The sequence below is a fragment of the Pseudoalteromonas maris genome (assembly GCF_049257235.1).
Classification (GTDB): domain Bacteria; phylum Pseudomonadota; class Gammaproteobacteria; order Enterobacterales; family Alteromonadaceae; genus Pseudoalteromonas.
Window position 1 is genome coordinate 1 of record NZ_JBMMUF010000012.1, and the last position, 57671, is coordinate 57671.

Genomic DNA, 57671 nt, shown 5'->3' on the forward strand with positions numbered 1-57671 from the left:
GAAGGCCGGCCCCGACTAGGCGTCCCCAACCGATGATAGTGTGGCATTTGCCATGTGAAAGTAGGTCATCACCAGGCTTCAATTTAAAGAAACCCGCTCTATGAGCGGGTTTTTTGCGTTTGGAGATAAATAAACTCAGTAATCCAAATGCTAGGCCTGAGACTTTTGCAGAATTAGTTTAGAATGAGGGCAGAGGTAGCGATTTAACTCAGAATGAAGTAGAGGTGGGTATTTATGGTACTGGCTGCATATTTATTGATATTTGCGCTTTTTGGGGTTGCTGGCACCTATTTCGCAAAGTTTCTTTATTATCAGTGGTATCGAAAAGAGATGCGCCCTAACTACATTATTAGAGCGCTGCTGTGCATTGTTGTGATATTTATTATTACCGTGCTGCTGTCATTATTTGGTTATTAGTACACTGACTGCGCCGAGCCCATCACTTTTGTACATTGATTTTGCTGACATTGCGTCGCGGGACGCGAAAGATGTTCGCAAATGCTCACCATGCCAGTAGCTGCATTAAATTGAGCCTCACTCGCGGTTATTTGGTCAGCTAGCTTTTGCACTTCGTTTGCATCTGCGGTTTTACTTGAATACACGATATAGTCATTAGGACCACCACATGCACGACTTCCTACTGCTACAACTTTACACTGCATTGAGTTATCACAAGACTTATCTTCGGTAAGCTGACGCAGTGTTTGGTAGCCAGCTAAGATTGATTCTTTCGATGCGTTTGCTGTGATTGGCTGCGTCACTGCTTGTTGTATACGCTGTGCTTCGGGTGATTCGACATTTTGCGGTGCAGGTTTGATTGCATCGAGTTTGTTGTTTTGTAACTGGGTGTTTTCAGCGGCTTGCACATTGGCTTGCGCCACTTGCTCAGTTTCAGACTCTTCGGTGTTATTGCAGGCACTAAGTGCAAGGGTTGCCAGTGCGATGACGGTTAAACGCATAATATCTTGTTATTTTGTTGATGTTCTATACATCATACAAAGAATTGGCCTATGCGCCAACGGCAACACCAAATGAAAGTCTTTAATCACTAATACCACCTTGTGTGAGTCGTGTGGGATCTAACAGTGCAGCCAGCTCTTCATCGGGTATATCGGTGAGTTGTGCGGCAACCTCGATGATAGGTTTATTTTCTGCATAGGCTGTTTTTGCAATTAAAGCTGCTTTTTCGTAGCCAATGATTGGGTTTAATGCCGTTACTAGAATTGGATTCTTAGCAATGGACTCAGATAGGTTGCGCTCGTTGACCCGAAATGAAGCGATAGCTTTATCTGCAAGTGCATGGCAACTATTGGTTATAAGCTCGATACTTTGCAGTAAATTAAAGGCAATCACCGGTAACATGACATTGAGCTCGAAGTTACCTGATTGGCCAGCGATGCTTATAGTGGCGTCGTTTCCTATTACTTGGGCAGCAGCCATGGCAACGGCTTCGGGGATCACAGGATTCACTTTTCCAGGCATAATGGAAGAGCCCGGTTGTAATGCTTCCAACTCTATTTCACCGAGCCCAGATAAAGGACCAGAATTCATCCATCGAAGGTCATTGGCGATTTTCATTAATGCCACCGCTGCAGTTTTGAGTTGCCCCGATACGGCAACTGCGGTGTCCTGAGTTGCAATTAAAAAGAACAGATTACTTGCTGAGCGAAACTCAATATTCGCTTGCTTAGATAATTGTTGTGCAAATGCGGCGGCGAACTTAGGGTCTGCATTAATCCCAGTACCGACAGCCGTTCCGCCTTGCGCCAACTCCTTCAAGTGTGCAGCGCTTTGGGATATGTGTTGTTGTGCTTTAGTCACCTGCTGTTGCCATGAGGACATACTCTGGGCAAAAGTGATAGGCATTGCATCCATTAAATGGGTGCGTCCCGTTTTAACGTATGTACCTTGTTGCTCTATTTTTGCGCTGATAACGCTGGTTAAATGCTCAAGTGCGGGTATAAGCTGAGTTTCAATGGCAATTGCACTACTGAGGTGAATAGCGGTTGGGATGACATCGTTGGAGCTTTGCCCCATATTTACATGGTCATTGGGGTGAACTTTGCTACCTAGTATTTGCGAAGCTCGAGTTGCAATTACCTCGTTTATGTTCATATTCGAACTTGTTCCTGAGCCAGTTTGAAAAACGTCTACAGGAAACTGTTCAAGATGTTGACCCGAGATAACCTCGTCGCACGCTTTGCTGATTGCTAGGTGTATTTTCTCTTCGAGATATCCTAGGTGATAATTGGTGTGTGCCGCAGCCTTTTTTATGTGGCTAAGCGCGCTTATGAATGCCGTTGGCATGGTTAGGGAGCTGATTCTGAAATTGTTCACAGCCCGTTGAGTTTGAGCTTGGTAAAGAGCCTCAAGCGGCACTTTTAACTCTCCCATGCTGTCGTGTTCAGTTCTGTATTTGCTAGCCATAACCTTGCTCCCTTGCGTTAGTTCAGAATAAAAAGCGCCGTTAAAAGTTACGGCGCTTATGATGAGTATTCAGTCTATGTAGGCTTTGAGCATCCACACGAGCTTCTCTTGCTCTTTAATATAGTCACTCATCAGTGCCGCCGTACCTTCATCATCATTATCTCCAGCTTCACTGAGGACTTTGCGTTGCATTTTGATTAAAGTGGCGTAGCCATCCAATAAGTTCTCAACTGCTTTGCCGCCGTCACTGATGTTTTTCGCTTCATTGATCTGGCTGAGCTCAATGTAATCCGAAAAAGCATGTAATGGTTCGCCACCCAAAGTAAGGATGCGTTCGGCTATCTCGTCTACCTTTTCCAGTAGTAAGTTATAGATTTCCTCAAATTTCACGTGGAGCTCGAAAAAGTCTCGGCCTTTTATATTCCAATGGAAGCCTCGAGCATTCATGTATTGAATTTGATAGCAACTAAGTAGTCGGTTTAGTTGTTCGATAACTCGCTGTGTATCTTGTGTATCTAATCCAATTGCATTTACTTGCGACATTGTTTTCTCCTTGAGTTTGAGTATGTACAACAGTATGGCGCACTGAATTCTGATCACAAGTGCATAAAAACGATGCATATAATCGCTTTAAGCGATTCAGCGCCGCCAGAGCACAGCTTGGTAATAGGCATATCACATGCCAACTCAGGGGATGAAGTGGTCAATAATTGATCTGGCGCAAAGTGGCAACGCTTCAAAAAATAAGCGCACATTAAATTTGATTTAGAGCAAAGTTTGCACACCTATGAGGCGCATAATTTACTCATGAACTACAGGAGATAAGTCATGAATAAGTCAAAAAAAGCGGAAATTATAGTGTGTGTGATTGCTGTGCTTACCTTTGTTGTCGGCCTAGTTGGACATCTTGCTGGTGCGAGTTACGCGAATTCTGATGCGTTCGGTTTGATTGCAGCACCTATCCCTTTGGTTTTGGGTGTTATTGCTGTGATTGCTTATAAAATTGCCGCTACAGCTGAAAATTAAGGCGTGTATAACTGCTCAAGGATGTAATCCACAACCTTGCGCGAGTATATAAGGCTGGTGTGACTGAGGTGAAACACTTTATGTTGCGCCATGCCCGAGAGCTTGGTCTCGTCAACCATGACGGTGCCGTCGGACGGTTTTCCCTGTTCTAATAAAGGCAAAATTCCAATGGGAAGATCGCCAGCAATACTGTAAAGCTGTGCGCTAAAAGGCCAGTCATGGTTGTCGCTGACCAAATACTCAAGGCTGTTTTTAAGTAAGCCTTTCATGCCTTTTTGTTCCATATGGCGAGCAATTTGCGCCCCTTTATGGGGTGTGCCGAGAGTAAACACCTTCTTTACTTGCTGCGCCTGTTGGCTGTTTTGACTCAGATATCGTCGAGCGATTAACCCACCCATTGAATGGCATACAAAGGCGCAATCCTTATCACCTATAAAGCCATTAATTTTTTCGCTGATGGCATCTGTATCTGGGTCGAGCGTGTTATAGGAAAGGTTGAGGATCTCATAGCCATGTTTTTTGAGTCGAGCACACAAAGGGTGCATGACAAAACCCGACATATACAAACCATGGAGTACAACGACTTTAGTGATCACATCTATCCTTTGCTAAGTGCTCCTCAATGTAGCTATTTAGCCTTGCCCTTGAAGTAAGGTCAAGTTGATCTGTAACGATTGTTCATTGTTGCTGACCCATACCTCATTATCCTCGATAGTAATAGTCAAATCGATGCTTCGAGAGGCCATAGCTGCCAGCTGCTGAGTTTGTTCGTAAGCTAGGCTAACAATGGTCAAGTTCTTGAAGGAATGGAGTTTCGGCTGATTTTTTTGCCACCACATGCTCTGTGTGTTTTCACCGTAGGTGTAAAGCACCACGTTTTTCGCTTGTGTACAGGCTTTCTTTATGCGCTTTTCATCCGGTAAGCCAAGGTCTATCCATAAGCTGATACTGTCGTCCATCTCACGACACCAGAGTTCTGGCTCATCTTCAGCACATAAGCCTTTGGTAAACTGTAAGTTCTCACTGGCATTAAGAGCAAAAGTTAATAACCTAATCATCAAGCGTTGTTCGGTTTCTGACGGATGCTGGGCAACCGTGAGCGGGTACTCTTGATAATGATGACGGTTTAAATCGCTTACATTTAAACGCGCTTTGATGATCGTGGCCTTCAATGCCATAACAACTCCAACAGCAGTAAAAGGCGGCAGTATACACGCTTCAATCGCGTCATGGGCAAAAATTATACCTACGGCTGTGAGGGTAAAGTCAGTGAAAGTCCTTGCTGGCATGTAGTACAATAAAGGCATTAACCGTTTACTAGCTGTAAGAGTGCGAAGAAAAACATTGCATGCGTTTTTCTTGTTTGCGGCAGCTAAATCAAAAAAGGTCATTAATTCAGATGAGTAGAGCAGGTATTCAGTGGTTCCCAGGCCACATGAACAAAGCACGCAATGAGATCAAAGAAATCATGCCGCAGATGGACGTGATCATTGAGGTGCTCGATGCGCGCATACCTTATAGCAGTGAAAATCCTATGGTTGGTGCGCTGCGAGGTGATAAGCCGGTCATCAAAATATTGAACAAAGCTGATTTAGCTGACCCTGATATGACTAGCCAGTGGATGCAATATTTAGAGCAGGAAAGCGGCGTGAAAGCGTTGCCTCTTGAGCACGATAAAGCCAATCAGGTTGGTAAGATTATTGAGCTGTGTAAAAAGCTAGTGCCACACAAAGTGGGTGCTGATAAACAGATTAAAGCCATGATCATGGGCATTCCAAATGTTGGTAAATCTACCCTGATCAATACCTTGGCAGGACGTATTGTTGCCAAGACTGGTAATGAGCCTGCCGTGACGAAAGCGCAGCAGCGAATCAAGATTGATGAAGGCATCATGCTCTACGATACCCCGGGCATGTTGTGGCCCAAGGTAGAAAATGAAAATTCAGGATACCGCCTTGCAGCGACAGGGGCAATTCGTGACACAGCGATTGAGTACGAGGATGTAGCTAGCTATACCGCCGAATACCTACTGCAAGCGTATCCACAATTATTAGTTGCGCGCTATAAAGTAGATCCCCTCCCAGACCATGATTATGATTTCATGCTCGCAGCGGGAAAGAAGCGTGGATGCATCCGCGGTGGTAATCAGGTGGACTTACACAAGTTTTCAGAGATCCTTATTAACGAGTTGCGAGACGCGGTAATCGGGCGCATTACTATGGAAACGCCACAAATGCGTGAGCAAGAAGAAGAAATGGTTGCTGAGCTTCGTGCTGCTGCCGAGGCTAAAAAAGCAGCTAAAGAAGAGGAAAAGCGTCAGCGTCGCGCAAGAGCGAGAAAGAACCGCCGTTAAGTTTGCATATCTGCGCTGTAGTTTAGACATAAAAAAAGCCCGTAAGGGCTTTTTTGTTTTCATATCTACCGTCACCGATATGAGCAATGTAGCAAGTAAAAATGTATGAGGTGGTGGCAATGTTCAATCAAGGGGCAATCTGAGATTGATGCCAACCACCATGGGTTTCAGGGTCTTGAAACACATCAACATAACTGAGGTTTGTTAACCACCCTCGTTGTTGATAATGATTATCACTTACAAATCCAAGGTAGTCAATAGTTAATGATAATTATTATCATATACATCGTACCTATTTTTACATTTAAACTGCGCATTTTGTTTTTACTTAAGCTAAATTGAAGAAAACAAAGACTTAATTGGACAGACAATGGCCGATAACAACTACCCGCAAGGGCACTTTTGCTGGGTTGAGCTGTGTTCAACGAATTGGCAAGAAGGAAAGGACTTCTACAGCAGCCTGTTCCAATGGACGCCTGATGATCAGCCAATCGGTGACGGGGTGTATTTCACCATGCTCAAGCAGCAGCAAGATGATATTGCGGCAATGTATCAAATGCCTATCGATCAACAAGTGCAAGGTGTTCCTAGTTATTGGTTGAGCTACATTGCGGTTGATAATGTCAAAACGATGACCGAAAAAGCCAAGGAGCTAGGTGCAACGGTGGTTCATGGCCCCCATGATATCCCTGGAGCAGGAGAGATGGTGCTGCTATGCGATCCTTGCGGCGCGATGGTGGCATTGTGGCAAGGCAAGGGGCACAAAGGCTCAAAGCACAAAAGTATTACTCATACTCCTTATTGGTTTGAGCTTGCGACAAGAGAGTTGCAAGTGAGTGTGCATTTCTATGCACAGCTCCTAGGTGCGAAAATCGAGCAAAAGCCTATGGAAGGCATGGAGTATACCTTGTTAACTATCGACGATGAGCCTGTTGCAGGGATGTTGGCAATGGATGAACAGTGGCCAGACGATATCCCTTCGCACTGGATGGTGTATTTTGCCGTTGATGATTGTGATGGGCAAACGCAGCGTGCTCAGGAGTTAGGTGCGCAAGTGTGTGTCCAACCAACCTCTGTGCCAGAAGTTGGTCGTTTTAGTGTACTCAACGACCCTCAAGGCGCAGTATTTTCAATAATTAAACCCGAGGTTTAATTAGGCAAAATTGCCCCCATACTTAAGTCCATATGTCTTCACAATTAAGGGGCTGAATATGACACAGCATGTGGTAATTACAGGGGCTAATCGTGGTATTGGACTGGAATTAGCTAAGCATTATGTAAAAGGTGGTGCGCAGGTAACAGCAATTGTGCGTACCAGCAGTGATGAGCTGGACGCTCTTGGCGTTGATGTTATTAGTGGTATTGATGTCACCAACGAGCACGATATCTTAACGCTCAACTCTGCCCTCACCTCACCCATAGATTTACTCATTAACAATGCCGGACTGTTGCATAGCGAGACCCTCGCAAATATGGACTTTTCAGCAATTGAGGCGCAATTTGCAGTTAATGCGCTCGCGCCATTGCGAGTGACTCACGCTTTGCAAGGCTTGCTGAAATCGGGCGCTAAAGTCGCGATGATCACATCGCGTATGGGTTCTATTGCAGACAATGGTTCAGGAGGGTATATCGGCTACCGCATGTCCAAGGCCGCACTGAACGCGGCCTCAGTAAGTCTGGCTCATGAGCTTAAAGCAAAGAATGTAGCGGTAGGCTTGTTCCATCCGGGATTTGTTCAAACCCGCATGGTGGGCTTTGCAGGAGATGTTACACCCGAAGTGGCGGCCCAAGGCATTAGCCAACGTATTAGAGAGCTCAACGTCGAAAATAGTGGCGGCTTTTGGCATGCCAATGGCGAGCAGCTACCTTGGTAGCGATTTACTCGCCAGCTGCCTGAGCATCAACGTTTAAACATGCTGCTAGGGTGAACAGCAGCACTTGTTCTTGTTCATTAACGTCATTGTCGTGCTCAATGCAGGTTTTACAGGCCTTAATTAAGGCCTGTTTTTTATTGCTTGGTAAGGCTTTTAGTATCAGTAATGCGCGGTGTAATCTAACCACTTGGTTGTGGGCTGTAGCGCTAAAATGCATGGGCAGTGCTAATTGTTCTGCCGCAGCGTCAAACGCAGCCTTTTGTTGTTCGTTATGAGTATGACCAAAGCTTGCCAATGCATTAAATAGCTGCTCACACGCTGATACCACTAATTTTTTGCTCATCACGATGGCTTTTTTATTCGTATCCCCCATTAACGCATGCACCGTTAATTCGTAAAACGCCCAGGCGTTGAGTTGCATGTCGTTATGTGATTTTACGAACTCATCCAAGCTGGCAATAAAGTGCTTTTGTTGTGCTTTGGGTAAGCACCGCAAAGAGCCAATCGCAACCTCAAGCAAGGTAAATTTTTGTTCCATGGTTAAGGCGCTAAGGGCAGCCTCCGCTTGGTCAAAGCGAAATGCATCCACGTTGGGCATATTAATGACTTGGCGTAACTGCGCTTCGCGAATATCCCAGTTGTCATGCAAGCACAGCAGCATGACCAGCCACTTTGCATCAATGGGTTCATGTGCGAGATAACCCAAGGTGCTATCAATGCCCTCGAGTTTTTGTTGGTTTACTGGGTTTTGCGCATGTATTTGGGCTTGTAAATGAGTATGCGCATGTGCTGCCATAGCTCCAGGAACAACGGCAGTGCGGGCACGCTCGACAATAACGCCATCCCATGAAGGGTCAAGAGCCTTAATGCGCTTAGCTAAAGGTGGGTGAGTGCTAAACCATGAGACCCAAGGGTTTAATGCATTACTAAAGAATAAATGACTATAAATATGCGCATTACTTTGTCGTAAGGTATTTTTTCTTGGGCTTGTGGCAATAACTAATAGGGCCTCTGCAAGCTCATAAGGGGAGCGCGTAAGCTCTGCGGCTCCAGCATCTGCCAGAAATTCCCTTTGTCGGCACACCATTGCCTTTATCAGATCACCGAGCTGTGTGCCTAACCAGCCAAAAATGGTAAGCACTAATCCCACTATAATGGTAAAGCCAGCACCATCTCCTTTATTGCGAACTCTCGAGGAGGCTCTCATCGCGCTGTAAATAAGGCTCTCACCAGCTTGACCGATAAAGGTGATGCCGAATAGCAGTGCGCTCATACGCGCGTTTAGGCGAACATCGCCATGACGGATATGACTAAACTCATGAGCTATCACGGCCTGTAATTGGTCGCGAGTAAGCTGCGTGATAGCGCCTTGGGTGACCGCTATCACACTGTCATGTGTATGATAGCCGGCAGCAAAGGCATTGATACTGGGTTGATGTTTTAAAATATAAACACTCGGTAGAGGCATTCGCGCGGCAATCGCTACCTCCTCTACAACATTAAGTAATTGCCTTTCTATGGGGTCATAGGTATTACTTTGGACTTGTTCACCACCGAGTTGAGATGCGATCACCTGTCCGCCTTGGCGCAATTGAAAATACTTATAAAGTACCGCAGCAATAATGACACTGGCGATGGTTGCCGCGATACCTAAATGAAACCCATAAGGTCTATCTTGATCCTGTGCACCAGAGTAAAAGTAGGTATGTGGGTCAGTGCCGTAGAAATCCATCACCCACAGTACAGGGAAGTGGGCCAGCGCAATCAGTGCGCTTACGGCAATCACAAAAAGGGTAACCAGCAACCACGTTTTTCGTCTAGCTTGGCGCTGGTGGGCGAAAAAATTCTGCACCTTAGTTGAATGACACTTTAGGTGCCTGACGTTGCGTTTGTGGATCGTCTAGCTCAAGCAACGGAGCATCTTTAACATGACCTGTCATGTTCGCCACTACCACTTGCGGGAAGCTTTGTTTGTAGGCGTTAAACTGCATCACTGAGTCGTTATATGCTTGGCGCGCAAAGGCGATGCGGTTTTCTGTGCTGGTTAAATCTTCGCTTAAGCTAGCCATGGTTGAATCAGCTTTAAGCTCTGGGTAGTCTTCAATGCTTACTTGCAAAGCACCGAGTGCGCTGGTTAATGCGCCTTCAGAACTGACAAGCTGAGCAAGAGCTGCGGGGTTAATGCCATTGCCTTTGAGTGCTTTGAGTGCACTTACCGCTTGGTTTCGTGCTTCCGTTACCGCTGTTAACGTAGCCTGCTCGTGTTTAAGGTAAGCTTGAGCGGTAGCAACCAAGTTGGGGATCAAGTCGTGGCGGCGATGCAATTGCACATCGATTTGAGCAAACGCATTTTGATATTCGTTTTTGTACTGCACTAAAGTGTTAAAAATTACTATCGCAACGATTGCGACAATCACCAACACGATTAAAAAAATCATCATAGTAAGAGTCCTTCCCTTTTTGTGGGCATTATGAGCTTTGTATTTTGTTTTTACTGAACAAATTTAGCATAGCAAAGATCGACAGCCAGTAACTTACCGCTCAACAATATACCTTATTTAGCCACAAAGTGAGCTAAAATTGTCGCAGATTTGTTATCATTACAGCTTGTTTTGTTCTTAGTAAGGGTTTTAAGTGGAATTATCACAAGGTGCAGTACTCAGTTTGCCGCTCTTTTTACTCAACGATGATTTGTATGCGCGCGATATTGATGCGCCTGACTTGTTGTTAGAGGTCACTCTTGATGAGGATCTTTTGGCAAACCTGTGTCAAAACCCCAGTGCTGAGCAATCGGTGAGTTTGCAACTCAATGAATATCAATTGGTAGCGCAAAGTGAGCCTGTTCCGCAACAAGAACATCAAGGCATGTTAACGTTAAGTCTAGGGCCATTATTAGCTGCCATTGTTGAGTGTGACGACGGTACGAGTTTTGTGTCACCCCAGCTAGAGATGATGCCGACGTTCGATTTAGGGGACGAGGATGAATAAACTTGGATGGGTCTTTGCGCTTTTACTGTGTACAGGCTGCGCCGTATTCGGCGCGCAAAAGTATGACAGTTTATTTGGTGTCCAGCAGGTGCAAAACCGACTGCTGCCAGCCTCACAAGAGCCGCAAAGCTTCTTCCAAGACCATGTTAAACCCGTAATTGATAACCGCTGTGTGGTTTGTCATGGCTGTTACGACGCCCCATGCCAGTTAAAGCTTTCCTCGCCACAAGGTATAGACCGCGGACTGTCAAAAGAGTTGGTTTATGATGGTACGCGCTTGCTTGCAATCGAACCAAGTCGTTTATTTATAGATGCACACACTACACAGCAGTGGCGAGAAAAAGGCTTCACGCCTGTTCTCAATGAACGCGAACAAACAGCCCATGCTAATTTATTGGCCAGCGTCATGTTTCAAAGTCTCGCATTAAAACAGCGTAACCCACAGCCTAAAGATGCGATATTGCCAGAGAGCTTCGATTTTAGCCTCGACAGAGATCAAAGTTGTCCAACGATTGAAGAGTTTGACGACTATGCCAGAGATAACCCATTAGCAGGCATGCCCTATGGTTTGCCCGCCGTGAGTCCCAAAGAAATGGCCTTGCTTACACAGTGGATTCAAAATGGTGCAAGCATGCCCGAACATGCGCCTATCAGCGAGCAACTGCGCGGTGAGGTGGATAAATGGGAGAGCTTTTTGAATCAGGATGATTTGAAACATCGTCTCAGCGCTCGTTATATCTACGAACATTGGTATTTAGCGAATATTTATTTTGATGCTGTTGATAAAGCGCAATTCTTTAAATTAGTGCGCTCAGCTACGCCCCCTGGACAGCCAATTGAGGTGATTGCGACACGTCGCCCGTACGAAGACCCCAAAGTAGAGCGTGTTTATTATCGATTGCGCCCTAATCACAGCACTATTTTAGCGAAAACACATATTCCCTTGGCGCTCAATGAGGATAAGCTAGCGCGCCTAAAGTCGCAGTTTATTCACCCTCAATACAGCGTGACGAAACTTCCTGGGTATAACATCAGCATTGCTTCAAACCCTTTTAAGGTCTTTGCACAACTGCCTGTGCAATCGCGTTATCAATTTATGCTTGATGAAGCAGAGCTTATCATTCGTGGCTTTATTCAAGGGCCTGTTTGCCGTGGGCAAATAGCGCTGAACGTAATTAATGACCATTTTTGGGTGGCATTTGTAGACCCTAAATTTATTGGTAATGAGCAGTTTGAAAACTTCTTAAATAGCCAAGAAGATAAACTTGATATGCCAGCGCAAGAAGACTCCAATGCGTTGCCAATAACCAGTTGGGTAAAATATGCCGCAAAACAAAGCGAGTTTCTTGAAGCCAAAGCGACATTAGCAAATCAGGTGTTCGCGGGTGGTAAAAACTTAACACAAGACATCATTTGGCAAGGTGAGGGGTATAACGATAATGCTGCGCTCACTATTTTTAGACACTTCAACAGTGCAACCGTAGTGAAAGGTTGGGTTGGCGAAGAGCCCAAGACAGCATGGATTCTTGATTACTCATTATTTGAGCGTATCCATTATTTGCTGGTGGCAGGGTTTGATGTTTATGGAAATGTGGGCCATCAACTTATTACCCGTTTGTACATGGACTTCTTACGCATGGAAGGTGAGGATAATTTCTTGTCCTTGCTCCCGATTGAACAAAGAAAGCAATTGCGCGAGCACTGGTACCGCCGTTCACCAACGAGTTTGGTGGAATTCTTAAAAGACTCAGATATTCGCTTTAACCAACCAACTGGGGTGCTCTATAACACTCAAGATTATCAGCACGAGTTGTATGATAAGTTAAAAGCGACACTCGAGCCTGTGATGAGTCAGCGCTATGACTATCAGCAAGTGCCACAAATACTAAGACGATTGAATGACTTACCGAGCAAGGTGGTCAACGTGTTACCGCAGGTGAGTTATATCTTAGTCAAAGGTGACTCAGAATTGCCCAACGCTTACACGCTGGTGCATCACAACGCCCATTACAACATTAGTAGTTTACTTCGCGAAGAAGCACAGCGTGCATACAGTGAGGATACCGCGCTCGTTGTGCCGGGGTTTATTGGCGATTACCCAGAGGCAATTTGGATGTTAAACGCAGACGAATTGGATGCATTTGTTGGAAAGCTGGAAAAAGCAGATACGGAAAAAGCCTACCAAGCGCTTAAAAGTGAGTTTGCAATCAGGCGTACCGACCCAGACTTTTGGCGCTACAGTGACCTGTTACATGACATCGCGAAGCGCTACAGAGGCATTGAGTATGGGCTGTTTGACTATAATCGTCTTGAAAATCGGTAACTTATAAAAAGCGCATTGTAACATTTTAATAACACTTGTTTACTTGTGTCTGTTTTGGCAAAATTGCGGTGGGAAAACAGATGGGAAGCAAGTATGCACTACTGGTTAATTTTGATTGCCGTATTGATGTCGGCAAGCACCGTTAGCGCAAATGAGAAGAAGCTGAGTAAATGTATCAGCCCAACAGGGAAAGTAAAATACACTACGGAGTCTTGTCCTCGAGGTTATCGAGAGCAAGTTATGCAAGAGCAAATGTCATTAATGCAGTTTGCTCAAAAGGCGCGACAAGCGCCTGATGTCGGTCCAAAAGAAGTAGATGAAACTGACTTGGCATATTACTTACGCAGTAATTTTGGCTATACAGACTGGGTTGAAAATGTGCAGCGCAGTTATCTAGAACAGGGTAACGCTGTTGTTGTCGTTGATACATTCCGTTTGCATAAGCTTGAGGGGATTTGTCGCGCGACACACCAATGGATGAAAGATCATCCTCATCCGATTTTTAACCTCGAAGACATGCGCTTTGAGTTCACAACGGGTTCGTCATTCGATACACGTTATATAACGGATGATGTGTGTGAATATCGATTGAGATAATATAAAAAAGGAGCGAAAGCTCCTTTTTTTATATCAATCAGCATACTGATTGGCATTACTGCACTGAATCAGCCGCTGCCAACAACAACTGCTCACTTAAGCGTACTTTGTAGTTCGGGTTTGCGTATTGAAAATGCACGCGAGAGTCAGTATCAAGAACAAATACCGCAGGTACTGGCAGAGCAACTTTCTGTTCACCGTCCAAGGTTACAAAGTTAACCCCGAGCTTATTGCGATAAATATCTGCAACCTTGTCTTCTAAGAAAAATGCCAAGCCTAAATCTTGTGATAGGCGCAGCTGATCGTCAGAAAGCAGCTTATAGTTTGCTGAGCTAATTTTACTTTCTCTAAGCTTTTCTGGGCTATCAGGAGATACGGCTATAATTTGAAAGCCTTTTTCCACTAGCTGCTGCTCAACTTTTTGAATATTCGCCAATTGTTTTGAACAATAGGGGCACCAACCGCCACGATAAACCACCAGTATTGTGGGCTTTTCACTCACTAGGGCTTTAATAGAGACTTCTTCGCCTTGGGTATTTTTTAATGTGCTATCAGGGATCACTAACCCAGGTAAAACTGGGCTCACTTGCTCCGCTGAGTCGCTAATATGCGTGATAGTCGCTGCCTGTGCTACGTGACTGGCAATGAGTAATGTTGAGCTCGCAATGAGCGTGTTTACGAATGTTTTGAGCATGATAAAACGTGCCTTATAAAAAAGTTCTCGAACACAAGAACGAGGTACTTAGGATTATCTTTCATTCCTTCGTCAGATAACGGTATGATAGTTACTATTGAGGATCAATAAGAGAAAAAACATGTCTAGCGCAGCTAAAAAAATCGCGGTCATGCTTGAAATGCAGCATGCAATGAACACCAAAGTCCATGAACAGTGGTTCGAGCAGGGTTTTGAATGGTATCGAGCTATTTGGGTTGAGTGTGCCGAAATGCTTGACCACTACGGTTGGAAGTGGTGGAAAAAACAAACGCCTGATACTGAACAAGTGATCCTTGAGCTCGTAGATATTTTCCACTTTGGCTTGAGCCTGCGTATTGACGGCGAAACAGCATTTAGCGATTTAGCACAACAGCTTGAGCAAGAAATGGCACAGCCACAATGTGCAGATGACTTTAAAGCGACGCTAGAGATTCTTGCTGCAAGTGCCGTGAATGACAAACAATTCAACGCTGGAGCTTTTGCTGGGTGTATGCAGCAAATTGGCATGAATATCGACGACTTATACCGTGGTTACGTGGGTAAAAATACCCTGAACTTCTTCCGCCAAGACAATGGCTACAAAGATGGCACCTATGTCAAAGTGTGGAATGGCCAAGAAGATAACGAACACCTTGTAGAGGTAGTGAAAAGCCTAGATACTGAAAATCCAGACTTCGCACACCTTGTTTATCAGGGCCTGCAGCAGCGTTACCCAGCTTAAACGGGTAAAATATCGCGATAATCAGTGATATTTTCATAACCAGATAGTAAGCGCATTGGCTGTTTACTATCTGGATTGGCCACGGCGAGTAAGTGGCCTATACCAAACTCTTTCGCGCTAGCCAGCACCGCGGCACTGTCATCCACAAACAGTGTACGGCTTTTATCAAACTGCAAGTCAGCCTCTACTTGTTGCCACAAACGTTGTTGTTCTTTACTGACCCCATAGTCATGCGTTGAGATTAGCGTATCTAAATACTTATCCAGCTCTGTTAGCTCGACTTTAAGACTCAAGCTGTCGCGATGGGCATTGGTGAGCAAAATCAGTTTTTTGCCCGCTTTTTTTAAGGCGTGTAAAAAGACGATAGCATCTTCGCGAATGGAGATAAGGTGCTGTATCTCGCGCTTGAGTTCCATGATGGGTAATTGTAACTCTGCTTGCCAATAGTCTAAGCAATACCACTGTAGTTGCCCTTGCACTGCTTCGTACTTATTAGCCATCTCTTTACGGGCATCATCAATGCTCATCTGATGCTTTTTTGCATAGGCGTTAGGCACCACTTCTAACCAAAAATGATTGTCGAAGTGTAAATCAAGTAACGTACCGTCCATGTCGAGTAATACTGTATCGATATTGGCCCAATTCGGCATAGGATTTTCCTAATAAAACAATTATGATGAGAACAAGGTGATAATAACAAAGTCGTGACCATGACACAGAAAAAGCAGCAAATTCCTCCAGAAATATTGAATAATCAGGTCACAGCGCAAAGCCGATTATTCACCGTTGAGGCACTTGATCTTCGTTTTTCTAATGGCGAGCAGCGTCAGTATGAGCGTATTCGTGGCGGTGGTCGAGGTGCCGTGATGATCGTGCCCGTGACCGAAAATGACGAGTTGATTTTAGTTCGAGAATACTGTGCTGGTACACATAACTATCAACTGGGTTTCCCCAAAGGGTTGATTGACCCAGGTGAGACGCCTGAGCAGGCCGCTAATCGAGAGCTCAAAGAGGAAGTGGGTTTGGGCGCTAAAACTATGTCGTGCCTCAAGCAAGTGTCATTGGCTCCAAGTTACTTTAACGCGCAAATGCACATCTTAACGGCGACTAATCTATACCCAGAAGTATTAGCAGGGGATGAGCCTGAACCATTGGAAGTTGTGTATTGGCCAAAATCACAGTGGCAGCAATTATTATCAGAGCCCGATTTTACAGAAGCGCGAAGTGTGGCTGCTTTGCTATTATTAATAAACACCTCAAGCAGCACATAGCGGTAGAATTGGTAAGCGCATCAAAGCATTGATATAGGCAAAAAGGTAAGGGGGCGAAGTTGCAAGAATTCTTACAGCCGTGCATTGAATTGGCAGAGCAAGCCGGAATGGCCATTATGGCTATTTACAAACAGCCTGATATTGGCCGTCAGGTCAAATCAGATGACACTCCCGTAACCAAGGCGGATATTGCCGCGAATGATGTGCTTGTTAAAGGTCTACGCGAGTTAGCGCCCGATATCCCTATTATGTCAGAAGAAACACCTATCCCAGCGTTGGCGGATAGGCAGCATTGGCAGCGATATTGGTTGCTTGATCCTATGGATGGCACCGGAGAGTTTATCTTACAAAGTGGTGACTTTGCCGTGAACATTGCGCTGGTGGAGGACAACCATCCGGTTCTCGGCGTGATTCACTGGCCCGCAAAAAACATTACCTACTATGCGTCGTATAAACATGGTGCGTTTAAAAAGTCTGAGCAAGGCACCCAGCAAATTAGCGTTGCTCAACCAGCGGGATTAACCTTGGCTGTCAGTCGTCGCCAGAAACTTGAAGCCGTTAGCCAATACCTCAACACTTCGTTTGATACCATTGCGTTGGGTTCATGTTCACTCAAAGCATGTATCATCGCCGAAGGTAAAGCCGATTGCTTTATGCGCATCGGGCCAACGGGCGAGTGGGACACTGGCGCGTCACAAATTATTGTTGAAGAAGCGGGTGGATGCATTACTGATGCTGAGTTTAACCCATTGACTTATAACCAACGTGAGTCAACTGAGAACCCTGACTTTATCGTGATGGGTCATCCTGATTGGGAATGGCAAAAGATGATAAACCCTCACCAACGCTCTCATCACGATTAGAATGATGGTGTTGGTTGAAAAATCAGCATCTGAAACAGATATTCAGTTTTAAACTTGCATTTTAAATCTTTTGCTATATTATGGCGCTCTCGTTGACGCAGGGTACCCCCAAAGGCAACGAGATTAAGACGTAAAAGTCTACTGGCGCGGGATGGAGCAGCCTGGTAGCTCGTCGGGCTCATAACCCGAAGGTCGTCGGTTCAAATCCGGCTCCCGCAACCAATTTTTAATTGGAAAGCCCACTTCTTTAGAAAGCAGAAGCAAAACAACTTTCAAGTCTACTGGCGCGGGATGGAGCAGCCTGGTAGCTCGTCGGGCTCATAACCCGAAGGTCGTCGGTTCAAATCCGGCTCCCGCAACCAACTTCTTTTTTGTTCGGTTAGAAGTTAAAAATAAACCCTCAGTCTACTGGCGCGGGATGGAGCAGCCTGGTAGCTCGTCGGGCTCATAACCCGAAGGTCGTCGGTTCAAATCCGGCTCCCGCAACCAATTCTCAGTGATTCCTCACGAACTTTCTCAAAAAACTACTATCGTTCGCCCTACGGTCGTCGCCACGGCGTGTCGCGTTCACATCCGGCTCCCGCAACCAATTCTCAGTGATTCCTCACGAATTTTCTCAAAAGATTACTATCGTTCGCCCTAACGTCGTCGCCACGGCGTGTCGCGTTCAAATCCGGCTCCCGCAACCAATTCTCAGTGATTGCTCACGAATTTTCTCAAAAAATTATTATCGCTCGCCCTATGGGCGTCGCCACGGCGTGTCGCGTTCAAATCCGGCTCCCGCAACCAATTCTCAGTGATTCCTCACGAACTTTCTCAAAAAACTACTATCGTTCGCCCTACGGTCGTCGCCACGGCGTGTCGCGTTCATTCTCAATACTCACAGTTTCCAAAACCAATTTTTGAATATCTTTCAGTCAATTCCCCCTGACTTATACCAATAGTATTCATGTTGTTCGACATTCAACGCTTGCCAATGTGTGTTGTCTTCACGCTGTCTACTTGAAGCCTTTTTCGGCCGATTTTAATTCCAACACACTGTGTTGGTTATATAAAAGGTACAAGCGCGGTAGTATTGAGCTGCTCCTCATATAAAAAATGTCACATTCAGTGTGCGCATTCGCAAAATGAGATGCAGGATCGGGCTAGGATCTCCGCGATTTGTAGGTCAGAAGCACTACAGCAATCGATTGAGCACTCAAAAAACTCCACCTTTACCAGTTTTTCTCAATTTGATTGCATTTTAAGCGGTTTCGATGATGATGTTCATTGCAAGAGGTGATATACTCCCGCCGAATAATTTTTCGACCAATCAGAGTATAGAAATGGCAGATTTATCCAAATACAGAAACATTGGTATTTTCGCGCACGTTGATGCGGGTAAAACTACCACCACTGAGCGTATCCTTAAGCTCACCGGTAAAATCCACAAAACTGGTGAAGTACATGATGGTGAGTCAACAACTGACTTCATGGAGCAGGAAGCAGAGCGTGGTATCACAATCCAGTCAGCTGCTGTAACGTGTGAGTGGAAAGGTCACCGTTTAAACGTAATCGACACTCCTGGACACGTTGACTTCACAGTAGAAGTATACCGTTCATTGAAAGTACTTGACGGTGGTATCGGTGTATTCTGTGGTTCTGGTGGTGTTGAGCCGCAGTCAGAAACTAACTGGCGTTATGCGAACGAATCAGAAGTTGCACGTGTTATCTTCGTAAACAAACTAGACCGTATGGGTGCTGATTTCTACCGCGTTGTAGATCAAGTACGTAACGTACTTGGTGCAAACCCACTTGTTATGACTCTTCCTATCGGTATCGAAGACGAGTTCTGTGGTGTTGTTGACGTTCTTGAGAAGAAAGCGTACGTATGGGATGACACTGGTCTTCCAGAAAACTACGAAGTACAAGACGTTCCAGCAGACATGGTAGACAAAGTTGAAGAATACCATGAGATGCTAGTTGAGTCTGCGGTTGAGCAAGACGACGACCTAATGGAAGCGTACATGGAAGGTGAAATGCCTTCAATTGAGCAAATCAAAGCATGTATCCGTAAAGGTACTCGTGACCTTTCGTTCTTCCCAACATTCTGTGGTTCTGCGTTCAAGAACAAAGGTGTTCAACTAGTACTAGATGCTGTTGTTGACTACCTACCAGCTCCTACTGAAGTTGACCCTCAGCCACTAACTGATCCTGAAACAGGTGAGCCTACTGGTGAAGTAGCAACTGTTTCTGCAGATGAGCCACTTAAAGCGCTAGCGTTCAAAATCATGGACGACCGTTTCGGTGCACTTACCTTCATCCGTATCTACTCAGGTCGCATGAAGAAGGGTGATACAGTTCTTAACTCTGCTACAGGTAAAACTGAGCGTATCGGCCGTATGGTTGAGATGCAAGCAGACGAGCGTACTGAACTTACCGAAGCACAAGCAGGTGACATCATCGCTGTTGTAGGTATGAAGAACGTTCAAACAGGTCACACTCTTTGTGATCCTAAGCACGAATGTACACTTGAAGCGATGATCTTCCCTGATCCAGTAATCTCAATCGCTGTTGCTCCTAAAGACAAAGGCGGTAACGAGAAGATGGGTATCGCTATCGGTAAGATGGTTGCAGAAGATCCGTCATTCCAAGTTGAAACTGACGAAGATTCAGGCGAAACCATCCTTAAAGGTATGGGTGAGCTTCACCTAGATATCAAAGTTGATATCCTTAAGCGTACTTACGGCGTAGACCTAATCGTTGGTCAACCTCAGGTTGCTTACCGTGAAACTATCACGCAACAAGTTGAAGATAGCTACACGCACAAGAAGCAGTCTGGTGGTTCTGGTCAGTTCGGTAAAATTGATTACCGCATCAAGCCAGGTGAGCCAAACTCAGGCTTCACGTTCACTTCATCAGTTGTTGGTGGTAACGTTCCTAAGGAATTCTGGCCAGCAGTTGAGAAAGGCTTCGCTTCAATGATGGAGCAAGGTGTTCTTGCAGGCTTCCCAGTACTAGACGTTGAAGTTGAACTATTCGACGGTGGTTTCCACGCAGTTGACTCATCAGCAATCGCGTTCGAAATCGCAGCGAAAGGTGCATTCCGTCAGTCTATCCCTAAAGCGGGCCCGCAGCTTCTTGAGCCAATCATGAAAGTTGACGTGTTCACTCCGGAAGACAACGTGGGTGACGTAATCGGTGACCTTAACCGTCGTCGTGGTATGATCAAAGACCAAGAAGCAGGCGCTATGGGCGTTCGCATCAAGGGTGAAGTACCACTATCAGAAATGTTCGGTTACATCGGCCACCTACGTACTATTACTTCAGGTCGTGGTCAGTTCTCTATGGAGTTCTCACACTACGCACCTTGTCCGAACAATGTAGCGGAAGAAGTAATTGCAGCTGAAAAAGCGAAGAAAGACGCTAAGTAATTAGTTCTTTTTTACAGAAAAACCCAAGCTTTTAGCTTGGGTTTTTTTATGCCTTTTATATCGATATAAATCATTTCGGCTGTCATCTAGTAGTCATATTTCTATCATCTTTAAGTCAACGAACCGTTATTTTTTAGCAACATTTTCCCTTTAGAGTATGCCCAGCAGCGAGATACTGCTCTTGCTATTAGGAAGTCGCTTTTAGGTGCAATGCACCCAAAACGTTCTCAATCATCACTCGGGAATACATAATGAAAATGACAAAGCTAGCACTTGCCTCGGCTCTTGCGCTATCGAGCCATGCTTTTGCAGGCGTGTTACCTGCGGCACAATCACAAAGCCCATGGTACCAAGCTGATCAAGACAAAGTGGTCGCCAAGCAACAGCATGCGGTGGCACAAAAACCTACCAAAGCAAAAAACGTGATTCTGTTTGTAGGTGACGGTATGGGTATTTCAACACTCACCGCAGCACGAATTCTGCAGGGACAGCAACAGGGGCTGCTGGGAGAGGAAAACTACCTTAGCTTCGAGACCTTCCCTTATTCTGCGCAAGTAAAAACATACAATGTAGATGCGCAAACTCCAGATTCGGCGGGCACCATGACGGCGATGGCGTCGGGTGTTAAAACAGATGTTGGGGTGATAGGTGTAGACGAAGACGTTGAGCGCGGAGATTGCTCAACCGTTGCCGGCAATGAGCTTGTTACCGCTTTGGAGTTAGCTGAAATCCGCGGTTTAAGCACGGGAGTTATATCAACAGCGCGTATCACTCATGCGACTCCGGCTGCAACTTACGCTAAATCAGCTGATCGTAACTGGGAAGATGTGTCGGATATGCCTGCTGAGGCGATAGAGGCTGGATGCCAAGATATTGCCAGTCAGCTTGTTAACTTTGAGGCAAACCTAGAAGCGCGTTTTCTAGGGACGGACGTTGATGGTATCGAAGTCGTTATGGGTGGTGGTCGTCGCCACTTTTTGCCAAAAGACGAGGCCTATAACACTGCCGATGCACGCAGTTCCGTCGAAGGGGACCGCACAGACGGTGTCGACCTCACTGCGCAATGGCAGCAGCAATATGAAAACGGCGTATACGTATGGGATAAAACGGGATTTGATGCCATCGATGCCAATGCGGAGCGTGTTTTTGCATTGTTCAATGAGTCGCACATGCAATACGAAGCAGACCGCGAAAATGATATCTCAGGCGAGCCTTCACTATCTGAAATGACAGCTAAAGCTATTGATATTCTTGATAACAATGACCAAGGTTTCTTTTTAACCGTCGAGTCAGGGCGCATCGACCACGGGCATCATGCAGGTAATGCATACAATGCATTGAACGACACCATTGAGCTGGCAAAAGCAGTGCAAATGGCTGTTGCTAACACTAATCCAGAAGAGACGCTAGTCCTAGTCACCGCGGATCATAGCCACGTATTTACCATTGCGGGCTATCCAAAACGTGGGAATCCGATACTTGGTCAAGTCGTTGCGGTAGGCAAAAACACACCGACATTAGCCGCGGATGGACAGCCATATACCACGGTTGGTTACGCCAATGGGTTGGGCTTTCGTGACCTTGGTGCACAAACCGATGCTGATGCAAGTTACAGCGAAGCGGCACTGGCTGGTCGCCAGAACATAGCTGGTATCGATACCACGGCTGCGGGATTTCACCAAGAAGCCACTATTCCACTGAGTTCAGAAACACATGCAGGTGAAGATATTGCGCTTCATGCCAAAGGTCCGAGTGCGCACTTAGCGCAAGGCGTGGTGGAGCAAAGTATGGTTTTCCACATCATAGATTCAGCACTTGAGCTAACGAAGCAATAGGGATACGTTCAATGAAAAAACTAAGTTTTCTTTGTGTAGCAGTAGCTGCTGCATTGGCGGGGTGCTCAGACGATGATGCGCCGCAAAAACTAACACTTGAAACAGCGATAGCTGTGGGCGATGGCCAGTGTGTTAACGGTGGTATCAAAGTGCAAGCGGGTGCTGATGATAATGGCAATGGTCAGCTTGAAGGCAGCGAAGTAGACGCCTCTCAAATAAACTGTAACCCAGTTAAGACGTCGCTTGATGAGTCTGAGTTAGCTAACTTAACGCAAAATACATGGTTTACAGATGCAAAAGCGAAAGTAAGTGCGGCACAATCGCGCTCGGAGGCGGTGATGACTTCAGCACCTAAAGCGAAAAATGTGATCTTATTCGTGGGTGACGGTATGGGTATCTCCACGGTGACTGCGGCGCGAATTCTGGCAGGTCAGCTTGAAGGCAAAGCGGGTGAAGAGCACCAGTTAAGCTTTGAAAAAATGCCATTCTCAGGTTTCTCAAAAACCTACAACGTAGATGCACAAACACCAGACTCTGCCGGCACCATGACTGCCATGGCGTCAGGCGTAAAAACTGACGTCGGCGTGATTGGCGTGGCTGAAGGCGTTGAGCGCGGTAATTGTGCGTCTGTATCTGGTAATGAACTCGTGACAGCTTTGGAGCTTGCAGAAATAGCAGGTAAATCAACAGGTGTTATATCAACGGCGCGTATTACCCACGCAACACCAGCGGCAACCTATGCTAAATCGGCGGATCGTAATTGGGAAGATGTATCTGATATGCCAAGCGACGCAGTGATCCAAGGGTGCGAAGACATCGCGATGCAATTAGTGAACTTTGAGCAAAACCTCGAAGCACGATTTGATGTTGATGTAGATGGTATTGAAGTCGTGATGGGTGGCGGTCGCCGTCACTTCTTACCGAAAGACCCTGCGTTTAACAGTACTGACGCGGTGAGTAGTACTGAAGGTGACCGTACGGATGGCATCGACTTAACGGCAAAATGGCAACAAGCTTACCCAACGGGTAAATACGTTATAGATCAAGCAGGCTTTGACGCTATCGATGCGGCAACGACTGAGCGTGTATTCGGGTTGTTCAATGAGTCGCACATGCAATATGAACAAGACCGAGCGAATGATATTGCTGGTGAGCCTTCTTTGGCACAAATGACGACCAAAGCCATCGACATTCTTAATAATAACAGCGAAGGCTTCTTCCTCACTGTAGAAGCGGGTCGTATCGACCACGGTCATCACGCAGGGAATGCTTACAACGCCTTGCATGATACCGTCGCGTTTGCTGACGCCGTGCAAGCTGCTATGGATAACACCAATAGCGAAGATACCCTGATCATTGTCACTGCCGATCACAGCCATGTATTTACCATAGCGGGCTATCCCAAACGAGGTAATCCGATCTTAGGTAAGGTTGTGGGTGTGGGGAAAGAGTCACCGACATTGGCAGCTGATGGAATGCCGTATACCACGCTTGGTTATGCAAATGGTAATGGTTTCAAAGACTTAGGCGCAGAGACAGACGCAGATGCAGGCTACAACGGTGATATCGTGACCGGTCGCGTAGATTTAACGAATGTTGATACTACAACACCAGGCTTCCACCAAGAAGCATTAGTACCGATGAGCTCAGAGACACACGCTGGTGAAGATGTGGGGATTTACGCTCAAGGCCCTGGTGCACATCTAGTTACAGGCACCAACGAGCAAAGCTACATTTTCCATGTAATGAACTATGCAGCTGACTTGGTTACTCAAGCACAGGCGAAACTACCTAATTAACCGGGTTCACTCATCAGGGTCAAGGTCTATGTCTTGGCCCTTTTTATATTGGATTATCAATGAAGTATTTAGTTTTTATCACATTAGGTATGGTGCTAAACCAAGCTACACTTGCCGTTGCAGCACCGGCTAAGCAATGCGATGTTAATCCCGAGATCATCAAAGCGAGCTACCACCAAACACAGGCGCAAGGGGAAGTAAGACGCTTCAACCTTTGGCGATTTAATTCAGCCATTGCGCATCAATCAGTTGATACAGGTGTGGTTGAAAAATGGCAGCAGCTTAAAACAGGGCAATTACGACCCACGCGATATTTCGAAACGTATCAACGTGGCATTGAGTATCAACCGGGTGAACTAAGAAGTCACAACCAGCCGGATTGGTCACAGAAATACCAATTAGTCAGTGATAGTTTGCTGACGTCTTCAGTTAAGCAATATGGCCATGGCTGTAATCGCGAAGTGCGCTTTGAGCATCGTCAAGGACAGCAAAGTATCGCCATTGAATGGTTACCTGAACTGGATTTGCTTAAGTCAATGACGGTAAAGGAACAAGCACCCAACGGGCTAACAAAGGTGATTAGCTCACTGCAATTACGTGATTATCAGTCGGCTAGACACATCGTAGAGCAGCAGTTTGCATTGTGGGATCGCTATCAAATCACAGACTATGCCGATGTGGGTGACAACGAGAGCGATCCATTTTTGAGCAAGATGATTAATCAAGGCTTTGTTGAGCATGGCGCTTCAGGGTTCTACGATAGTCAGGGGCATGCGATCGGTGGGCATCACCACTAGGCTTTGTCGGGCCGCCGACAGCGGCGGTTTTGTTGGTCAGGGTTTACCCTGACAACCTTGCAAGGCTAAAGCCTCGCCTACAGGTAATTGCAGGCATTGTTGTTTAGGTCAGACTTTGTCGCGTTGGGCGACGAGAGACCGAAGCTTTGCTTCGTTCGCTCATCGCCCTCAAACAACTCATAGGGCTTTTAACTTAGCCATCCAAGGTCAAGTTGTGCTACCCGCCCACCATGCTCAGCGCAGATATCAGGGAGGAGGGAATCCTTGTGGGTCAGGCTTTAGCCTGACGATGACATTTGCGGCTTTTGGTGCCGCCAGTTCTGCTGTCTGTAGCGATTGAGCATCGCTGTTTTGTGGGGCGGTGCTTTCGTCGACAAAGGATTTTACAGTTAGATTTTGTCGGACCGCCGACGACGGGTTAGAGGAAATGCTTGTCCATTTCCTCTAACAACTCCTAGGACACCCCCAAATTTGTTGGTGCTTGCGCGTGTTGTGCGACTAACGCCCACCATGCTCAGCGCAGATATCAGGGAGGAGGGAATCCTTGTGGGTCAGGCTTTAGCCTGACGATGACATTTGCGGCTTTTGGTGCCGCCAGTTCTGCTGTCTGTAGCGATTGAGCATCGCTGTTTTGTTGGTCGGTGCTTTGCGTCGACAAAGGATTTTACAGTTAGATTTTGTCGGACCGCCGACGACGGGTTAGAGGAAATGCTTGTCCATTTCCTCTAACAACTCCTAGGACACCCCCAAATTTGCTGATGCTTGCGCGTGCTGTGCGACTAACGCATACAGCGAAACTCGGCTATCCTTGCCTCGATTCGCTTAACCTGACCATCCAAGGTCAAGTTGTGCTACCCGCCCACCATGCTCAGCGCAAATGTCAGGGGGAAAGCGATACCTGTGGTAGTCGAACTAAACTTAAGAATTATGAGGCTATAGGTGAAGGCTCAGTTTTAAACTGTGTACCTGTTATTGCCTGTAATCAAAATGGCTGGTAACTTTCTGGTATTATTGAATAAAATTTAGTTAGCGTGAAAAATCTGGGTTGTGAATAACTTACTTAACCGATAATTCGCACTAATATACTGTCAGTGCTCTAGAGGATATCGCAATATGATGGAAATAATTGGATTGATCGTTGGGATAGTTGGAACTGCTATAGCCATTTATCAAGCTGCCATAATCAATGAATCCAAAAAGCGAAAAAATGAGCTGCAGTATCTGTTTGCCGGCATCAATGCTGCCGCCAATCAAAAACAACAGGCATGGCAGAGTCAAATTTCATTACTGCCCAAACCTACCACTCCAGAAGAGTGGGAGATTGCGAGGCTCTACGTTAGAGCAAGAGATGACGCAATGGAAATAGCAAATTTAACGAGCGCTCTGGAAGGGGCAATCGATCCAGATAATAGCGCCATTGTGAGCATGATGGATAAATATAAAAAAATCGTAGATAAAAATAATCAAATGATGCAGGGCCCCGGCATTGAGCAGCCGCAATCAAGCACTAACAAGGCAAATCAGCAAGAGCCTTCGGGCGAGACGCGCTAACGCGCCTCAGCTTGCGGCGTTAATTCAAATCTAACAGGCGTTGACCGACAACAACAAGCACCATGGCACACTTTTCCATTAAGTATTCCAACAAAAAGGGCAGATAAACTATCTGCCCTTTTTAGTTCTTAGCGTATTCGCGCAATTAGAACTTAAGTGCGCGGTAGCGTAGGGTGACGTCGCCGTATGGGGTTGCACCGATTAGGCGAACTTTCCATTTACCACCTTCTGGGTTTTCAAACTGGCACAGCTGATTTGCGCCGCTGTTAGTTGACTCACAATCAGCTTTGAACACCGATGGACGGCGCTGGTGGCTGACGTATAAGTTGACGTCGCCCCAACCACCTTCTAGTTCAATGTCGAGGTAATCGAAACCTGCAGGGATCTCAATAGTGTAGTTTTTCGGCCAGAACCACCCAGAGATATTGGTATATTCACCGGCTTCTTCAGCAACAGGCTCTGCAGCGTCAATTGCCACAATCACAGGGTCATGATCTGAAGCGCGATACGCATGCGGCGCATACAAGCTTGCTTGTTGCGAGTCAGATTTAAACTCGACGTTGTAATCAAGTACGCGTGGCTCGTCGGCGTTGATGTGCCAATCGGTTGCTGCAATCACTTTATTCATCAAGCTTGGTGATGCTAGGGCGTGATCAAGACTACCAAGGCGACCTTGGAAATTGTACGAATAACCTAGGGTGTCGCCATCTAGGGTGGGGATCACATTGGCATATCCTGCATCCGCAAAAGCGCTAATTGGGTCTTCTTTAGCATAGGCGTTCATATCACCGACGATAATGATGTCGTCGTCATTCACACCCGTTGGTTTGGTTGCCAGCCATGCGCTGAACTCAGTCGCGCCTGCTACTCGCGTTGCGTTGTAACACGCTTGACCGTCATTTTGGTCAGCATCTAAGCCTTGTGCACTGCGACAACCACCTTTTGATTTTAGGTGTGCCACTGCGACTGTGATGACTTCTTTGCTGTCTTTATGCTGGAAGCTCTGCGCAATAGCTGCTCTGTTGCCATATGACAAAGCACCTTGGTCGTTAATTGCTGGTGTGCCTTTTTCGATAATGCGGTCGCGACGATAAATGAGTGCGGTGGTAATTTGGTCAGTGCCGATTTGGTCAGTGCCAAAATGCACATAGGCATATCGATCCTGTGCTGTTGCTTTATTGAGTGCATTCACCAACGAAGCCAATGCGCTGTTTGCACCAAAGCCATCGTTTTCGATTTCCATTAAGCCAATAATGTCGGCGTCAAGCGCGGTGATTGCACTGACCAACTTGTGTTGTTGGCGTTCAAATTCAGCAACGCTATCAGCACCGCGAGGTGTTGGGAAGTCACCTTGCATGCCATCGCCATTAAAGTAATTAAGCACGTTAAAGCTGGCTACTTTAAAGTCGCCGTGCGCAGATAGCTCGGCGCTTGCTACACGTGGATTGTTGGCAATGAACTGCACCGAATCGGTAGGGTGCAAACGATATTGGTTGAAGCTATAGCCCAATACCCCAGTAAGCCCTGACACACTGTCGCCTAAGCGCAGCGTATTATATGCATCAAGACCACCTGCAGGATATGGAATGACTTCTGGGTTTTGTTGTGTAGAGCCATCATCTAGCAACAATTGCTTCAGTTGATTTTGTGCTTCATGGGCATTGGCAGCATCGCCTGGCATCGCTACTTGCGTACCTTGATACAAACGCTCTGACGCCAAGCCCACTTCACCGTAACGCGCTAGGTTGTAATGATCTATCACATACAGAGGTTGTGATACTCGTACCAGCATGCCTTCATAGGCTTCGAGGTCAGCTGTGCTGGCAACAGGAAGACTGATTTCTGTGGCCGTTACGTCTGTTGTGCCACAGTTCACCAGTGCATCCACATCTTTTAATTGCGTAGCATCATAATATTCATCCACTGTTGCGCTTAGACGAACAATATCACCCACATTTACGTCAAACTCGGTGTTATAAACGAAAATGCCTTCAGAAGTGGCCGCGTTATCATCAGCAACTAATGACGACAAGAAGAAGCCACGCAGCTGATTTGCTGCTTGGAAGTCAGCGCTAACAACGGCCTCTACCACAACATTTTGGCCTTTAAGAGGGCTTTGCGCTGTAGCGCCTTGAATGCTGTGAATGGGCGTTGCAGGGTCTGCACAGGTTAGCGTAGGTTCAGGATTTGGATTAGGATCAACAGGGCCTACACCGCCGCTATATTGACCTAAGTCAGTGATATCGTCACGTGGTGCCGCGGTGAAATACACGCTTGGGTTATAGGCAGAGGTAATATCGGTGCGTCGCGGTGAGCCGTCAATACGACGTAGTGTTAGGTTCTGCGTTTTTAGCTCAGAGGTGCCCCAAAAGCTACCTGGGTCGACGCCAACTTGGCCAATACTATCAATTACTTCACCATCTTTGCTGAGCACAATTGCATCATCACCGTTGTACCAGCTAAAAGAGTTTAATTGTTGTGCTAGCGCTTTGGTTGGGGTGTATGCACCTGCGTTTACTACTACGTGGGTAGATTGAGGAGCAATAGTGCCTATCAACGGATAGTTTGTTCCCGCTGATGTGCTGCCATTGAAATAATAAGCAACACTATAGTCACTTAGGTCAATGGCATTATCAGTTGGATTGTAAAATTCTAGCGCTTTGTTGTTACTGCTGCCTTCAATATATTCTGAAATAAATATTTGCGCATTAGCAGAGATGGATGCAAGTGCACCTGCGATTGCAAGGGCGATTGCTGTTGGAGCCTTTGTTGTCATTTCGGAGTCCCGTTATTCTTGTTAGAACCTTAAAAAAGGGTACGTCAGTGTACGGGCGAAAGATTACACTAATTGTACCGAAATGTTAAAAATTTGTTTTCAAACAAGGTAAAAAAAACGGCGCCCTAAAGCGCCGTGTATATTGTGTTACTTCTCATTGAGCCAAATGGCCGCTTTTTTCGCAAAGTAGGTCAAGATACCATCGGCACCGGCACGTTTAAATGCAAGTAATGACTCCATCACAATCTCGCGCTCCGCAAGCCAGCCATTGTTAATAGCAGCCATATGCATGGCGTATTCGCCACTTACTTGATAGGCAAAGGTAGGAACGGCGAACTCGTCTTTGACGCGACGAACAATATCCAAATAAGGCATGCCCGGTTTGACCATGACCATATCAGCGCCTTCTTGTAAGTCCAAAGCGACTTCACGCAAGGCTTCATCTGAATTCGCTGGGTTCATTTGATAGGTTTTTTTATCTGCACCTTTGAGGTTGCCCGCTGAGCCTACGGCATCACGAAATGGTCCATAGTAGCTTGATGCATATTTAGCTGAGTAGGCCATGATTTGAGTATGGATAAAGCCGTGTTCTTCCAAGGCTTCACGAATAGCACCAATGCGGCCATCCATCATGTCTGAAGGAGCAACAACATCAGCCCCTGCTTGTGCGTGTGATAAAGCTTGCTTCACTAATATTTCTGTTGTGACGTCATTAATCACGTAGCCATCGTCATCAATGATGCCATCTTGGCCGTGTACAGTAAAAGGATCTAAAGCGATATCGGTGATAATACCGAGCTCTGGTACGGCTTCTTTGAGTGCACGTACAGTGCGTTGTGCGAGGCCTTCAGGGTTGTAGGCTTCTTCGCCATGCAGCGACTTTTTATCGCTTGGCGTTACTGGGAACAGCGCAATGGCAGGCACGCCTAACTGCGCCAGCTCTTTAGCTTCTTCAATTAATAAATCAATGGAAAGGCGCTCAATACCCGGCATGGATTCAACGGCTTCACGACGATTCTTACCTTCGAGCACAAAAACAGGATAAATCAGGTCATTAACACTGAGTTGATGTTCTTGCGTTAAGCGGCGAGAAAAATCGTTTTTGCGCAAACGGCGCATGCGTGTGTAAGGAAATAGATCCAACCCTGACTGTGGCATAGTGCTCTCCTGAAACTAGAACTTGGCTGAGGTTAAATAGTACCAGCTAATGGTGGCGCGCGCTCAGCGTAAATAGCAATTAATTGATTCTACTCAATATGTTCAAATACTTCTAAAGGTGAAAAAGGCGCTTGAAGTTATCACTGGTAATCGCTGCCATTCGTGCTTCGCTCAGTTGGAAATGGTTACTGAGGTGGGTGATAACATAGGGCAAATGAGCAGGCTCACAGCGGCGAGATTTGGGCTTGGGACGAATAGTGCGCGGTAACAAGTAAGGTGCGTCGGTCTCACTCAGAATGCGCTCTACAGGAATAACATTCAGCGCTTGGTTCAATTCTTGTGAGCGGCGCTCATCACATACCCATCCTGTTATACCCAAATAAAGACCTAGTTCGAGGTATTGCTCAGCCTGTTTTGGACCACCTGTAAAACAATGCAAAACGCCTCGTGGAGCATGCTCTTTTAGTATTGCCAGCATGTCGTCACTTGCATCACGCTCATGCAAATACACAGGCATGTTTAACTCATTGGCCAGAGCCAGCTGGCGAGTAAATACCTCGCGTTGTTGCTCGCGCGGTGAGAAGTCGCGGTTATAATCAAGGCCACATTCACCAATGGCAATAACATGTGGGTGGGCCGCAAGCCAGCGAAGGTTTTCTTCTAAGTTGGCGCTGGCATCTTTGGCATTATGAGGATGTACGCCCGCACAGCTATAAAAGCCATAGTGCTGCGCCAAGGTGTGGGCATCATGACTATCTTGTTCATCGCAGCCAATCAGCATCATTGATGTGATGCCAGCTTCGCGGGCGCGCAGCACGACTTCGTCAGTATCTTTACTGAATTGACTGCTAGTAAGATTAACGCCCGCGTCTATCATATTTAGTCAGTGCGTTTAACGCGAATAGATTTATTAAGACCTTGTTTTTTCAGTAAGAATGAGTTGAACATCGCACGGCTGATCACAACTGTATCACCTGATTTGAGTATAAATGACTCAGCACCTTGCTGACGCCACACCTGACCATTGTCTAGGGTGATGATGAGCTCACCATATGGTGCTTCTTTCACCTTAGTCACTTTAGCGACTAATTCATCAGCAGAATTTTCTTCTATTTGCTTATGCTCAAGGCCAAAATCATCTGCTTTATGCTCGGCTGCTGTTGCTGCACTCGCTCTTGGGGCGGCTTGCTCAGGAAGGTTTTTTTCTTTGTTCTTACCTTTCCCTTCGCCTTTGCTCTTTTGGCGCTGTGCATCAATAGGCTCACCCGCGACAACATTGTCGTAGCAAAGCAAACGACGAAAATCGTTTTCAATCATGCTACAGGCTTTAAGGGCCTGTACGTTAACGCCATTATTGGCTATTGCCGGCACAGCAACTGTCGTTAATAAAATAAGTGAGGCTGGCACAAGGTATTTGTTCATTGTCTTTCTTCCTGTGATGGTTTTGCGCTATAAAACCCCGCCAGAATAAGGCCTAGCTCGAACAGTAGGAGCATGGGGAGCGCGAGTAACGTTTGTGACAATACATCCGGTGGTGTTAAAAACATGGCCACTACGAATGCACCAACAACAATGTAAGGGCGCTTTTGCCTTAGGCTATCAGTTGTTGTTGCGCCACTCCAGCACAATAACATAATTGCGACTGGGATCTCGAAGGCTACGCCAAAAGCAAAAAATAGCTTTAGAGCAAAGCCAAGGTAACTGCTGATATCAGGCGTCAAAGTCATGACTTCTGGGCCGATACCGGTAAAAAAGCCCAGTACAATTGGCAGTACTATAAAGTAGCAAAAAGCGATGCCGCTATAAAAAAGTAAAATGCTTGAGAGCAGCACGGGAATCAACATCCGCTTCTCATGTTGATACAGGCCAGGTGCTATAAACGACCAAACTTGATGCAAAATAAAGGGAATTGCAGCGAAAAGAGCAACAAAAAGCGTTAACTTGAATGGGGTGAAAAAAGGGGCTGTCACATCCGTAGCGATCATGTGGCTGTTTTCGGGCAAATGATCGAGCAAGGGGGCTGCAACAAACGCATAAATGTCGTTGGCAAAGTACACCAAGGCGATAAAGATCACCAACACGGATAGTAGGGCTCGTACTAGGCGGTTGCGTAGTTCAACCAAATGGGCAATAAAGCCACTTGCTTGGGTTTCACTCATCTTTGTTACTACTTTGCTGCTTTTGTTTGTCGTAGCTGCGAGTTACAGATTGGGCTGCTTTTTCTAACTCTTTCACTGAGTCTTGTAGTTCGCTGGGTAAGTCTTCCATATTCTGCTGTTCAGCCTTTTTTAGGTTTTGATGCAGTTCGTGGACACGCAGTTCTTCACTGACTTCCGCAGAAATATGGTTAGCCATTGTTTTTATGCTTTTTATCCAGCGACTTACTGTGCGAATAGCGACAGGCAAGCGCTCAGGCCCGAGCACAATGAGTCCGACGATAAAAACGACAACCAGCTCCCACATTCCCATATGGGTTATACCTTATCTTTAGGTTGCTCTGGCGACTTTTCTTCAGTCTGTTCTTTGCTTTGAGTTAGCTTTTGTTCTTCAGGAGTTTGCTCTGACTTTGCTTGCTTGTCATCGTCAGCAACAGCATTTTTGAAGCCTTTGACCGCATTACCTAAATCACCACCGAGGTTGCGCAATTTCTTGGTACCAAAAATAAGAATGATGATTGCAAGAATGATTAATAACTGCCAAATACTAATACCGCCAATGCCCATAATGTTCTCCGAAGTAGTCGTTAACGTGCTGCGCAGTATAGCGCGCAAAGCACTATTGTCATAGGGTTATGCGCCCTTGCGCCAAGCCCAAATTAATGCCGCCAAACCCGTCACCGCAGCGATAGACGATGCCACGTTATGTCCTGCTAAGGTTAGTAGAGCGGCAATGATCAGGCCACTACACCCAGCAAGAGCCAAAATAATAGGGCGCTGACTCACCGCGGGTGGCGGTGTGGGATGTTGTTGGCGTTTGAGGCTGTGATAAATAAGATCCGGTAACTCAGGCATTTTTTCAGCCCAAAACGGCAAATTAGCATACATTTGTTTGGCTACCGCCCACGGACCTACTTGGTCTTTAACCCAATCTTCAAGGAATGGCTTAGCGGTTTTCCATAAATCTAGCTGAGGGTAAAGCTGTCGGCCCAAGCCTTCAACATACAGCAAGGTTTTTTGCAGTAATACCAGTTGTGGCTGCACTTCCATATTGAAGCGCCGAGCGGTATTGAACAGGTTTACAAGTACATGCCCAAATGAGATCTCAGCCAACGGTTTATTAAAAATTGGTTCGCACACGGTACGAATGGCAAATTCAAATTCTTCAATACTGGTGTCGGCAGGCACCCAGCCAGAGTCTACGTGCAATTCAGCTACTTTGCGGTAATCACGATTGAAAAAGGCAATGAAGTTTTCAGCTAGGTAGCGCTTATCTTCTTTGTTTAAGGTACCAACGATACCGCAGTCAATGCCAATGTATTGTGGATCGTGAGGGTTGTCATAAGACACAAAAATGTTACCGGGATGCATATCGGCATGGAAAAAGCTGTCGCGAAATACTTGGGTGAAGAATACTTCAACACCACGCTCCGCGAGCAGTTTCATATTCGTTCCTTGCTTGAGTAGTGCATCGGTGTCAGAAACAGGGATGCCGTAAATACGCTCCATGACCAACACATTGCTGCGGCTGTAATCGCTATATACATACGGAATATACAGAGCAGGCGAGTGTTCAAAGTTGCGGCGTAATTGAATGGCATTCGCCCCTTCACGCATTAAATCCAACTCGTCTAGCAAGGTCTTTTTGTACTCTTTAACAACCTCTACAGGGCGTAAACGGCGACCCTCGCGCAGTAATTTAGCCACGACTGTTGCGAAGTGTTGCATCAGGGTCAAATCGGCGTCGATTTGCTTTTGTATGTTGGGGCGAATCACCTTCACCACGACATCATGGTAGTGACCGTCGTCATCACATAATTTTGCGGTGTGAACTTGGGCGATTGACGCAGAGGCCAAAGGGGTGACCTCGAATTCACCAAACACATCGCTAATATCATCAAGCTCGAGCGCTTTTTCGATAATTTCCTTCGCCTTTTCGCCAGAAAAAGGTGGTACTTGATCTTGCAGCAGTGCTAGTTCGTCGGCGATGTCTGCTGGCAATAAGTCTCGACGAGTAGATAGCATTTGCCCAAATTTAATCCATACAGGGCCGAGCGCCTGCAGTGCCAAACGTAAACGCTTGCCTGCCGACTCATCTTTATGGCGATTGCGTAACCAAAACAAACAGCTGCGCAGTGCCTTGGCAAACCAGGGCAGTTTTTGCTGCGGCAAAAGTTCGTCTATGCCATGTTGTAGTAAGGTTTTGGTGATGAAGTACAATCGCGCTGCCGACACTAGTGACCTCGATGCGTTGTGGATTGACAAGAGTGTGCGAGTAACGCATCTACACGCTGCTCAAGTTGTTGTAGGTCGTTTTTTAATTGCCTGTTTTTTCTAGTAAACTGCTCGATTTCAAGGGGATGTATGGCAACTTTTAATTCGTCTTGAAGTAACGTCAGCACAATATGATCTACCTTGCCTTTGTTGTCCTGAAATTGCTGCTTTGTTTTGCTAATACTTTGCCAAAGAAGCTGTGCAGGGGCGTCGCCTATATAGCCAGACCAGTGTTCTGGCCAGTCTATATCAAGCTCACTAAAAGCTTGGCTAAATGCCTGTGCAAGATGAATGTCACCTTCGATATCCAGCTTATGTTGACGAATCAAATGAGTGAGCAGTGACGGATCTTTGAGTTGCATTAAGGTGTCAGTATCAGCACTGATAAAACAATCATAATGTTCAACTGCTTGCTCGTGCAGTTGCAGCATCAAGCCTTCACTGGCGTACACCACGCTAATATATTGCTGCCAATCACGCACATGCACCACCAAACTCTGTGATTGCACTTTTTTGAGCCGCTCGCTTGCCTGCGAGTCTAGCGAGAGTACACGGTTTGCAAGTGTTTCTATGGCGGCTAAAGCGAAGTGCGCGAGCATGCCCGTTCCTTAAAATTTAAAGCCGCGGTGCAGGGCAACAATACCACCGGTCATGTTTTGATAAGAGGTTTGCTCAAAGCCCACTTCTTGCATCATGCTTTCCAGCGTTTGCTGGTCTGGGTGCATACGAATTGACTCGGCAAGGTATTTGTAGGACTCACTGTCATTGAGTACAACTTCGCCAACTTTTGGCAAGATATTGAATGAGTATAGGTCATACAACTTGGTCAATACTTCGTGCTCAGGCTTTGAAAATTCAAGAATTAACAAACGACCACCAGGTTTAAGTACACGATACATAGACGCAAGCGCTTTGCTTTGGTCGGTGACATTACGCAAGCCGAAGGCAATGGTAATGACATCAATGCTATTGTCTGGGAATGGGAGCTCTTCAGCATTCATCTGTACGTATTCGATGTTGCTTACAAGGCCACGGTCGCGAAGCTTATCGCGTCCCACTTTGAGCATTGAATCATTGATGTCGCCAAGAATAACCTTGCCTGTTTCCCCCACGAGTTGACTGAATTTAGCCGTAAGGTCGCCTGTGCCACCTGCTAAGTCGAGAATGGTTTGGCCGCGACGTGCACCAGAGCTGGCAATCGTTACGCGTTTCCACAGACGATGGATACCAAAAGAAAGCAAATCATTCATTAAGTCGTATTTTGCCGCGACCGAGTGGAATACATCGGCTACATGGGCCGCTTTTTCATTTGCGGCTACGGTCTTAAAGCCAAAATGCGTGGTTTTTTGATCTGCTTCTTTCATGCTCATTCAAGTCTAGAGGGGAAGTTTGCCATAGTGTACTTGAGCCCCAGTAACAGCTCAAGGATTAAGCCACGTAAAGGGCCTTTATCGCCCTGGGTTGTGTTATTTAGTAGGCCGGTGGACGAGTAGATTGGGCAATAAGCTCACTGAGGTTAGGTTCGTTGGTGCGATGGGCAATATGGCAGCTAAAAGCAACGCTGGGTAGTGATTGACCACTGCGCGAGCTGACAAAGCGCAGTTTTGAGATGCCAGTTCTAACTTTCTCAGCAATAACCTGTGTCGTTTCAGCATCAATGTCTGCGAGTAAAATCGTAAATTCGTTGCTTTGAGTACGCCCACTACAGCCACTTTCTTTGGTGTATTTCTGAATTTTACTGGCGACTTTCTCAAGCATGAGGTTCCCTATGAGGTCACCGTAGTTTTGACAAAATGTCTGATAATTCTCGATTTCAACACAAATAACTGACACTTTTTTACCGCCCTCAAACCACATTTGTGCTTGTTTGTTAAGGTAATGGCGATGATACAAACCCGTAAGCGGGTCGATATTGTGCTGGCGTTTGATGTGTTGAAGTTGCGATTTTGCTGCTAAATATTGCTGTTTAACGCGCTCTAACATTTGTTTGAATAAAATGGTTTGCTTGCGTAAGCGCAGGGTGTGCTCAGCTATTTTATGCAAGTAATGGCGCGTCGTTTCAGGGTCGTTCTCATCAAGCCCTTGAGTGCAGCGATCGATTTCTTGATGATAGTTATCTAGGTGCTGTTGGTTAGCTTGGGTGTGGTTTTGCAAATTACCCAGCAAATCACCCACACGTTCCACGAGTTCAGTCTGCTGTTTTTGGTCTTTAGATAAAAAGCGAATGTGCAGCTCTTCCATAAAAACGGAGTCTATGGTTTTTTTGGCTTCTACCGATTTATCAAAACAGCTATTCAATTCATCATGAACGTTGCTGACGTAGGAATATAACACGTGATAGTTCAATGGGGTGGGCGGCAAAGCGTATAGCTCGAGCAAATGACACACTTGGGTCATTTTGTCTTGGGCATTGGCCATGGAGTCATGGAACATCATTTCGCATTTACCACTTATTATTATTGTTTTATAAAGATCCACTAAAACAGGTACATAGCGGATAACCACCTCCTAATTAAAGAACAAAATTGAGCATTTTGGAATAGTTAAAAGTAATTATTCAAATTAACCGAATAAACAATATGCAGCCGTTCACGTAAACCGAGGTTTTGTTCAGTTAATCGCATCGCACTTTGACTGCTTCGGTATGTGGGCTAGAGTAAGCTCATTCGCCAAGCCACACATGAGAAATAACAATAATGCAGCCAACAATGAAGATAAAAAAAATAGCACTTGTCAGTGCGCTTGCTCTGGGGTTAAGTGCCTGTGCGTCTACTGCGCTCAATGATGCTTCTGCCGATGTTGATGCCTCCTTTGAAAAGGTGGCAGAGCAAATAGTGGCATATCGAGACAGCATCAATCCCTACAAAAACGAAGTGGATGGCTACCTACTCCCCAACTTAACGCCCGAGTTTCTAAAGGCGCAATATGAGCAGCGCATGGCGCTGCTTGGCAAGTTAGATGCAATCGATGTAAGCGCGCTTAGTGATGAAAACCAAATTAACCTCAATATTATCCGTGCCCAAGTACAAAACCAGGTTGATGAATATCTGTATAACGCGCATTACATGCCTCTGACTTCTGAATACGGCTTCCATTCATCGCTGTCATTTATGGTGCAACGAGGAGATTACAGCTCAAAAGAGGGGTTTGAGACCTATTTAGAGCGCTTAAGCCAAGTGCCTCGATTCTTTGAGCAAAATATTTATTGGATGAATAAAGGGCTTGAAACTGGGCTGACACAACCAAAAGCAGTACTTGAAGGATATGAAGAGTCGATAGCGGCGTACCTTGTAAAAGAGGCTACTGAGTCTGAGTTTTACGCACCGTTTAAAAATAATACCGCCGGAGTCAGTGACGAGGAGTTTGCAAAGTTGCAGCGCCAAGCACAACAGGTGATTGCACAGCAGGTGATCCCCGCGTATCAAGGCTATTACGACTTTTTTGTAAATACCTACAAGGCAGGGGCGCGTGAGTCAATTGGTATCTCGGCAGTACCTAATGGCGAAGCGTTTTACGCTAACCGCGCTAAGCATTACACCACCACAGACATGACGCCAAAAGAGATCCATGAACTTGGCCTGCAAGAGGTTAAACGCATCCGTGGTGAAATGCAGGCGATTATCGATGAGCTTGGCTTTGAGGGTAGTTTCGCTGACTTTGTTGAATTCCTGCGCACTGACCCGCAATTTTACGCAAAAACACCCCAAGAGCTAATTAAAGAAGCGTCTTACATTGCTAAGAAAATGGATGCGCAGCTGCCGAAACTATTCAAGCTACTGCCGCGTAAACCTTATGGTGTTGAGCCTGTACCTGCGAGTATTGCGCCCAAATACACCACTGGCCGCTACTCTGGAGCTAGTCGTGATGATGAAGCTGGCTTTTACTGGGTGAACACCTATGCACTAGATAAACGACCGCTTTATGTACTCGAAGCGCTCACATTGCATGAAGCAGTGCCCGGTCATCACCTCCAAATTGCGCTTAATGCGGAGCTTGATTATCTGCCAAGCTATCGTCGCAATGCGTATTTATCAGCGTTCGGTGAAGGTTGGGGCTTGTACAGCGAATATCTGGGTATTGAAGCGGGCTTCTATCAAGACCCATACAGTGATTTTGGTCGCTTAACGTATGAAATGTGGCGTGCGGCGCGTTTGGTTGTTGATACGGGGATGCATATGTTCGGATGGACTCGCCAGCAGGCGCTTGATTTCATGAGTTCGAATACCGCGCTATCGCTACACAACGTGAAGACCGAGACAGATCGCTACATTTCATGGCCCGCACAAGCACTGTCGTACAAAATTGGTGAGCTAACAATAAAACGTTTGCGCGCTAAAGCTGAAAAAGCCTTGGGTCACGACTTTGATGTGCGCGAGTTTCACTATCAAGTGTTGCGTCATGGTTCTATTCCACTTAATGTACTAGAACAACAGATAGATCAATACATTGCTAACGAGCTAGCCAAGAAAAAAAGCTAGCGCAAATGTAAAAACTAAGTTGGGCGCTGATGCGCCCTTCGTATTTGAGGTAAAGGCACATTATGCCGATAGTGATAAAGCGCATCCTACTGAGTATTCGCAGCCATATCGATCAGCTTAGTTGGCTGGCCGTTGTCGTTGCAGTGCTTGCGCACATGGGAGTGACGTGGTTGCTGCTGGCGCTCGCTGGCGAGCAGGCTCTGTTATCTCCTAACACCTTCTTTTACTATTACGTAGTAACAACATCGACCGTGGGATATGGCGATTTAAGCCCATCGTCCGATCTGGGTCGCCTGCTGGTGGCCTTGGTGCAAATCCCCTTCGGTTTAGCCCTATTCGGTATGTTGCTCGGTAAAGCAGGACAAACAATTACACAAATAATAAGGCGTACTATGACAGGTGAAAAAGACGTACCGCATTTTGCCAATCACATCATTATGTTTGGTTGGCACCCTGTGCGCACCCGTAAAATGGTGCGCTACATTTTGGCTGATAAAAAACGTGTGCGCAGGGAGATTGTGCTCGCAGTCACCGATGAAATTGAGCATCCATTCTTCTCTGAGCCGGATGTGAGTTTTGTCAGACTTTCGAGCTACACCGATGAAGAGCAGTTACAGCGCGTTGGTATTGGCAGTGCTGATCGCGTTATCGTGGAAGGCGCTGATGATAATCAAAGCTTCACCACTGCGTTAAAGATCAGCAAGTTGGTCAAAGAGTCGGCCCATATTTGCGCGTACTTCGATGATGAAAGTAAAGCACACATGCTTTCAGAGCATTGTGCCAATGTGGAATGTAGCTCCAACCGTACCGCGGAAGTGTTAGTTCGCTCAATGGAAGACCCGGGTGCAAGTCGCGTACAACAAGAGATTATGTCGAGCCTTCACGGCGACACTCATTTCTCCATGGCGATACCCAAAGATGTCGAACAGTTTACGTTCGCGGATATTTTTGAGGTATTTAAACGCCAGTATGACGCCACTATTTTGGGCATTGCACACAATCGAAGTGCCCTTGATATGGACTTAAATCCGCCGCTGGATTACGCCATTCAAGGTGGTGACATAATTCACTATATCGCCCCAGAACGTGTATTAGCCTCAGAGGTTAAGTGGCCAAAATAAAACCTTAACTAATCCCGCATTAGCCAACCCAGAGCTTGGGTGGCTGATGTTGGGGGCGCCTTCTATTCCTGCAGCACTACCTATTTTCATGTTCTTTTGTACTTTGCGTACAGCACAAATCAAAAAGCAAATTAAATTCAAAATATAGAGTCGCTAGTCGATTTTATGCTTTTAAATCGGATTTTTAGGTGCTAAAGGAATAAATTAGTCAAAACTTTTATTTTCTCCCCCTTGTGTGTAAGTGCCAATAGTGTATTTTGTCTACAAAACAGGACACATTTATCACTACATGAGGATGTTATGAAATTAGAATCCATTGCACTGCATCACGGTTACATTGCCGATAAACCAACTCGCGCAGCCGCTGTGCCGATTTATCAAACTACATCATTTACGTTTGATGATACGCAGCATGGTGCGGACTTGTTCGATTTGAAAGTGCCGGGCAACATCTACACTCGAATCATGAACCCCACCACAGATGTACTTGAGCAGCGCGTTGCGGCCCTTGAAGGAGGAATTGGTGCGTTGGCAGTGGCGTCAGGGATGGCGGCTATCACCTATGCGCTTCAGGCTATTTGTGAAGCGGGTGACAATATTGTTAGTACCAGCCAACTATACGGTGGCACCTATAACTTGTTCGCCCATACTCTGCCAAAGCAAGGCGTGAACGTAAAAATGGTGGCATTCGATGACTTCGAGGGGTTTGATGCGGCGATTGACGACAACACCAAAGCCGTGTTTTGCGAGTCAATAGGAAATCCCGCTGGGAATATTGTCGATATTGCCCGTTTAGCTGAGCTTGCTCACAAGCATGGTGTGCCTTTAATTGTTGATAATACGGTGGCAACGCCATTCTTATGTCGCCCGTTTGAGTTTGGTGCCGATATTGTGGTGCATTCACTCACGAAATACATGGGCGGGCATGGCACCAGTATTGGTGGTGCAATTGTTGACTCTGGTAACTTTGATTGGGCGGCGAATAAAGCGCGCTTTGCAGTGATGAATGAGCCCGACCCCTCTTATCATGGTGTGGTGTATACCGAAGCACTCGGCACTGCGGCCTATATTGGTCGCTGCCGTGTAGTGCCGCTGCGTAATACTGGCGCTGCGATATCACCACAGAATTCCTTTAATATTCTCCAAGGTATTGAAACACTGGGATTGCGAATGGAACGTCATTGCGACAATGCACAAAAGCTCGCCGAGTATCTGCAAGGTCACGATAAAGTATCATGGGTAAACTATGCGGGCTTGAGTGACAGTCCTTATCGCGCTAACGCCGAAAAAATAACAGGCGGTAAAGCGTCAGGGATCCTGAGTTTTGGTGTGAAAGGCGGGGCGCAAGCTGGTGCTAAATTCATTGATGCTCTGCAAATGATTTTACGCTTGGTTAATATTGGCGACGCCAAGTCTTTAGCGTGCCATCCAGCGTCAACAACACATCGACAGTTAAACGATGAAGAGCTTGCTTCTGCGGGGGTTAGTGCCGATTTAGTACGTATTTCAGTGGGTATCGAGAACATTGACGACATTATTGCCGATGTAAGCCAAGCACTTGATCAGGTATAGCAAGCTAATACATTTAGACAACTTCCAAGCCACCAATTAAGGTAGTCTTTTATACACAAATTCCTGCTCAGTAATTAGTGGGGATTTGTGTGTAACAGGTAGGCTGCGAGTGTAGGTTTTATATTTTGAGATCTCCATTGTCTCGAGCTAAATCACAGGATTAGCCAATAATTCAGTGACGGACTGATTTTGATTCATCCACTTACTAGTTTTATCACAGCGCCACTCAAGAGACTTAATAATTAACGGGTAGACATCTGCTAAAGTTGTATTATTAAAAACTGGTTCGTGATGACCACATCTGTTCCTAAATTTTCTTATTATGTAGCAGGCATCCTTTAACTCTTTTCTAATTTCCTTTGCTGTCAAAGAGTCTGGTGCATTTGAAAATGTTTGTGCAATATACGGCTTCCAAATACGCCCGTCATGCCTGCTGGTTAACATGTTTTCAAACCATACAAATTTGATTTCTGGTAGCAGCTTGCCAACACCCTGATAGTTACCGTTCAAGGCTGAAAGTAAAGTCCTTTTATCTAAGCCATTTAAAGAGTTTTGAAAAACTGAATTAGTAGGCCAATCCTGACCGTATCGAATGCTTATAGCGTCAGATATGGCATTTCGAATCGCCACTTCATAAATATGCAAAGGAAAGAAGAATCGGCTTGAAAGTTCTGCATTCCATTCATAAAGTTTCAGTGCCAATAAATTGCAATTGTCGCCAGTTGCAGAGATAACCGCTTGGCGGTATGTGGAAAATCGATTGATAGAAAGAGTATGTTCTATTGCTGTATATGGCATTCGTTCTCCTTTGAGTAATATTGACGAGCGCGTCATTTTCATCTAGTATTGATCTTGAGCGCTTTGGATATCCCTGCATATGCAGCCCACCAAAGACATACGATATACGAGAAAAACCATGCATTTGCGTGGTTTTTTTCATTCTAAAGCAATAATTTTCGAATTACGAGAAAAGCCCACTGCCACCTTAGCAGAAGGGTGAGTCGCTTCATAAACCTCAGATAACTTTTTACGACTAACATGCGTGTAAAGTTGTGTAGTGAGGATACTGGCATGGCCTAGCATTTCTTGGATGTGAAGAAGAGCAGCGCCGTTATCTAACATTGTAATTGCTGTGTTATGGCGGTAAAGGTGGCACGCGCCAGTACGATCAAACCCCGCTAGTTTCACATACTGAGATGCCAAATCAGACAACTTACCTGGCACATAGCGATTGCCATTGTTAGCCAAGATCCGATGAAGGTAAACATTGGGCGAATCTTACCAATGTAGAAAGCTAACCACGCACATCCTCGCAAACTGACTCGCACCAACCTTTCCTTTGCGAAGAACGCCAACCAGCTTGCTGTTGAAATCAATGTCATCAATATTCAGTTTAACCAATTCACCTCGCCTGATGCCCGTAGCAAAAAATGTTTCAAGAATAGCGCGATCACGAAAACCTTTAATCCCGAACATCAGTGGCTGTTTTAAAATAGTTTCTATTTCTTCTGTCGTATAGAGCGACTTAGGAATCTGCTCATTCTTTGAAGGGAGTTCGATATTTTCAAGCGTATTTGTTGGTAGCAGTTTTTTGATGTGCATGACCTTTACGCAATGCTTTGCCTATAAATGAGATAGCAAACTAAGGTGACAAAAAGCGAGTTGAGACTCGCTTTTTATGTCATGTGGTGTTTATTTTTCACCTGCAAATGCGCGTGCCATAAATGGCGGCTCGCACAGTGCACCTTGGTGAATGCCTGGTGTGTAATATTCAGTTTGTAAGGCGATAGGATCACACGCACGGAAACCGTCGAAGCCCATGCCTTTGCGCGCTAGCGTTACTGACCACAAACCCGAAGGGTAGATTGGCTGTGGGAAAGGGAGGGTTTGCAGCGCACCAAAACCGACTTGCTTCATCGCGCCACGCATTTCTAATAGCAGCGGCATGTGCATCAGAGGGCTTTCGCTTTGTTGTACTAACACACCGCCAGGACGCAATGCTTTCAAGCAGCTCTCGTAGAATGCATGGTTAAATAAACCTTCACCTGGGCCAACAGGGTCTGTGCCATCAACAATCACCACGTCGATAGACTCAGGCGCTGCTTCACGCATGTATTTGATGCCATCATCAAATAACAGCGTTGCACGCGGATCTTCGTTTGAGCTGCATAGCTCAGGGAAGTATTTAAGCGACATTTCAGTCACTACTTGGTCAATATCGATTTGTGTGACTGACTCTACGCTGTCGTGCTTTAGCACCTCACGTAACGTGCCGCAGTCACCACCACCGATAATCACCACGTTTTTTGGATTTGGGTGACTAAACAGTGCAGGGTGGGCGATCATTTCATGGTAGAAGAAGTTTTCGCGGGTACTCACCATGGTGCAACCGTCAATGATCATAAGGTTGCCAAAGTCAGTCGTTTCATACATGGCTACATGCTGAAATGGAGACTGTTTTTCTTCCAGTAATTTGTTGATACGCAGTGAGAATGCACTGCCATCACGGTCACTGATTTCTGTAAACCAGTGGTTTTTATCTAAACTTGTCATGAGTTAAATAATCGCCAGTTGTTGAGAAGCGCAATTTTGCCAGTGAGCAACCCAATGCTCAATCAAATTTTAGCGCCATTTATATGATTTTCTATTCGCTAGTCGTATTAAGAGGTATTAAAATAGCGGCAAAACACAGGTTATTTTTGAGAGTACATTATGCAAAAGGGTTCCCAGGTGGTCCACCCAACCGGTTACCAAGGCGCGCAGGCTGTCTATAACGTCAGTCATTGGAGTGACGGTTACTTTGATATTAACGAACGCGGTGAGTTGGTTGCGTATCCAGATGGCGACAACTCAAAAGACGGTTTAGCGTTAAATACCTTGGTTGAGCGTTTTAAAGAGCAAGGGCTTACATTACCAGTATTGGTGCGCTTTACTGACATTTTGCAACACCGCGCGACGCGCTTGATTGCTGCTTTTTCACAAGCAAAGCAAAGCAAAGAATACCGTGGTGAGTATACCTGTGTGTATCCAATTAAAGTGAACCAACAGCGTTCAGTGGTGAACAAGTTACTGGCTCATGATAGTGGCCAAGTGGGTCTTGAAGCTGGCTCTAAACCTGAGCTAATGGCAATTCTTGGTTTGGCGCAAAAAGACATCACTATCGTCTGTAATGGCTACAAAGACAGTGAGTTTATGCGTCTTGCCTTGATTGGTCAGGCAACGGGTCACAAGGTCAATATTGTGATTGAAAAGCTCTCAGAGTTAGACGCTTTGCTTAAAGAAATGGAAGCGATGAACCTCGAAGCGCCGATTGGTATTCGTATCCGTTTGAATTCAGTCGGTAAGGGAAAATGGCAAAATACCGGTGGTGAGCGTGGTAAGTTTGGCTTAACAGCCTCGCAAGTGTTGAGTGCTGTCGACAAGCTGAAAACGCACAACAAACTACACTTGCTGGAGCTGGTGCACTTCCATATCGGCTCACAGATCGCCAATATTCGTGATATTCACCGCGCCCTCACAGAATGTGCGCGTCATTATGCTCAATTGTTCAAAATGGGCGTACCACTGAAAACGGTCGATGTCGGTGGTGGCCTTGGTGTCGATTACGAAGGCTCAGGCTCGCGCAGTAGTTGTTCTATGAACTACACCGTCGAAGAATATGCGCGTAACGTGGTCTCTGCATTTGCAGAAGTCAGCGACAGCAATGATATTCCTCATCCGGCTATCATTACGGAATCTGGACGCGCATTAACAGCACATCATGCAGTGCTTATCACCGATGTTATCGATGTTGAGCGGGCGCCGAATAATCCAGTCACACTTGCCGCTGATGCAGACTTACCAAAAGTAGTTATGGAGATGCACCAAACTTGCCACAGCGTGAATCCGCGTATGGCACTAGAGAGCTATCACGATGCCATGCATCTGTTTAGTGAAGCCCATAGTCAATATGTATTGGGTCTGTTAGATATCGAGCAGTGGGCTTTGGTAGAGCAATTGTATTTTGCTACATTGCACCGAGTACGTGGCTGTTTGAGTGAATCTGCTCGCGCCCACCGTGAAGTCATTGACGAGCTCAATGAAAAGCTGGCTGATAAGCTCTTTGTTAACTTTTCACTGTTCCAGTCGTTACCAGATGTATGGGGTATTGGTCAGTTATTCCCTGTAGTGCCTATTGAGAATCTCGATAAGCCACTTGTTCAGCGCGTTATCATTCAAGACATCACCTGTGACTCTGATGGTCAAATTCGCGAGTATGTAGATGGTGCTGGAGTGGAATCGAGTTTACCCATTCCGCGTTATGAGTTTGGTCAGCAATACCACCTGGCCATGTTCATGGTTGGTGCATACCAAGAAATCCTTGGCGACTTACATAACTTGTTTGGTGATACGGACTCAGTGCATGTAGAAATGCGTGGTGGTGAGTATGCACTTACAAACAAGATAAAGGGTGATAGTGTTGAAGATGTACTCAAGTTTGTACATTATGACAGCAACGCATTGGCGGCGAGTTTTGAGCAGCGTATTAGCGCTATGAGCGCGACTGATGACGCTAAGCAACAATACTTGCAGGAGCTCAAGCACGGCCTCGAAGGCTACACCTATTTCGAAGATTAATCATAGATGTGGGCGTTATGCCCACACATCGGTTTTCTCATCGTCAAAAAAAGCGCTATCATTGGCGCTTGTTTTTTACCCCACATAGGAAATGAGTTTTGCGTGCAGTAGTTGCTTTAGTTAGGCAGATTATCAGTGTGAGTTTGTACACCCTCAATACCTTATTTTGGTTTTTCCCTATTGTATTGTGTGGCGTATTAAAGTTAATCCCGCTAAAACCATGGCAAAAAGCGATGAGCGCAACTGCAAAAGGTTTGGCAAGCATGTGGGTTGCGTGTAACTCAGTTAATCAAAAGTTGGTTACTCCCTATAAGCTTGAAGTAACAGGACTTGAGCAGATAAAACGCAGGGATTGGTATCTCATTATTGCTAACCACCAAAGCTGGGTGGATATCTTAGTGATGCAACGTATTTTCCGCGGCCGAATTCCATTTTTGAATTTCTTTTTGAAAAAAGAACTGCTTTATGTGCCGTTTTTAGGCTTGGCGTGGTGGGCGCTGGACTTCCCGTTTATGAAGCGTACAAGCAAATCGCAATTGAAGAAAAATCCTAAATTACGCGGTAAAGATATAGAAACCACACGCAAAGCCTGCGAAAAGTTTAAGGAAATGCCCGTTTCAATCGTCAACTTTGTTGAAGGTACGCGCTACACCAAGCAAAAACACCAACGTCAAAATAGCCCATTCAACCATCTATTGAAACCAAAAGCGGGTGGTATTGCTTTTGTGTTGCAAGCGATGGGCGAGCAAATTGGTAAGATAGTGAATGTCACCATTCATTACCCAAGTGGAATTCCAACCTTTATGGACTTGGCGGCTGGGCGCGTAAAAGAAGTGACCGTCCATGTAGAGGTGATCCCGTTAGCCCAAGAGCTTATTGGTGATTACAGTAACGATAATGCGTTTCGTGTTGAATTTCAGCAACATCTCAATACGCTATGGCAAGAAAAAGACGCCACTTATCAGCAATTAGCAGAGCGAAGTGGGAGTTAACCATGCTTAAGCGATTATTACCCAAATGGCTGGCAGGGGCATTAGCCACCTTATTAGCAATGGCCAACACTTTGGTGTGGGGAGTGATCGTTTTCTTACTCGGGTTGGTCAAGATCATTGCGCCAATTCGACCTGTGACCTTGCTATTACACTGGGCGTACAACGGATGGCGTATCGGTAATCGCTGGGCGTTACGCATAGGCTGTGGTGAAATCAAGGTCCAGTTTAGTGGCGACGTAGATAAAGACGCATGGTATTTGCTTATCGCCAACCACTTAAGCTGGTTGGATATTGTTGTACTCAGTGCAGTGACCGATTTACCCGCGCCGAAGTTCTTCTTAAAAGATGAGCTTAAATATGTCCCTTTCATTGGCAGCGGCGCGTGGGCAATGGGAATGCCATTTATGAAGCGTGCCAGCAAAGAGCAAATTGCGAAAAATCCTAAGCTTAAAGGTATGGATGTAGAGCGCACGAAGAAAAGCTGCCATAACTTTAAAGACTACCCGTCATGCATCGTCAATTTTGTCGAAGGGTCGCGTTTTACCGCACATAAACATCAACGCCAGCAAAGCCCTTTTACTCATTTACTGAAACCAAAAGCCGGTGGTATCGCTTTTGCTCTGCAAGTTTTGGGTGAACAGTTTGACGGCTTGCTCAATGCAACGATATGTTATAACTCTAAAAGTGCACATATTTGCCGTGATTTTATGACGGGTCAGCTAAGCAGCATCGAACTATTAGTCGAGGTGAAAGAGATTGCTCCGCAGATGTTGGGAGATTATCAGCATGACAAACAGTTTCGTGTTGAGTTCCAGCGCTTGCTCAATGATGTTTGGTATGAAAAAGATCAGCTAATCGCCAAGCAACGTGATGCACAGTCGACAGATTTAGAAATGCAGGTTATTAAAAATACAGGAAAAGTATGAAAACCGGTCATCTACAAAGTGTCATCAAACCCTTATTTGCCGACAGTGACCAAGCGCAGCTACTTAGTGCGTTGAGTGCCACAGGGATTGGCATCATAGCAATCATCTTACTTTATGTTGTGATTTCCCGTTTAGTCTTACCTAGTGTTGAAAAGCTCGTATTGCGACTCGCTCCTGCTACTACCAGAGCATTGCAACCCTATTTAGTGAAACTCAACAAACGCCTCGCTGGGTTTATTTGTTGTGTCGTGTTTCTTACCTCTTTTCATGTCGTGTTCCCGGCGACCGACTTGTATGTTGATATTATCCGCACCTGTGTAAAGGCCATGATGATCGTCTATGGCGGCTTCATTGTGAGCAGTATCGTGAGTATTGGCGGAGCCATCTATAACCAATTTGAATTTTCCCGTGAAGTGCCAATTCAGGGGCTTATTCAGCTGGTGAAGCTCGTTACATTCATTATTTGCGCCATACTCATCGTCGCGTTGGTGTTGGAGCGCTCACCTACCTATATTATTTCAGGCTTCGGTGCCATCGCTGCGGTGGCGTTGTTAGTATTTAAAGACACTATTTTGGGCTTTGTGGCGAGTATTCAAATTGCCGCCAATCGACTGGTTACTTATGGTGACTGGATACAGGTTGATAGCTACGGCGCGGACGGCGAAGTCATTGATTTGGGCTTAAACACCGTCAAAGTACGCAATTGGGACAACACCATCACCACGTTGCCGACTTACACACTTGTCTCAGGGTCGTTCAAAAACTGGCGCGGCATGTTGGACTCCGGTGGCCGTCGCATTAAACGTTCATTGAACATCGATATGAACAGTATTCGCATCGCTGGCGAGCAATTGCAACAAGCTATTGAGAGTGAGCTTTCGCTTTCACGATACATCGACGCAGATACGTTGCCTGATCAGGTTACAAACTTAGGTTTGTTTCGTCGTTATGCTGAGGGGTATCTGCGCAATCATGAGCAGGTTAATCAGGATTTGTTGCTTATGGTGCGTGAGTTGCAGCCGCTTAATCATGGTTTACCCATCGAAATATACTGCTTTAGCGCGGATAAACGCTGGATTCACTATGAACATCTACAAGCGGAAATAATGGATCATCTGCTGGCGATACTGCCTATGTTTGAACTCAGGCCATATCAAAGTGTGACAGGGCAATTGAGTACCCACTGACCGCGGGCACTCACACGCTATAGTTAGAAACCAAATTGCAGTAATAACAGCCCTAATGCTATGTACGCGGCAATCATTGCCAGTATTGGCGTTTTATACTGACGCAGCACCCATAAACCAAGCGCGGCAAACACAACGTACCACCAATGCGATAATCCGGCAGGTATGATTGGGTTATACAGCGCCGCCACAATAAAGCCAACTACGGTTGCATTTATGGCTCTGCTCATCCCTGATATAAGCGGATTAGCCATCAGGGCTGACCAATGTTTATAAAATGCCAATACCAATAGAAACCCCGGAAGGAAAATGGCCGCTGTTGCTATCAATGCGCCGATAATAGGGGATTGAGGTAACAAAACAGCACCTAAGTAGGTCGCAAAGGTAAACATGGGCCCTGGGATAGCCTGCGCCGCCGCATAGCCTGATAAAAAGGCATCAGCATCAACGTCGATAAGTATGGTGTCTAACAGCGGTAAGACAACATGGCCGCCCCCAAACACCAAAGAACCAGCTTGGTAAAACTGCGCAGCAAGTAGCCATAATCCAGATGTCGCGACAAAACTCATCGCGAATAACACCACAAAAATAATCAATGGGCCCAAACTCAGCGACGACGAAGGCTTTGTGCTCGCTTGCTCGAATGGTTGCAAAAACACCATGCCAACAATACCTGCTACCCCGAGAATGATCAGTTGCGTGTATAAGCTTGGAGCGAAAATAAGGGCGATGGCACTGAGTAGGGCGAGTAGTTTGGTAATGTGTGAATTGCAGAAGCTTTTTGCCATGGTGAGTAGGGCATCGCAGACAATGACAACAGCAAATAACTTTAATCCGGTGATAACCCCCTGAGTGGCCCACTGCAACTGCGTAGCACCGATGGCAAGGAGCATCATGATTAATACCGACGGTAAGGTAAAGCCGATGAAGGCAGTGACAGCGCCCGCCAATCCTGCTCGTTCTAAACCGATAGCGAAACCCACTTGTGAGCTTCCAGGGCCAGGTAACAGTTGGCTCAACGAGATAAGTTGGCCATATTGTTGTTGGTTGAGCCATTTTTTATTGTCAACGAAGTGACGCTGAAAATAGCCCAAGTGCGCAGCAGGGCCGCCAAAGCTGGTGCAGCCTAAAAGGAAGAATTGATAAAATAGCGATAACAATTTCATAGTTAAATTATACTTACATCTTATGGTGCTTTTATGACACTATAGGTTGCGTAAATGAGTTGTAACATAATCAAGATTGTACCCATGCAGTGTATCAGGTTCCTTGTCGGTTTTTTTCTACTAATTGAAAGTAATTTTTTATTTGCCAACAGTGGGAAAATCACTGTTGCCGTGCATCATTCTCCGCCGTATACAATGACACACGATGTGAGTGAACCAAAGGGGGTGATAGTCGATATTCTTCGTCCTATTGCTCAGCAACTAGGCGTTAAGCTTAAACCAGTCGCATGCCCATTCTCACGTTGTATGCATATGTTGGAGCAAGGTGAAGTCGACATCATGGGATCATTGATCCGCACCCCCGAACGCGAAAAGCAATTTACGTTTTTAACACCACCCTACATGGCGCTGCACTCATCATTTCGCTTTTATTCTTTACGTTCAAATGATGTGAGCGTAGAAAAATATGAAGACTTGCGTGGTAAACGCATAGCCACTATGCGAGGTGCTGTGCACTTTAAGCGATTCGACAATGATAAGGAAATAACGCGTGTGCCGGTTATGTCGGAGCAAATAGCTGTTGAGATGCTACTAAAAGACCGTGTTGATTTGTTTATTGGCGTTGAGGACACCGCTGATCACTCCATGGGTTATTTAAAGTTGCCCACGGAGCGCCTTGTAAAGCAGCCATACCAGTTTGAAGACTCCATCTTTGGACACATGGTATTTAGTCAGAAATTTTCGCAAACAACATTGGCGTCAGAGTTGATGATGCACTATCGTGCTATGGCTGACACCGGCAGGCTGAGTGAAATTGTTGCTCCTTATGCACTGCCGCCAGTGCCAAGTTACTCTTTATAAAAGTATATTAACCGTTACAATAGCGCTCTTGCGTTCAGTTGCCTTAATCAGCTGTTCATTAATATTTGCTACCATCCCCTGAGGATAAGAATAGGAATATAACTCATGGCCAAACTAGTAAAATCGTTAACTCCACTCGTTGTTGCTGCGTCAGTTACCTTAGTGCTGAGCGGCTGTCAGGCTACAAATACACAAAAAGGCGCTGGTATTGGTGCGGGTATTGGTGCTGTGCTAGGTAAGGCAACAGGTGATCATGACGATAAACGTATTTTCATTGGTGCTGCAATTGGTGCGCTTGCAGGTGCTGCGGTCGGTGATTACATGGACAGACAAGAGCAGGCGTTTCGCGATGAACTAGCAGGTTCAGGTGTTGAAGTTGTGCGTGAAGGCGACAACATTCGTCTAGTGATGCCATCAAACATCACCTTTGCAACGGATCAGTCATATATTTCAAGTGGTTTTCACAAGACGCTAGACGCTATCGCAAGTGTGATGAATAAGTATGAGAAAACGTACCTAAGCGTTGAAGGTCATACTGACAGCACAGGCGATGCGGGTTATAACCAAAACTTGTCAGAGCAACGTGCATCAAGCGTGAAAAGCTATTTAGTGAACAGCAATATCCTTGCTGCGCGTGTCAGCACTCGAGGTTGGGGTGAAACACGTCCTATCGCGGATAATGGCACCGCGAATGGCCGCGCTCTTAACCGCCGTGTTGAAATTCAAATTGTACCAAACGTACAAAACTAAGACGTGTGTGTGGGCTGATTAAACTGTAGCTCACACAACCTTTGATACAGTGGTGACTCTTGCAACAAACGCGAATGGTCGCCACTTGCCACAACCTTCCCCTCATCCATCACTACAATTCTATCGGCATGCATAACCGTGCTAAGGCGATGAGCAATGATAAGCGTTGTTCGTGACTTCATTAATTCGGTCAATGCAGCTTGGACATGATGCTCACTTTGCGCGTCTAATGCGCTTGTCGCTTCGTCAAGCAGCAGAATTTCAGGATCTTTCAATATCGCTCTGGCGATAGCGACACGTTGTTTTTGACCACCTGATAAACGCACGCCGCGCTCGCCTAAAAAGCTCTGATAGCCCTCTGGTAACGTGGTAACAAAGTCATGAGCATGGGCTTGCTTTGCAGCTGCAATCACATCTTCTTCACTTGCATCGAGTTTGCCATAGGCAATGTTGTGAAAGACATCCGCACTAAAAAGCACAGGTTGCTGTGCCACAATCGCCATCTTGTCGCGTAGGTCATGTAAAGTAAGGTCTTTGATATTGGTGCCTTGCACAGTGATGCCGCCACTTGAAACGTCATAGAATCGTTGTAATAACTCAAACAGCGTGCTTTTTCCCGCACCTGAAGGACCAACTATGGCGACTGTTTCACCACTGCGAATGCTCAAGTTAAAGTCACTTAGCGCCGCTTGCTTGGGGCGCGATGGATAATGAAAAGTCACGTCTTTGAACTGTAAAAGTGGCTCTGCGGTGCTTGCCAGTGCAACAGGATTAATTGGGTCAGCAATATCACTGCGTACTTCGAGTAATTCAACCAGTCTCTTTGCCGCACCCGCAGCGCGTTGCAATTCGCCATAAATTTCAGCAACAGTACCCACCGACATCGCCACCACGATAGCGTAAAACACAAACGCAGCTAGCTCACCTCCTGACATGGTACCGTTTAACACATCAACGCCGCCGCTGTAGAGCATGAAGCTGATCCCTGAAAAAGAGATAAAAATCACAAAAGCGATTAAGAATGCACGTTGCATAATACGCTTTTTGGCGACGGCAAAGGCTTTATCGACTTCAGAATCGAACGCTTGGCGTTCTTGGCCTTGACGGTTAAAGCTATGCACCGTTTTGATATTTTGCATTACTTCACCAGCATACGTGCTGATATCCGCGATGGCATCTTGTGAACTGCTTGCCAATTTGCGCACCCGCTTGCCGAAGAGCTTCATTGGCAATAGCACAGTCGGAACGCACAACAGCACAATCAACGTAAGCTTGATGTTGGTCACAAATAACATGATCACACCGCCAATTAACATCAGTGTGCTGCGCAGTGCCATTGATAACGAAGAGCCGACAATACTTTGCAATAAGGTCGTGTCTGTGGTGAGGCGAGACATAATCTCGCCGCTGCGATTTTCTTCAAAATAACTCGGGTGTAGGGCTACGATGCGCTCAAAAACAGCTTTGCGAATATCGCTGCTTACACGCTCGCCAATCCAGCTCATAAGATAGAAGCGACAAAAAATACCTACAGCCATCACCGCAATTAAAGCGATGAGCACAAAGACAGATGCGCGCAGTTGGGTCATTGAGCCGGCGATAAAGCCTTGGTCAATGACTTGTTTGAGCCCTTGACCCAATGACAAGTTGATACCGGCGGTTATCACCAAAGCGAGGAGCGCGGCTGCGACAACCCATTTATAGGGAATGAGAAAACGAAAAATAGGGCGCAGATGGCGCAGAGCACTTTTTTCAGTGGCTGTATCGGTCATGTTGGAACCTACCGGGGAACACAGATTAAGAGTGTAACATGCTCTAGTGGTGAACATCGCTGCTTTTATGAGTGACGTGTAGAGTCGGTTAATTATCTTGGTGTTCAATGTTACTGGTTGTACTACCACTGTGCGCATAATTTGCACGGCGCTGGATTTTCCATCACAATGATTTTGTGAACAATTAACAGGGAATTATGCATATGCAAGCAACAGGTACGTTTACAGTGACGCTCAATCCGCAAGAGGGATACACCACGGGCGTCGATGGCATCAAGCTAGGGCGTATGTCTATCGACAAGGCATTTACTGGTGAATTACATGGTATTAGCCAAGGCGAGATGTTAAGCGCTATGACTACCGTGCAAGGTTCTGCTGGCTATGTTGCCATTGAGCAGGTAACGGGCACGCTAGGGGATAAAAAAGGCAGTTTTGTGTTGCAACACTTCGGTACCATGGATCAAGGTAAAGATAGACTCACTCTAGAAGTGGTGCCAGATTCAGGCAGTGGCGAGCTTGTTGGTTTATCAGGAAGCATGAGCATTCGCATCGAAAATGGTGTGCACCATTATCAATTTGACTATCAATTAGGGTAAGCCGATGAAGCAAGAGTCTGTACTCGCAACAGCGCAATTTGATCCGAAAGTGAAGCAATACTGGCTACTCACATGGCTTTTTGTGTGTTGTGTTACTTTGTTTGGTATCGTTTTGCTACCCGTAGTGGGCGTTGTAGTCTGGGTGGTCAGTGGAAAAATGCTTGATGCCATGTCGGCGACGCTCAGTGAGAAAAAGCTGGTTGTTAAACGAGGTATTTTGGTTAAGGTCGAAAAATCGATCCCGCTTGATAAGATCACTGATGTGGCTCTCACTCAGGGGCCGATCATGCGTTTATTTAACTTGCAGCGCTTGAGTTTTGAGACCGCTGGGCAGTCTGGCACAGGCGCATTGGTATCGCTACTTGGGGTCATTGACGCACAGCAGTTTCGTGAACAAATTTTAACGCAAAAAGAGCGGTTGGCAGAAAAGCAGCAGAAAACTGCATCATCAGAGCCGTCCTCTGTACCTGAGCAGGAGTTGTTGCAGCGTTTAGTCAATGCAGTGGAGCGCATTGAACAGCGTTTAGCGGAAAAAGAAAAGCGCGATAGTTAACCGCGCTTTTCATGCCTAACCTTGGCTTTACGCTTGAAAAGCGTTACACACATCGTCAGCTTTGCAGCTGATCACCGTTACGTTTTCATAACCCACACGCGTGAGCTGCTCGGCACTTAGCGTTGCTCTGGCACTACTGGCGCAATGTAGATAAATGGGTCGAGCCGGATCTTTTTCTATTTCCATTAACTTCATTTCTAACACCCCGCGAGGAATATTAACGGCGCCTACCGCCGCTCTCGTAGCGTGCTCGGCTGGCTCGCGCACGTCTATTAGTAAGCCGTGATTTTCATCAATCTCTGATTTTGCCTGTTGCGCGTCAATACGACGTTGCTTGGGGGCGATAGTTTTAAGTAAATCTGGAATTGGCGTGAGCATATTACTCCTCCATGCCTAACTTGCGAAGAATTGAAATCATCGGGCACCAACCGCTGAATGCAGATTGGATAAGGTTTAGTGCTATAAAGGCAGTAAACCAAAGCCACATAGGGCCTCCCATGTAGGTTAACAATAGCGATAGCAATATCATGATGCCAGCAATTAGCCTCAGCGCTGCGTTAATTCTCATACAAACATCCAAGGTGGTGAACGGAAGTTACTAACAAGTATATTAGTAAATTCTAAATTAGCAAATATTAATATTAGACTTAGCTAATGTTAGTTTCTATACTTGCTGTCAGTATACGAGGAAGAGTTTATGGATCTCATGAAAATGGCAGACAATGCCGAACAGGCGCAGGCCTTGCTCAAATTATTAGCAAATAAAAACCGCTTGATGATTTTGTGTTGTTTGCAACAAGGAGAGCTCAGTGTCAGTGAACTTAACGCGCAAGTGCCTTTGAGTCAGTCTGCGTTATCGCAGCATTTAGCGGTGCTGCGACAAGAACAAATTGTTGCCACGCGTCGAGACAAACAAACGATTTACTACAGCTTGTGTAATGACAATGCCCGCGCGATTTTAACGACTCTGTATAGTCTGTTCTGTCAGGAGTAATGCATGCAGTGGCTAGATAGAGGGGTAAAAGCAAGTTTAAGTGGTCCGGTGCCGCTGTTTATCTTCATCCTTGCTTTGGTCGTAGGTAGCCTAGCAATGGTGAATACACCACGCGAAGAAGAGCCACAAATTGTGGTACCCATGTTCGATATTATGGTTTCTGTTCCGCATGTTGAAGCCCCTGAAGTCGAACGTCTGGTTAGTGTTGAACTAGAGAAATTGCTGGCGCAAATCAAGGGCGTTGAGCACATCTATTCGATGACGCAAAACGGACAATTAGTAAGTACTTTGCGCTTCGAAGTAGGGCACTCTCGTGAACAAGCACTAATAGATACTTACGCCAAACTCTATGCCTACCAAGACACCATGCCTGCGGTAGTGCAGCAATGGCAAATAAAACCCATCGAGGTGGATGATGTCGCCATTGTTATGCTTGGTTTATATAGCGAGGATGAGGCGCTGTATGACGATTATCAACTCACTCGTATCGCCCAAGAGCTAGCTACCCACCTACAGCAAATTGACGACACCAGTGAAGTTAAAGTGGTCGCAGGGCGAACGCGCACAGCCAATGTCTATCTTGATAGCGCTGCGCTTAATGCGCATAAGACTACAATTCAAGATGTACTTTATGCATTGAGTGTCTCAAACCAGCTGCGTGATGTTGGTACGGTAAAAGATGCTCACAGCCAGTGGCACTTACGAGTGCAAGCAGGTGACGTGTTGCGTGATGCAAAGCAGCTAGGTGCATTGGTGGTGAACGTTGTAAATGGGCAAGCTGTGCGACTAGACAGTGTGGCTCGCATCGAGGAAGGGCCCAGCGAAAGTGCACATTATCAATGGCTGCAAACGTCCGACAATGACAACCACACGATGCCTATGGTGACGCTGAGCGTCGCCAAGCAATCGGGCGCTAACGCTGTGAGTGTTGCTCGAGACGTACATCAACAAATAGCGCGTTTGCAACAGCAGCTATTACCGCCTGAAGTGAAGGTTATTACCTTGCGAGATTATGGCCAAACGGCCAATGAAAAGGTTAACAACTTAGGTGCTAGCTTGCTCTTTGCCATTGTGACCGTGGTGTTGTTTATCGGTGTGTTTTTGGGGTGGCGTCCAGCGATCGTTATCGCCCTTGCATTGCCAATCTGTTATGGCTTAACGCTCAGCTT

54 protein-coding genes, 3 tRNA genes and 1 pseudogene (1 of these 58 running past the window's edge) are annotated in these 57671 nt (G+C 46.0%); 31 read left to right on the forward strand and 27 right to left on the reverse strand.

Annotation, left to right across the window (positions count from 1 at the left end):
* Positions 1-413: 413 nt before the first annotated feature.
* The 3 genes from AAEU32_RS14140 to AAEU32_RS14150 form a co-directional block, all read right to left on the reverse strand.
* Positions 414-959: a hypothetical protein gene (locus AAEU32_RS14140; RefSeq protein WP_421971191.1), complete on the reverse strand. Its 546-nt coding sequence runs from the start codon at positions 957-959 to the stop codon at positions 414-416.
* 82 nt (positions 960-1041) lie between these two features.
* Positions 1042-2427: a class II fumarate hydratase gene (locus AAEU32_RS14145; RefSeq protein WP_421971192.1), complete on the reverse strand. Its 1386-nt coding sequence runs from the start codon at positions 2425-2427 to the stop codon at positions 1042-1044.
* Positions 2428-2496: 69 nt separating this feature from the next.
* Positions 2497-2970 carry a Dps family protein gene (locus AAEU32_RS14150; RefSeq protein ID WP_421971193.1) on the reverse strand — a complete coding sequence of 158 codons (474 nt, stop codon included), beginning with the start codon at positions 2968-2970 and terminating at the stop codon, positions 2497-2499.
* A gap of 285 nt (positions 2971-3255) precedes the next feature.
* On the opposite strand from AAEU32_RS14150, the gene AAEU32_RS14155 reads away from it, so the two are divergent.
* Positions 3256-3453 carry a hypothetical protein gene (locus AAEU32_RS14155; protein WP_421971194.1) on the forward strand — a complete coding sequence of 66 codons (198 nt, stop codon included), beginning with the start codon at positions 3256-3258 and terminating at the stop codon, positions 3451-3453.
* Here AAEU32_RS14155 and AAEU32_RS14160 read toward each other — a convergent pair.
* Both AAEU32_RS14160 and AAEU32_RS14165 read right to left on the reverse strand, forming a co-directional pair.
* A complete protein-coding gene (locus AAEU32_RS14160) occupies positions 3450-4013 on the reverse strand; it encodes a PGAP1-like alpha/beta domain-containing protein (RefSeq protein WP_421971261.1) in 564 nt (187 codons plus the stop codon). The genes AAEU32_RS14155 and AAEU32_RS14160 overlap by 4 nt on opposite strands.
* Positions 4014-4085: 72 nt before the next feature.
* The gene (locus AAEU32_RS14165; protein WP_421971195.1) at positions 4086-4631 is read right to left on the reverse strand and encodes a YaeQ family protein; all 546 of its coding nucleotides are present in this window, start codon (positions 4629-4631) and stop codon (positions 4086-4088) included.
* Positions 4632-4852: 221 nt separating this feature from the next.
* Here AAEU32_RS14165 and ylqF point away from each other — a divergent pair, with 221 nt between their 5' ends.
* The 3 genes from ylqF (at position 4853) to AAEU32_RS14180 (ending at position 7680) form a co-directional block, all read left to right on the forward strand.
* Positions 4853-5806, forward strand: coding sequence for a ribosome biogenesis GTPase YlqF (gene ylqF, locus AAEU32_RS14170; protein ID WP_421971196.1), 954 nt, complete (start codon positions 4853-4855; stop codon positions 5804-5806).
* 370 nt (positions 5807-6176) lie between these two features.
* Complete coding sequence (locus AAEU32_RS14175; protein ID WP_421971197.1) at positions 6177-6959, forward strand: VOC family protein; 783 nt, start codon at positions 6177-6179, stop codon at positions 6957-6959.
* Between the two features lie 58 nt (positions 6960-7017).
* Entirely contained in the window at positions 7018-7680 is a 663-nt protein-coding gene (locus tag AAEU32_RS14180) for an SDR family oxidoreductase (protein WP_421971198.1), read from the forward strand.
* Between the two features lie 4 nt (positions 7681-7684).
* On the opposite strand, the gene AAEU32_RS14185 is transcribed toward AAEU32_RS14180, so the two are convergent.
* Together AAEU32_RS14185 and AAEU32_RS14190 are read right to left on the reverse strand one after the other, a co-directional pair.
* Complete coding sequence (locus AAEU32_RS14185) at positions 7685-9532, reverse strand: M48 family metallopeptidase (protein ID WP_421971199.1); 1848 nt, start codon at positions 9530-9532, stop codon at positions 7685-7687.
* A gap of 1 nt (position 9533) precedes the next feature.
* Positions 9534-10121, reverse strand: coding sequence for a LemA family protein (locus AAEU32_RS14190; RefSeq protein WP_421971200.1), 588 nt, complete (start codon positions 10119-10121; stop codon positions 9534-9536).
* A gap of 193 nt (positions 10122-10314) precedes the next feature.
* On the opposite strand from AAEU32_RS14190, the gene AAEU32_RS14195 reads away from it, so the two are divergent.
* The 3 genes from AAEU32_RS14195 (at position 10315) to AAEU32_RS14205 (ending at position 13588) form a co-directional block, all read left to right on the forward strand.
* Positions 10315-10668 (forward strand): hypothetical protein, encoded by a 354-nt coding sequence (locus AAEU32_RS14195; RefSeq protein WP_421971201.1) that lies wholly within the window; start codon positions 10315-10317, stop codon positions 10666-10668.
* Positions 10661-12991 carry a fatty acid cis/trans isomerase gene (locus AAEU32_RS14200; protein ID WP_421971202.1) on the forward strand — a complete coding sequence of 777 codons (2331 nt, stop codon included), beginning with the start codon at positions 10661-10663 and terminating at the stop codon, positions 12989-12991. Before AAEU32_RS14195 ends, AAEU32_RS14200 begins: the two co-directional genes overlap by 8 nt.
* Before the next feature lie 93 nt (positions 12992-13084).
* Positions 13085-13588, forward strand: a complete 504-nt coding sequence (locus AAEU32_RS14205) for a hypothetical protein (protein WP_421971203.1) — start codon at positions 13085-13087, stop codon at positions 13586-13588.
* Between the two features lie 55 nt (positions 13589-13643).
* Here AAEU32_RS14205 and AAEU32_RS14210 read toward each other — a convergent pair whose 3' ends face one another.
* Positions 13644-14282: a peroxiredoxin-like family protein gene (locus AAEU32_RS14210; RefSeq protein WP_421971204.1), complete on the reverse strand. Its 639-nt coding sequence runs from the start codon at positions 14280-14282 to the stop codon at positions 13644-13646.
* 121 nt (positions 14283-14403) lie between these two features.
* Here AAEU32_RS14210 and AAEU32_RS14215 point away from each other — a divergent pair, with 121 nt between their 5' ends.
* Positions 14404-15024 (forward strand): dUTP diphosphatase, encoded by a 621-nt coding sequence (locus AAEU32_RS14215; protein WP_421971205.1) that lies wholly within the window; start codon positions 14404-14406, stop codon positions 15022-15024.
* On the opposite strand, the gene yrfG is transcribed toward AAEU32_RS14215, so the two are convergent.
* Complete coding sequence (yrfG, locus tag AAEU32_RS14220) at positions 15021-15674, reverse strand: GMP/IMP nucleotidase (protein ID WP_421971206.1); 654 nt, start codon at positions 15672-15674, stop codon at positions 15021-15023. The genes AAEU32_RS14215 and yrfG overlap by 4 nt on opposite strands.
* A 60-nt stretch (positions 15675-15734) precedes the next feature.
* Here yrfG and nudE point away from each other — a divergent pair, with 60 nt between their 5' ends.
* From nudE to AAEU32_RS14270, 10 genes are all read left to right on the forward strand, one after another.
* Positions 15735-16295 (forward strand): ADP compounds hydrolase NudE, encoded by a 561-nt coding sequence (gene nudE, locus AAEU32_RS14225; protein ID WP_421971207.1) that lies wholly within the window; start codon positions 15735-15737, stop codon positions 16293-16295.
* Between the two features lie 59 nt (positions 16296-16354).
* Positions 16355-17158: a 3'(2'),5'-bisphosphate nucleotidase CysQ gene (gene cysQ / locus AAEU32_RS14230; protein ID WP_421971208.1), complete on the forward strand. Its 804-nt coding sequence runs from the start codon at positions 16355-16357 to the stop codon at positions 17156-17158.
* Positions 17159-17303: 145 nt separating this feature from the next.
* Positions 17304-17380: transfer RNA gene (locus tag AAEU32_RS14235), tRNA-Met, on the forward strand.
* 63 nt (positions 17381-17443) lie between these two features.
* Positions 17444-17520: transfer RNA gene (locus tag AAEU32_RS14240), tRNA-Met, on the forward strand.
* Positions 17521-17570: 50 nt separating this feature from the next.
* A tRNA-Met gene (locus AAEU32_RS14245) sits at positions 17571-17647 on the forward strand.
* A gap of 836 nt (positions 17648-18483) precedes the next feature.
* On the forward strand, positions 18484-20571 hold the full coding sequence (fusA, locus tag AAEU32_RS14250) for an elongation factor G (RefSeq protein WP_421971209.1): 2088 nt from the start codon (positions 18484-18486) through the stop codon (positions 20569-20571).
* A gap of 251 nt (positions 20572-20822) precedes the next feature.
* Entirely contained in the window at positions 20823-22406 is a 1584-nt protein-coding gene (locus AAEU32_RS14255) for an alkaline phosphatase (RefSeq protein WP_421971210.1), read from the forward strand.
* Between the two features lie 11 nt (positions 22407-22417).
* Positions 22418-24205 carry an alkaline phosphatase gene (locus AAEU32_RS14260; protein ID WP_421971211.1) on the forward strand — a complete coding sequence of 596 codons (1788 nt, stop codon included), beginning with the start codon at positions 22418-22420 and terminating at the stop codon, positions 24203-24205.
* Between the two features lie 59 nt (positions 24206-24264).
* Positions 24265-25002 (forward strand): hypothetical protein, encoded by a 738-nt coding sequence (locus tag AAEU32_RS14265; RefSeq protein WP_421971212.1) that lies wholly within the window; start codon positions 24265-24267, stop codon positions 25000-25002.
* A 1113-nt stretch (positions 25003-26115) separates the two neighbouring features.
* Positions 26116-26553 carry a hypothetical protein gene (locus tag AAEU32_RS14270; RefSeq protein ID WP_421971213.1) on the forward strand — a complete coding sequence of 146 codons (438 nt, stop codon included), beginning with the start codon at positions 26116-26118 and terminating at the stop codon, positions 26551-26553.
* 145 nt (positions 26554-26698) lie between these two features.
* Here AAEU32_RS14270 and AAEU32_RS14275 read toward each other — a convergent pair whose 3' ends face one another.
* From AAEU32_RS14275 to AAEU32_RS14325, 11 genes are all read right to left on the reverse strand, one after another.
* Entirely contained in the window at positions 26699-29329 is a 2631-nt protein-coding gene (locus AAEU32_RS14275) for an ExeM/NucH family extracellular endonuclease (RefSeq protein ID WP_421971214.1), read from the reverse strand.
* A gap of 147 nt (positions 29330-29476) precedes the next feature.
* Positions 29477-30487, reverse strand: a complete 1011-nt coding sequence (hemB, locus tag AAEU32_RS14280; protein WP_421971215.1) for a porphobilinogen synthase — start codon at positions 30485-30487, stop codon at positions 29477-29479.
* Between the two features lie 112 nt (positions 30488-30599).
* The gene (locus AAEU32_RS14285; RefSeq protein WP_421971216.1) at positions 30600-31364 is read right to left on the reverse strand and encodes a TatD family hydrolase; all 765 of its coding nucleotides are present in this window, start codon (positions 31362-31364) and stop codon (positions 30600-30602) included.
* A gap of 2 nt (positions 31365-31366) precedes the next feature.
* Positions 31367-31909: a hypothetical protein gene (locus AAEU32_RS14290; RefSeq protein ID WP_421971217.1), complete on the reverse strand. Its 543-nt coding sequence runs from the start codon at positions 31907-31909 to the stop codon at positions 31367-31369.
* Positions 31906-32646 (reverse strand): twin-arginine translocase subunit TatC, encoded by a 741-nt coding sequence (tatC, locus tag AAEU32_RS14295; protein WP_421971218.1) that lies wholly within the window; start codon positions 32644-32646, stop codon positions 31906-31908. Before tatC ends, AAEU32_RS14290 begins: the two co-directional genes overlap by 4 nt.
* Complete coding sequence (gene tatB / locus AAEU32_RS14300; protein WP_421971219.1) at positions 32639-32956, reverse strand: Sec-independent protein translocase protein TatB; 318 nt, start codon at positions 32954-32956, stop codon at positions 32639-32641. Before tatB ends, tatC begins: the two co-directional genes overlap by 8 nt.
* Before the next feature lie 5 nt (positions 32957-32961).
* Positions 32962-33210, reverse strand: coding sequence for a Sec-independent protein translocase subunit TatA (gene tatA / locus AAEU32_RS14305; RefSeq protein WP_421971262.1), 249 nt, complete (start codon positions 33208-33210; stop codon positions 32962-32964).
* A gap of 66 nt (positions 33211-33276) precedes the next feature.
* Positions 33277-34878, reverse strand: coding sequence for a ubiquinone biosynthesis regulatory protein kinase UbiB (ubiB, locus tag AAEU32_RS14310; RefSeq protein WP_421971220.1), 1602 nt, complete (start codon positions 34876-34878; stop codon positions 33277-33279).
* The gene (locus AAEU32_RS14315) at positions 34878-35516 is read right to left on the reverse strand and encodes a ubiquinone biosynthesis accessory factor UbiJ (protein WP_421971221.1); all 639 of its coding nucleotides are present in this window, start codon (positions 35514-35516) and stop codon (positions 34878-34880) included. Before AAEU32_RS14315 ends, ubiB begins: the two co-directional genes overlap by 1 nt.
* Before the next feature lie 9 nt (positions 35517-35525).
* Complete coding sequence (gene ubiE / locus AAEU32_RS14320) at positions 35526-36281, reverse strand: bifunctional demethylmenaquinone methyltransferase/2-methoxy-6-polyprenyl-1,4-benzoquinol methylase UbiE (protein ID WP_421971222.1); 756 nt, start codon at positions 36279-36281, stop codon at positions 35526-35528.
* Positions 36282-36387: 106 nt separating this feature from the next.
* Positions 36388-37353 (reverse strand): GGDEF domain-containing protein, encoded by a 966-nt coding sequence (locus AAEU32_RS14325; RefSeq protein ID WP_421971223.1) that lies wholly within the window; start codon positions 37351-37353, stop codon positions 36388-36390.
* Positions 37354-37625: 272 nt separating this feature from the next.
* Between AAEU32_RS14325 and AAEU32_RS14330 the strand changes: the two genes are divergently transcribed.
* The 3 genes from AAEU32_RS14330 to AAEU32_RS14340 all read left to right on the forward strand — a co-directional run bounded on the left by AAEU32_RS14330 (position 37626) and on the right by AAEU32_RS14340 (position 42088).
* Positions 37626-39395 carry a DUF885 domain-containing protein gene (locus AAEU32_RS14330; protein WP_421971224.1) on the forward strand — a complete coding sequence of 590 codons (1770 nt, stop codon included), beginning with the start codon at positions 37626-37628 and terminating at the stop codon, positions 39393-39395.
* A 62-nt stretch (positions 39396-39457) separates the two neighbouring features.
* The gene (locus tag AAEU32_RS14335; protein ID WP_421971225.1) at positions 39458-40516 is read left to right on the forward strand and encodes a potassium channel family protein; all 1059 of its coding nucleotides are present in this window, start codon (positions 39458-39460) and stop codon (positions 40514-40516) included.
* Positions 40517-40816: 300 nt separating this feature from the next.
* Entirely contained in the window at positions 40817-42088 is a 1272-nt protein-coding gene (locus tag AAEU32_RS14340; RefSeq protein ID WP_421971226.1) for an O-acetylhomoserine aminocarboxypropyltransferase/cysteine synthase family protein, read from the forward strand.
* A gap of 147 nt (positions 42089-42235) precedes the next feature.
* On the opposite strand, the gene AAEU32_RS14345 is transcribed toward AAEU32_RS14340, so the two are convergent.
* The 3 genes and pseudogenes from AAEU32_RS14345 to speE all read right to left on the reverse strand — a co-directional run bounded on the left by AAEU32_RS14345 (position 42236) and on the right by speE (position 44641).
* Positions 42236-42886, reverse strand: coding sequence for a hypothetical protein (locus tag AAEU32_RS14345; protein ID WP_421971227.1), 651 nt, complete (start codon positions 42884-42886; stop codon positions 42236-42238).
* A 138-nt stretch (positions 42887-43024) separates the two neighbouring features.
* Positions 43025-43690 (reverse strand): annotated as a pseudogene (locus tag AAEU32_RS14350) (tyrosine-type recombinase/integrase).
* 90 nt (positions 43691-43780) lie between these two features.
* A complete protein-coding gene (gene speE / locus AAEU32_RS14355) occupies positions 43781-44641 on the reverse strand; it encodes a polyamine aminopropyltransferase (RefSeq protein WP_421971228.1) in 861 nt (286 codons plus the stop codon).
* Between the two features lie 159 nt (positions 44642-44800).
* Here speE and speA point away from each other — a divergent pair, with 159 nt between their 5' ends.
* The 4 genes from speA to AAEU32_RS14375 all read left to right on the forward strand — a co-directional run bounded on the left by speA (position 44801) and on the right by AAEU32_RS14375 (position 49810).
* A complete protein-coding gene (gene speA, locus AAEU32_RS14360; RefSeq protein WP_421971229.1) occupies positions 44801-46705 on the forward strand; it encodes a biosynthetic arginine decarboxylase in 1905 nt (634 codons plus the stop codon).
* Between the two features lie 98 nt (positions 46706-46803).
* Positions 46804-47697 carry a 1-acylglycerol-3-phosphate O-acyltransferase, YihG family gene (yihG, locus tag AAEU32_RS14365; protein WP_421971230.1) on the forward strand — a complete coding sequence of 298 codons (894 nt, stop codon included), beginning with the start codon at positions 46804-46806 and terminating at the stop codon, positions 47695-47697.
* Positions 47698-47699: 2 nt separating this feature from the next.
* A complete protein-coding gene (yihG, locus tag AAEU32_RS14370) occupies positions 47700-48623 on the forward strand; it encodes a 1-acylglycerol-3-phosphate O-acyltransferase, YihG family (RefSeq protein WP_421971231.1) in 924 nt (307 codons plus the stop codon).
* Positions 48620-49810, forward strand: coding sequence for a mechanosensitive ion channel family protein (locus tag AAEU32_RS14375; protein WP_421971232.1), 1191 nt, complete (start codon positions 48620-48622; stop codon positions 49808-49810). Before yihG (AAEU32_RS14370) ends, AAEU32_RS14375 begins: the two co-directional genes overlap by 4 nt.
* A 23-nt stretch (positions 49811-49833) precedes the next feature.
* Here AAEU32_RS14375 and chrA read toward each other — a convergent pair whose 3' ends face one another.
* Positions 49834-50976, reverse strand: coding sequence for a chromate efflux transporter (chrA, locus tag AAEU32_RS14380; RefSeq protein ID WP_421971233.1), 1143 nt, complete (start codon positions 50974-50976; stop codon positions 49834-49836).
* Positions 50977-51060: 84 nt separating this feature from the next.
* On the opposite strand from chrA, the gene AAEU32_RS14385 reads away from it, so the two are divergent.
* Together AAEU32_RS14385 and AAEU32_RS14390 are read left to right on the forward strand one after the other, a co-directional pair.
* Complete coding sequence (locus tag AAEU32_RS14385; protein ID WP_421971234.1) at positions 51061-51837, forward strand: substrate-binding periplasmic protein; 777 nt, start codon at positions 51061-51063, stop codon at positions 51835-51837.
* Positions 51838-51942: 105 nt separating this feature from the next.
* Positions 51943-52587: a YiaD family glycine zipper/OmpA-like lipoprotein gene (locus AAEU32_RS14390; protein ID WP_421971235.1), complete on the forward strand. Its 645-nt coding sequence runs from the start codon at positions 51943-51945 to the stop codon at positions 52585-52587.
* Here the strand turns inward: AAEU32_RS14390 and AAEU32_RS14395 are convergent.
* Positions 52584-54359 carry an ABC transporter transmembrane domain-containing protein gene (locus AAEU32_RS14395; RefSeq protein WP_421971236.1) on the reverse strand — a complete coding sequence of 592 codons (1776 nt, stop codon included), beginning with the start codon at positions 54357-54359 and terminating at the stop codon, positions 52584-52586. The two genes, AAEU32_RS14390 and AAEU32_RS14395, sit on opposite strands and share 4 nt — an antisense overlap.
* 203 nt (positions 54360-54562) lie before the next feature.
* Here AAEU32_RS14395 and AAEU32_RS14400 point away from each other — a divergent pair, with 203 nt between their 5' ends.
* Complete coding sequence (locus tag AAEU32_RS14400) at positions 54563-54955, forward strand: DUF3224 domain-containing protein (RefSeq protein ID WP_421971237.1); 393 nt, start codon at positions 54563-54565, stop codon at positions 54953-54955.
* 4 nt (positions 54956-54959) lie between these two features.
* Positions 54960-55508 carry a PH domain-containing protein gene (locus tag AAEU32_RS14405; RefSeq protein ID WP_421971238.1) on the forward strand — a complete coding sequence of 183 codons (549 nt, stop codon included), beginning with the start codon at positions 54960-54962 and terminating at the stop codon, positions 55506-55508.
* Positions 55509-55535: 27 nt separating this feature from the next.
* On the opposite strand, the gene AAEU32_RS14410 is transcribed toward AAEU32_RS14405, so the two are convergent.
* On the reverse strand, positions 55536-55886 hold the full coding sequence (locus tag AAEU32_RS14410; RefSeq protein WP_421971239.1) for a rhodanese-like domain-containing protein: 351 nt from the start codon (positions 55884-55886) through the stop codon (positions 55536-55538).
* A gap of 1 nt (position 55887) precedes the next feature.
* Complete coding sequence (locus AAEU32_RS14415) at positions 55888-56076, reverse strand: YgaP family membrane protein (protein ID WP_421971240.1); 189 nt, start codon at positions 56074-56076, stop codon at positions 55888-55890.
* 129 nt (positions 56077-56205) lie between these two features.
* On the opposite strand from AAEU32_RS14415, the gene AAEU32_RS14420 reads away from it, so the two are divergent.
* Together AAEU32_RS14420 and AAEU32_RS14425 are read left to right on the forward strand one after the other, a co-directional pair.
* Complete coding sequence (locus AAEU32_RS14420) at positions 56206-56502, forward strand: ArsR/SmtB family transcription factor (RefSeq protein WP_421971241.1); 297 nt, start codon at positions 56206-56208, stop codon at positions 56500-56502.
* Positions 56503-56505: 3 nt separating this feature from the next.
* Positions 56506-57671: the beginning of an efflux RND transporter permease subunit gene (locus AAEU32_RS14425; protein WP_421971242.1), read on the forward strand. It continues 2107 nt past the right edge of the window; only the first 1166 of its 3273 coding nucleotides appear in the window; the start codon lies at positions 56506-56508; the stop codon falls past the right edge of the window.

Coding starts and splice junctions, on each gene's coding strand:
- AAEU32_RS14140 (WP_421971191.1), bottom strand. CDS start 959: ATGCGTTTAACCGTCATCGCACTGGCAACCCTTGCACTTAGTGCCTGC.
- AAEU32_RS14145 (WP_421971192.1), bottom strand. CDS start 2,427: ATGGCTAGCAAATACAGAACTGAACACGACAGCATGGGAGAGTTAAAA.
- AAEU32_RS14150 (WP_421971193.1), bottom strand. CDS start 2,970: ATGTCGCAAGTAAATGCAATTGGATTAGATACACAAGATACACAGCGA.
- AAEU32_RS14155 (WP_421971194.1), top strand. CDS start 3,256: ATGAATAAGTCAAAAAAAGCGGAAATTATAGTGTGTGTGATTGCTGTG.
- AAEU32_RS14160 (WP_421971261.1), bottom strand. CDS start 4,013: ATGTCGGGTTTTGTCATGCACCCTTTGTGTGCTCGACTCAAAAAACAT.
- AAEU32_RS14165 (WP_421971195.1), bottom strand. CDS start 4,631: ATGGCATTGAAGGCCACGATCATCAAAGCGCGTTTAAATGTAAGCGAT.
- ylqF (WP_421971196.1), top strand. CDS start 4,853: ATGAGTAGAGCAGGTATTCAGTGGTTCCCAGGCCACATGAACAAAGCA.
- AAEU32_RS14175 (WP_421971197.1), top strand. CDS start 6,177: ATGGCCGATAACAACTACCCGCAAGGGCACTTTTGCTGGGTTGAGCTG.
- AAEU32_RS14180 (WP_421971198.1), top strand. CDS start 7,018: ATGACACAGCATGTGGTAATTACAGGGGCTAATCGTGGTATTGGACTG.
- AAEU32_RS14190 (WP_421971200.1), bottom strand. CDS start 10,121: ATGATGATTTTTTTAATCGTGTTGGTGATTGTCGCAATCGTTGCGATA.
- AAEU32_RS14200 (WP_421971202.1), top strand. CDS start 10,661: ATGAATAAACTTGGATGGGTCTTTGCGCTTTTACTGTGTACAGGCTGC.
- AAEU32_RS14205 (WP_421971203.1), top strand. CDS start 13,085: ATGCACTACTGGTTAATTTTGATTGCCGTATTGATGTCGGCAAGCACC.
- AAEU32_RS14210 (WP_421971204.1), bottom strand. CDS start 14,282: ATGCTCAAAACATTCGTAAACACGCTCATTGCGAGCTCAACATTACTC.
- AAEU32_RS14215 (WP_421971205.1), top strand. CDS start 14,404: ATGTCTAGCGCAGCTAAAAAAATCGCGGTCATGCTTGAAATGCAGCAT.
- yrfG (WP_421971206.1), bottom strand. CDS start 15,674: ATGCCGAATTGGGCCAATATCGATACAGTATTACTCGACATGGACGGT.
- nudE (WP_421971207.1), top strand. CDS start 15,735: ATGACACAGAAAAAGCAGCAAATTCCTCCAGAAATATTGAATAATCAG.
- fusA (WP_421971209.1), top strand. CDS start 18,484: ATGGCAGATTTATCCAAATACAGAAACATTGGTATTTTCGCGCACGTT.
- AAEU32_RS14255 (WP_421971210.1), top strand. CDS start 20,823: ATGAAAATGACAAAGCTAGCACTTGCCTCGGCTCTTGCGCTATCGAGC.
- AAEU32_RS14260 (WP_421971211.1), top strand. CDS start 22,418: ATGAAAAAACTAAGTTTTCTTTGTGTAGCAGTAGCTGCTGCATTGGCG.
- AAEU32_RS14265 (WP_421971212.1), top strand. CDS start 24,265: ATGAAGTATTTAGTTTTTATCACATTAGGTATGGTGCTAAACCAAGCT.
- AAEU32_RS14270 (WP_421971213.1), top strand. CDS start 26,116: ATGATGGAAATAATTGGATTGATCGTTGGGATAGTTGGAACTGCTATA.
- AAEU32_RS14275 (WP_421971214.1), bottom strand. CDS start 29,329: ATGACAACAAAGGCTCCAACAGCAATCGCCCTTGCAATCGCAGGTGCA.
- hemB (WP_421971215.1), bottom strand. CDS start 30,487: ATGCCACAGTCAGGGTTGGATCTATTTCCTTACACACGCATGCGCCGT.
- AAEU32_RS14285 (WP_421971216.1), bottom strand. CDS start 31,364: ATGATAGACGCGGGCGTTAATCTTACTAGCAGTCAATTCAGTAAAGAT.
- AAEU32_RS14290 (WP_421971217.1), bottom strand. CDS start 31,909: ATGAACAAATACCTTGTGCCAGCCTCACTTATTTTATTAACGACAGTT.
- tatC (WP_421971218.1), bottom strand. CDS start 32,646: ATGAGTGAAACCCAAGCAAGTGGCTTTATTGCCCATTTGGTTGAACTA.
- tatB (WP_421971219.1), bottom strand. CDS start 32,956: ATGGGAATGTGGGAGCTGGTTGTCGTTTTTATCGTCGGACTCATTGTG.
- tatA (WP_421971262.1), bottom strand. CDS start 33,210: ATGGGCATTGGCGGTATTAGTATTTGGCAGTTATTAATCATTCTTGCA.
- AAEU32_RS14315 (WP_421971221.1), bottom strand. CDS start 35,516: ATGCTCGCGCACTTCGCTTTAGCCGCCATAGAAACACTTGCAAACCGT.
- ubiE (WP_421971222.1), bottom strand. CDS start 36,281: ATGAAAGAAGCAGATCAAAAAACCACGCATTTTGGCTTTAAGACCGTA.
- AAEU32_RS14325 (WP_421971223.1), bottom strand. CDS start 37,353: ATGATGTTCCATGACTCCATGGCCAATGCCCAAGACAAAATGACCCAA.
- AAEU32_RS14330 (WP_421971224.1), top strand. CDS start 37,626: ATGAAGATAAAAAAAATAGCACTTGTCAGTGCGCTTGCTCTGGGGTTA.
- AAEU32_RS14335 (WP_421971225.1), top strand. CDS start 39,458: ATGCCGATAGTGATAAAGCGCATCCTACTGAGTATTCGCAGCCATATC.
- AAEU32_RS14340 (WP_421971226.1), top strand. CDS start 40,817: ATGAAATTAGAATCCATTGCACTGCATCACGGTTACATTGCCGATAAA.
- AAEU32_RS14345 (WP_421971227.1), bottom strand. CDS start 42,886: ATGCCATATACAGCAATAGAACATACTCTTTCTATCAATCGATTTTCC.
- speE (WP_421971228.1), bottom strand. CDS start 44,641: ATGACAAGTTTAGATAAAAACCACTGGTTTACAGAAATCAGTGACCGT.
- speA (WP_421971229.1), top strand. CDS start 44,801: ATGCAAAAGGGTTCCCAGGTGGTCCACCCAACCGGTTACCAAGGCGCG.
- yihG (WP_421971231.1), top strand. CDS start 47,700: ATGCTTAAGCGATTATTACCCAAATGGCTGGCAGGGGCATTAGCCACC.
- AAEU32_RS14375 (WP_421971232.1), top strand. CDS start 48,620: ATGAAAACCGGTCATCTACAAAGTGTCATCAAACCCTTATTTGCCGAC.
- chrA (WP_421971233.1), bottom strand. CDS start 50,976: ATGAAATTGTTATCGCTATTTTATCAATTCTTCCTTTTAGGCTGCACC.
- AAEU32_RS14385 (WP_421971234.1), top strand. CDS start 51,061: ATGCAGTGTATCAGGTTCCTTGTCGGTTTTTTTCTACTAATTGAAAGT.
- AAEU32_RS14390 (WP_421971235.1), top strand. CDS start 51,943: ATGGCCAAACTAGTAAAATCGTTAACTCCACTCGTTGTTGCTGCGTCA.
- AAEU32_RS14395 (WP_421971236.1), bottom strand. CDS start 54,359: ATGACCGATACAGCCACTGAAAAAAGTGCTCTGCGCCATCTGCGCCCT.
- AAEU32_RS14400 (WP_421971237.1), top strand. CDS start 54,563: ATGCAAGCAACAGGTACGTTTACAGTGACGCTCAATCCGCAAGAGGGA.
- AAEU32_RS14405 (WP_421971238.1), top strand. CDS start 54,960: ATGAAGCAAGAGTCTGTACTCGCAACAGCGCAATTTGATCCGAAAGTG.
- AAEU32_RS14410 (WP_421971239.1), bottom strand. CDS start 55,886: ATGCTCACGCCAATTCCAGATTTACTTAAAACTATCGCCCCCAAGCAA.
- AAEU32_RS14415 (WP_421971240.1), bottom strand. CDS start 56,076: ATGAGAATTAACGCAGCGCTGAGGCTAATTGCTGGCATCATGATATTG.
- AAEU32_RS14420 (WP_421971241.1), top strand. CDS start 56,206: ATGGATCTCATGAAAATGGCAGACAATGCCGAACAGGCGCAGGCCTTG.